Source organism: Streptomyces sp. NPDC085900 (genome assembly GCF_044540925.1).
Classification (GTDB): Bacteria; Actinomycetota; Actinomycetes; order Streptomycetales; family Streptomycetaceae; genus Streptomyces; species Streptomyces gilvifuscus.
In genome coordinates, this window is sequence record NZ_JBITSP010000002.1 from 623,369 (window position 1) to 678,641 (window position 55,273).

At 72.9% G+C, this 55,273-nt stretch carries 57 protein-coding genes and 1 pseudogene (2 of these 58 cut by a window edge); 27 read left to right on the forward strand and 31 right to left on the reverse strand.

The window, feature by feature from the left end; all coding sequences use genetic code 11:
* Positions 1-303 (reverse strand): annotated as a pseudogene (locus ACIGDI_RS07530) (D-alanyl-D-alanine carboxypeptidase family protein); its annotated part reaches 642 nt to the left of the window's first position; the annotation flags it as partial.
* Positions 304-383: 80 nt separating this feature from the next.
* Positions 384-1,466: a hypothetical protein gene (locus tag ACIGDI_RS07535; protein WP_399891920.1), complete on the reverse strand. Its 1,083-nt coding sequence runs from the start codon at positions 1,464-1,466 to the stop codon at positions 384-386.
* A 119-nt stretch (positions 1,467-1,585) separates the two neighbouring features.
* Between ACIGDI_RS07535 and ACIGDI_RS07540 the strand changes: the two genes are divergently transcribed.
* Positions 1,586-2,188 carry a cation transporter gene (locus ACIGDI_RS07540; RefSeq protein WP_399891923.1) on the forward strand — a complete coding sequence of 201 codons (603 nt, stop codon included), beginning with the start codon at positions 1,586-1,588 and terminating at the stop codon, positions 2,186-2,188.
* A gap of 13 nt (positions 2,189-2,201) precedes the next feature.
* Here the strand turns inward: ACIGDI_RS07540 and rho are convergent, their stop codons facing one another.
* A complete protein-coding gene (rho, locus tag ACIGDI_RS07545; RefSeq protein WP_399891926.1) occupies positions 2,202-3,344 on the reverse strand; it encodes a transcription termination factor Rho in 1,143 nt (380 codons plus the stop codon).
* Between the two features lie 533 nt (positions 3,345-3,877).
* Between rho and ACIGDI_RS07550 the strand changes: the two genes are divergently transcribed.
* The 6 genes from ACIGDI_RS07550 (at position 3,878) to ACIGDI_RS07575 (ending at position 9,050) form a co-directional block, all read left to right on the forward strand.
* Positions 3,878-4,648, forward strand: a complete 771-nt coding sequence (locus tag ACIGDI_RS07550) for an SDR family NAD(P)-dependent oxidoreductase (RefSeq protein ID WP_399891929.1) — start codon at positions 3,878-3,880, stop codon at positions 4,646-4,648.
* A 27-nt stretch (positions 4,649-4,675) separates the two neighbouring features.
* The gene (locus tag ACIGDI_RS07555; protein ID WP_399891932.1) at positions 4,676-5,068 is read left to right on the forward strand and encodes a VOC family protein; all 393 of its coding nucleotides are present in this window, start codon (positions 4,676-4,678) and stop codon (positions 5,066-5,068) included.
* Between the two features lie 11 nt (positions 5,069-5,079).
* Positions 5,080-6,612 (forward strand): MFS transporter, encoded by a 1,533-nt coding sequence (locus tag ACIGDI_RS07560; protein ID WP_399891935.1) that lies wholly within the window; start codon positions 5,080-5,082, stop codon positions 6,610-6,612.
* A gap of 121 nt (positions 6,613-6,733) precedes the next feature.
* A complete protein-coding gene (locus tag ACIGDI_RS07565) occupies positions 6,734-7,456 on the forward strand; it encodes a YciI family protein (RefSeq protein WP_399891938.1) in 723 nt (240 codons plus the stop codon).
* Positions 7,456-7,773, forward strand: a complete 318-nt coding sequence (locus ACIGDI_RS07570; protein WP_399891941.1) for a YciI family protein — start codon at positions 7,456-7,458, stop codon at positions 7,771-7,773. The genes ACIGDI_RS07565 and ACIGDI_RS07570 overlap by 1 nt, the downstream gene beginning before the upstream one ends.
* Positions 7,770-9,050 (forward strand): RNA polymerase sigma factor, encoded by a 1,281-nt coding sequence (locus ACIGDI_RS07575; RefSeq protein ID WP_399891944.1) that lies wholly within the window; start codon positions 7,770-7,772, stop codon positions 9,048-9,050. The genes ACIGDI_RS07570 and ACIGDI_RS07575 overlap by 4 nt, the downstream gene beginning before the upstream one ends.
* 249 nt (positions 9,051-9,299) lie before the next feature.
* Here the strand turns inward: ACIGDI_RS07575 and ACIGDI_RS07580 are convergent, their stop codons facing one another.
* From ACIGDI_RS07580 to ACIGDI_RS07615, 8 genes are all read right to left on the reverse strand, one after another.
* Positions 9,300-10,070, reverse strand: a complete 771-nt coding sequence (locus tag ACIGDI_RS07580; protein WP_399891947.1) for an SDR family NAD(P)-dependent oxidoreductase — start codon at positions 10,068-10,070, stop codon at positions 9,300-9,302.
* Between the two features lie 37 nt (positions 10,071-10,107).
* Positions 10,108-11,097: a LysR family transcriptional regulator gene (locus ACIGDI_RS07585; protein ID WP_200697772.1), complete on the reverse strand. Its 990-nt coding sequence runs from the start codon at positions 11,095-11,097 to the stop codon at positions 10,108-10,110.
* 152 nt (positions 11,098-11,249) lie between these two features.
* Entirely contained in the window at positions 11,250-12,206 is a 957-nt protein-coding gene (locus ACIGDI_RS07590; protein WP_399891950.1) for a fumarylacetoacetate hydrolase family protein, read from the reverse strand.
* 3 nt (positions 12,207-12,209) lie between these two features.
* Complete coding sequence (locus ACIGDI_RS07595; protein WP_399891953.1) at positions 12,210-13,574, reverse strand: FAD-binding oxidoreductase; 1,365 nt, start codon at positions 13,572-13,574, stop codon at positions 12,210-12,212.
* 8 nt (positions 13,575-13,582) lie between these two features.
* Complete coding sequence (locus tag ACIGDI_RS07600) at positions 13,583-14,563, reverse strand: cyclase family protein (protein ID WP_399891956.1); 981 nt, start codon at positions 14,561-14,563, stop codon at positions 13,583-13,585.
* Complete coding sequence (locus ACIGDI_RS07605) at positions 14,560-15,564, reverse strand: amidohydrolase family protein (protein WP_399891959.1); 1,005 nt, start codon at positions 15,562-15,564, stop codon at positions 14,560-14,562. Before ACIGDI_RS07605 ends, ACIGDI_RS07600 begins: the two co-directional genes overlap by 4 nt.
* Positions 15,561-16,685 carry an FAD-dependent monooxygenase gene (locus ACIGDI_RS07610; protein WP_399891962.1) on the reverse strand — a complete coding sequence of 375 codons (1,125 nt, stop codon included), beginning with the start codon at positions 16,683-16,685 and terminating at the stop codon, positions 15,561-15,563. Before ACIGDI_RS07610 ends, ACIGDI_RS07605 begins: the two co-directional genes overlap by 4 nt.
* Before the next feature lie 58 nt (positions 16,686-16,743).
* Entirely contained in the window at positions 16,744-17,121 is a 378-nt protein-coding gene (locus ACIGDI_RS07615; protein ID WP_399891965.1) for an antibiotic biosynthesis monooxygenase family protein, read from the reverse strand.
* 166 nt (positions 17,122-17,287) lie between these two features.
* Here ACIGDI_RS07615 and ACIGDI_RS07620 point away from each other — a divergent pair, with 166 nt between their 5' ends.
* The 5 genes from ACIGDI_RS07620 to ACIGDI_RS07640 all read left to right on the forward strand — a co-directional run bounded on the left by ACIGDI_RS07620 (position 17,288) and on the right by ACIGDI_RS07640 (position 23,510).
* On the forward strand, positions 17,288-18,262 hold the full coding sequence (locus ACIGDI_RS07620; RefSeq protein ID WP_399891968.1) for a fumarylacetoacetate hydrolase family protein: 975 nt from the start codon (positions 17,288-17,290) through the stop codon (positions 18,260-18,262).
* Positions 18,259-19,194, forward strand: a complete 936-nt coding sequence (locus ACIGDI_RS07625; protein WP_399891971.1) for a VOC family protein — start codon at positions 18,259-18,261, stop codon at positions 19,192-19,194. The genes ACIGDI_RS07620 and ACIGDI_RS07625 overlap by 4 nt, the downstream gene beginning before the upstream one ends.
* Before the next feature lie 28 nt (positions 19,195-19,222).
* Complete coding sequence (gene hisD, locus ACIGDI_RS07630) at positions 19,223-20,524, forward strand: histidinol dehydrogenase (protein WP_399891974.1); 1,302 nt, start codon at positions 19,223-19,225, stop codon at positions 20,522-20,524.
* Entirely contained in the window at positions 20,521-21,291 is a 771-nt protein-coding gene (locus ACIGDI_RS07635; RefSeq protein ID WP_399891977.1) for an SDR family NAD(P)-dependent oxidoreductase, read from the forward strand. Before hisD ends, ACIGDI_RS07635 begins: the two co-directional genes overlap by 4 nt.
* Positions 21,292-21,608: 317 nt before the next feature.
* Positions 21,609-23,510 carry a hypothetical protein gene (locus ACIGDI_RS07640; RefSeq protein ID WP_399891980.1) on the forward strand — a complete coding sequence of 634 codons (1,902 nt, stop codon included), beginning with the start codon at positions 21,609-21,611 and terminating at the stop codon, positions 23,508-23,510.
* Positions 23,511-23,512: 2 nt separating this feature from the next.
* Here ACIGDI_RS07640 and ACIGDI_RS07645 read toward each other — a convergent pair whose 3' ends face one another.
* Entirely contained in the window at positions 23,513-23,920 is a 408-nt protein-coding gene (locus tag ACIGDI_RS07645) for a nuclear transport factor 2 family protein (RefSeq protein WP_200697783.1), read from the reverse strand.
* A gap of 109 nt (positions 23,921-24,029) precedes the next feature.
* Between ACIGDI_RS07645 and ACIGDI_RS07650 the strand changes: the two genes are divergently transcribed.
* Both ACIGDI_RS07650 and ACIGDI_RS07655 read left to right on the forward strand, forming a co-directional pair.
* Positions 24,030-24,752, forward strand: coding sequence for a class I SAM-dependent methyltransferase (locus ACIGDI_RS07650; RefSeq protein WP_399891984.1), 723 nt, complete (start codon positions 24,030-24,032; stop codon positions 24,750-24,752).
* 120 nt (positions 24,753-24,872) lie between these two features.
* Positions 24,873-25,097 (forward strand): DUF2180 family protein, encoded by a 225-nt coding sequence (locus ACIGDI_RS07655; RefSeq protein ID WP_399891987.1) that lies wholly within the window; start codon positions 24,873-24,875, stop codon positions 25,095-25,097.
* Positions 25,098-25,178: 81 nt separating this feature from the next.
* On the opposite strand, the gene ACIGDI_RS07660 is transcribed toward ACIGDI_RS07655, so the two are convergent.
* The 9 genes from ACIGDI_RS07660 to ACIGDI_RS07700 form a co-directional block, all read right to left on the reverse strand.
* Positions 25,179-25,589, reverse strand: coding sequence for a universal stress protein (locus tag ACIGDI_RS07660; protein WP_399891991.1), 411 nt, complete (start codon positions 25,587-25,589; stop codon positions 25,179-25,181).
* Positions 25,586-26,095 (reverse strand): universal stress protein, encoded by a 510-nt coding sequence (locus tag ACIGDI_RS07665; protein WP_399891995.1) that lies wholly within the window; start codon positions 26,093-26,095, stop codon positions 25,586-25,588. Before ACIGDI_RS07665 ends, ACIGDI_RS07660 begins: the two co-directional genes overlap by 4 nt.
* 160 nt (positions 26,096-26,255) lie before the next feature.
* Complete coding sequence (locus ACIGDI_RS07670; RefSeq protein WP_399891998.1) at positions 26,256-27,002, reverse strand: GntR family transcriptional regulator; 747 nt, start codon at positions 27,000-27,002, stop codon at positions 26,256-26,258.
* A gap of 130 nt (positions 27,003-27,132) precedes the next feature.
* Positions 27,133-28,299 (reverse strand): serine hydrolase domain-containing protein, encoded by a 1,167-nt coding sequence (locus tag ACIGDI_RS07675; protein WP_399892001.1) that lies wholly within the window; start codon positions 28,297-28,299, stop codon positions 27,133-27,135.
* A gap of 88 nt (positions 28,300-28,387) precedes the next feature.
* A complete protein-coding gene (locus ACIGDI_RS07680) occupies positions 28,388-28,792 on the reverse strand; it encodes a nuclear transport factor 2 family protein (protein ID WP_399892004.1) in 405 nt (134 codons plus the stop codon).
* 10 nt (positions 28,793-28,802) lie between these two features.
* A complete protein-coding gene (locus tag ACIGDI_RS07685) occupies positions 28,803-29,771 on the reverse strand; it encodes an acetylxylan esterase (protein ID WP_399892007.1) in 969 nt (322 codons plus the stop codon).
* 219 nt (positions 29,772-29,990) lie between these two features.
* Positions 29,991-30,587, reverse strand: coding sequence for a hypothetical protein (locus tag ACIGDI_RS07690; RefSeq protein ID WP_399892010.1), 597 nt, complete (start codon positions 30,585-30,587; stop codon positions 29,991-29,993).
* A 150-nt stretch (positions 30,588-30,737) separates the two neighbouring features.
* The gene (locus tag ACIGDI_RS07695; RefSeq protein ID WP_399892981.1) at positions 30,738-31,457 is read right to left on the reverse strand and encodes a ferredoxin reductase; all 720 of its coding nucleotides are present in this window, start codon (positions 31,455-31,457) and stop codon (positions 30,738-30,740) included.
* Positions 31,458-31,506: 49 nt separating this feature from the next.
* Positions 31,507-32,112, reverse strand: coding sequence for a sulfite oxidase-like oxidoreductase (locus tag ACIGDI_RS07700; protein WP_399892013.1), 606 nt, complete (start codon positions 32,110-32,112; stop codon positions 31,507-31,509).
* A 330-nt stretch (positions 32,113-32,442) separates the two neighbouring features.
* Between ACIGDI_RS07700 and ACIGDI_RS07705 the strand changes: the two genes are divergently transcribed.
* Positions 32,443-33,153: a GNAT family N-acetyltransferase gene (locus tag ACIGDI_RS07705; RefSeq protein WP_399892016.1), complete on the forward strand. Its 711-nt coding sequence runs from the start codon at positions 32,443-32,445 to the stop codon at positions 33,151-33,153.
* A gap of 96 nt (positions 33,154-33,249) precedes the next feature.
* On the opposite strand, the gene ACIGDI_RS07710 is transcribed toward ACIGDI_RS07705, so the two are convergent.
* A complete protein-coding gene (locus ACIGDI_RS07710; protein WP_399892019.1) occupies positions 33,250-33,687 on the reverse strand; it encodes a MarR family winged helix-turn-helix transcriptional regulator in 438 nt (145 codons plus the stop codon).
* A 264-nt stretch (positions 33,688-33,951) separates the two neighbouring features.
* On the opposite strand from ACIGDI_RS07710, the gene ACIGDI_RS07715 reads away from it, so the two are divergent.
* Positions 33,952-34,737, forward strand: coding sequence for a putative protein N(5)-glutamine methyltransferase (locus ACIGDI_RS07715; RefSeq protein ID WP_399892022.1), 786 nt, complete (start codon positions 33,952-33,954; stop codon positions 34,735-34,737).
* Positions 34,738-34,776: 39 nt separating this feature from the next.
* Here the strand turns inward: ACIGDI_RS07715 and ACIGDI_RS07720 are convergent, their stop codons facing one another.
* Both ACIGDI_RS07720 and ACIGDI_RS07725 read right to left on the reverse strand, forming a co-directional pair.
* Entirely contained in the window at positions 34,777-35,544 is a 768-nt protein-coding gene (locus ACIGDI_RS07720; protein WP_399892026.1) for a hypothetical protein, read from the reverse strand.
* Positions 35,545-35,679: 135 nt separating this feature from the next.
* The gene (locus ACIGDI_RS07725; protein WP_399892029.1) at positions 35,680-37,743 is read right to left on the reverse strand and encodes a SpoIIE family protein phosphatase; all 2,064 of its coding nucleotides are present in this window, start codon (positions 37,741-37,743) and stop codon (positions 35,680-35,682) included.
* 274 nt (positions 37,744-38,017) lie between these two features.
* Between ACIGDI_RS07725 and ACIGDI_RS07730 the strand changes: the two genes are divergently transcribed.
* Positions 38,018-38,890, forward strand: a complete 873-nt coding sequence (locus tag ACIGDI_RS07730; RefSeq protein ID WP_399892033.1) for a hypothetical protein — start codon at positions 38,018-38,020, stop codon at positions 38,888-38,890.
* A gap of 105 nt (positions 38,891-38,995) precedes the next feature.
* Positions 38,996-39,364, forward strand: a complete 369-nt coding sequence (locus ACIGDI_RS07735; protein WP_399892036.1) for a hypothetical protein — start codon at positions 38,996-38,998, stop codon at positions 39,362-39,364.
* Positions 39,365-39,747: 383 nt separating this feature from the next.
* Here the strand turns inward: ACIGDI_RS07735 and ACIGDI_RS07740 are convergent, their stop codons facing one another.
* Entirely contained in the window at positions 39,748-40,890 is a 1,143-nt protein-coding gene (locus ACIGDI_RS07740) for a M20/M25/M40 family metallo-hydrolase (RefSeq protein WP_399892039.1), read from the reverse strand.
* Between the two features lie 117 nt (positions 40,891-41,007).
* Between ACIGDI_RS07740 and ACIGDI_RS07745 the strand changes: the two genes are divergently transcribed.
* On the forward strand, positions 41,008-43,023 hold the full coding sequence (locus tag ACIGDI_RS07745) for an FAD-dependent oxidoreductase (RefSeq protein ID WP_399892042.1): 2,016 nt from the start codon (positions 41,008-41,010) through the stop codon (positions 43,021-43,023).
* Between the two features lie 22 nt (positions 43,024-43,045).
* Positions 43,046-43,597 carry a PadR family transcriptional regulator gene (locus ACIGDI_RS07750; protein WP_399892045.1) on the forward strand — a complete coding sequence of 184 codons (552 nt, stop codon included), beginning with the start codon at positions 43,046-43,048 and terminating at the stop codon, positions 43,595-43,597.
* Between the two features lie 3 nt (positions 43,598-43,600).
* Here ACIGDI_RS07750 and ACIGDI_RS07755 read toward each other — a convergent pair whose 3' ends face one another.
* Both ACIGDI_RS07755 and ACIGDI_RS07760 read right to left on the reverse strand, forming a co-directional pair.
* Complete coding sequence (locus ACIGDI_RS07755) at positions 43,601-44,161, reverse strand: hypothetical protein (protein ID WP_399892048.1); 561 nt, start codon at positions 44,159-44,161, stop codon at positions 43,601-43,603.
* A 166-nt stretch (positions 44,162-44,327) separates the two neighbouring features.
* On the reverse strand, positions 44,328-45,302 hold the full coding sequence (locus tag ACIGDI_RS07760) for a fibronectin type III domain-containing protein (RefSeq protein ID WP_399892051.1): 975 nt from the start codon (positions 45,300-45,302) through the stop codon (positions 44,328-44,330).
* Between the two features lie 378 nt (positions 45,303-45,680).
* Here ACIGDI_RS07760 and ACIGDI_RS07765 point away from each other — a divergent pair, with 378 nt between their 5' ends.
* Positions 45,681-46,376, forward strand: coding sequence for a glycoside hydrolase family 75 protein (locus ACIGDI_RS07765; RefSeq protein ID WP_399892054.1), 696 nt, complete (start codon positions 45,681-45,683; stop codon positions 46,374-46,376).
* A 99-nt stretch (positions 46,377-46,475) separates the two neighbouring features.
* On the opposite strand, the gene dhaM is transcribed toward ACIGDI_RS07765, so the two are convergent.
* The 3 genes from dhaM to dhaK are packed head-to-tail and all read right to left on the reverse strand — an operon-like array spanning position 46,476 to position 48,514.
* Positions 46,476-46,886 carry a dihydroxyacetone kinase phosphoryl donor subunit DhaM gene (gene dhaM / locus ACIGDI_RS07770; protein WP_200702099.1) on the reverse strand — a complete coding sequence of 137 codons (411 nt, stop codon included), beginning with the start codon at positions 46,884-46,886 and terminating at the stop codon, positions 46,476-46,478.
* Positions 46,879-47,478, reverse strand: a complete 600-nt coding sequence (gene dhaL, locus ACIGDI_RS07775) for a dihydroxyacetone kinase subunit DhaL (protein ID WP_399892058.1) — start codon at positions 47,476-47,478, stop codon at positions 46,879-46,881. The genes dhaM and dhaL overlap by 8 nt, the downstream gene beginning before the upstream one ends.
* A 43-nt stretch (positions 47,479-47,521) precedes the next feature.
* Positions 47,522-48,514, reverse strand: a complete 993-nt coding sequence (gene dhaK, locus ACIGDI_RS07780; RefSeq protein WP_399892061.1) for a dihydroxyacetone kinase subunit DhaK — start codon at positions 48,512-48,514, stop codon at positions 47,522-47,524.
* Between the two features lie 265 nt (positions 48,515-48,779).
* Between dhaK and ACIGDI_RS07785 the strand changes: the two genes are divergently transcribed.
* From ACIGDI_RS07785 to ACIGDI_RS07805, 5 genes are read left to right on the forward strand one after another with little or no spacing between them, the layout of a single operon-like run.
* A complete protein-coding gene (locus tag ACIGDI_RS07785; protein ID WP_399892064.1) occupies positions 48,780-48,965 on the forward strand; it encodes a hypothetical protein in 186 nt (61 codons plus the stop codon).
* 22 nt (positions 48,966-48,987) lie between these two features.
* Positions 48,988-49,686, forward strand: coding sequence for a hypothetical protein (locus ACIGDI_RS07790; protein WP_399892067.1), 699 nt, complete (start codon positions 48,988-48,990; stop codon positions 49,684-49,686).
* Positions 49,683-50,636 (forward strand): DUF6895 family protein, encoded by a 954-nt coding sequence (locus ACIGDI_RS07795; protein WP_399892070.1) that lies wholly within the window; start codon positions 49,683-49,685, stop codon positions 50,634-50,636. The genes ACIGDI_RS07790 and ACIGDI_RS07795 overlap by 4 nt, the downstream gene beginning before the upstream one ends.
* Positions 50,633-51,556: a DUF6895 family protein gene (locus ACIGDI_RS07800; protein WP_399892073.1), complete on the forward strand. Its 924-nt coding sequence runs from the start codon at positions 50,633-50,635 to the stop codon at positions 51,554-51,556. Before ACIGDI_RS07795 ends, ACIGDI_RS07800 begins: the two co-directional genes overlap by 4 nt.
* Positions 51,553-52,638: a serine hydrolase domain-containing protein gene (locus ACIGDI_RS07805; RefSeq protein ID WP_399892076.1), complete on the forward strand. Its 1,086-nt coding sequence runs from the start codon at positions 51,553-51,555 to the stop codon at positions 52,636-52,638. The genes ACIGDI_RS07800 and ACIGDI_RS07805 overlap by 4 nt, the downstream gene beginning before the upstream one ends.
* 61 nt (positions 52,639-52,699) lie before the next feature.
* Here the strand turns inward: ACIGDI_RS07805 and ACIGDI_RS07810 are convergent, their stop codons facing one another.
* On the reverse strand, positions 52,700-54,064 hold the full coding sequence (locus ACIGDI_RS07810; protein ID WP_399892079.1) for an alpha-lytic protease prodomain-containing protein: 1,365 nt from the start codon (positions 54,062-54,064) through the stop codon (positions 52,700-52,702).
* 412 nt (positions 54,065-54,476) lie between these two features.
* Between ACIGDI_RS07810 and ACIGDI_RS07815 the strand changes: the two genes are divergently transcribed.
* A protein-coding gene (locus ACIGDI_RS07815) for an APC family permease (RefSeq protein WP_399892985.1) crosses the window boundary here: on the forward strand, positions 54,477-55,273 show its 5' portion. 592 nt of this gene lie beyond the right edge of the window; the window shows 797 of its 1,389 coding nt (coding positions 1-797); its start codon is at positions 54,477-54,479; its stop codon lies beyond the right edge, outside the window.

Here is a 55,273-nt window from a genome sequence, read left to right on the forward strand (position 1 = left end):
GTCGGCCACCAGCCACGACAGCGCGGAGACGTCGGGAAGCGCGGGAGCGCCGCGGTCGGGGCGCACGAGAGTGCCGTGCCGGTACAGCAACGAAGGGCGCGGCATCACCGCCGCCCTCGGCCCGCCGGCCGGACCCGGCTTCGACGCGGCGGCGGCCGCGACGGGCGCGAGCGCCAGGACGCCCGCCACACAGACCGCGCAGGTCGCGGCCGCCGCCCGGGGCATGCGGAACGCGACCGCGGTCCCGGGTACACGGAACGCTACCGCGGTTCGAGGCATACGGAAGGAGAATCCGATGGTCATATCATCAACGTAGGAATCGGTCCGGGCGTTCGGGCCGATGGCCGGGCCGGGCCGCGGCCGGGAGCACCCGGATGCCGCACTCACCCGGAGGAGTCGGCGGTCTTCCGGTGCCCTGCCAGCCGCAGCGTCACGACGGCCGCGATCCCCGCGACGACGCCGAAGGTGAGGGCCGCCGGGACGCCGCCGCCGAGCCCGGTCAACAGGGACACCGGCCCGCGTACGGTGTTGGTGTCGTCCATCGCCCAGCGCAGCAGCTCGCTCGCCAGCAGGCCCAGCACGGTCGCGCAGACCGCGCCCGCCGCCATGGCCGGCGCCGTGGTCTCGGTGAGCAGGGCCGGCAGCAGCCGCAGCGCCCACCACACCACGGCGAGCACGAGCACGTCGGCGGCCCGGTACATCAGCCAGTCGCCCAGGGGCGAGGTCGTCGGGTCGCTCCAGGCGCCCAGCAGCAGCCACTCGCGCAGCAGGTCGCCGGGCTCGGACAGCAGCCCCTCGCCGGGGAAGGACGTCTGGATCCAGGCGGCCACCGACTGGTACGAGAGGACCACCAGGGAGAGCGCCACCACGGCCGTCCCGGCGCTCGCCGCCAGACGGGCCGCGAGCGGCGGCACACTCCGCCGGGGCAACGGTTCCGCCTCCTTGTCCATGACACGCGCCACGACCACCGTGACCGGGGCCGTCAGCAGCCCCGCGAACACCGCGACCGGAGCGCCCGATGCGATCACGCCCGCCAACTGCGGCAGCACCCGGAAACTGCCGTGCCCCCGCGAGGCGATCAGCCACGGCGCGGACACCGTCACGGCCAGCGTCGCCGCCACCGGAGCCCAGGCCCACAGCGCGAGCAGCGTGGCCGGTGTGCGGCCCTGCACCGGCGGCAGCCGGCGCAGCAGGAGCAGGGCACCGGCCAGGAAGAACAGGAAAAGTGTCACGAACCTGATCTGCATCGCGGTGCGGTAGAGGTCGGTGTACGGGCCGCCGCCGCCCACCTCCGAGTACGACCAGGGTGAGAGCAGGATTCTGAGCGCGTTCGCGGACTCGATGTCGAACACGTTGCCCGCGCCCTGGAGTTGCAGTGCCTGAACGCTCGCTCCCGCCCACAGCATCAGCAGTGTGAGCAGGGCGCCTCCGGCCAGTGCCGGTATGAGTGCGCGCCGATATGTCATGTGCCGTACCCCCGTGTCGAACCTGTGCTCTGCATGTGCAGGTCAGCCCGAAGGATAAGGGGCGATGATCAGGTGGTGCAGGCACCTGCCGCTCGAACCCCATGACGGAGGAGGATCCCGTGGTGACCAGCGCTGACGACGCCACCCGCCGGGCGCTGGCCCGTCGAGGCCTGGCCCTCGAATACGTCACGCTCGGCTGGAACGTGATCGGCATCGCGGTGCTCGCCGTCGCCGCGGTCTCGGCGCGATCCGTCGCGCTGGCCGGGTTCGGACTGGACTCCCTCATCGAGATCGGCGCATCCGCCGTCGTCGTCTGGGAGTTGTCCGGTACGGGCGAGGAACGGCGGCGCAGAGCAATGAAGTTGATCGGCGCCGGTTTCGCACTGCTGGCGGCGTACTTGCTGGCGCAGTCCACCTGGGTACTGGCGACCGGATTCCGGCCCCGGCACTCGGCGTTGGGTATCGGCTGGACGGCGGTGACGGCCGTCGTGATGTTCGCCCTCGCCGCCGGCAAGGCGCGCACCGGTGAGGCGCTGGACAACCCGGTGCTCAGAACCGAGGGACGGGTCACCCTGATCGATGGGCTGCTGGCCGTCGCCGTCCTCCTCGGCCTTCTGCTCAACTCCCTGGCCGGCCTGTGGTGGGCCGACCCGGCGGCCGGTTACGTCCTGGTCTACTACGCGTTGCGCGAGGTGAGGGACATCTTCTTCGGCGAGCACTGACTCCCGCGGTCCGTCAGCCGGCCGGCAGTGTGGGCTGGATGCGCCGCAGGAAGGCGGCGTTGTCCGGGGTGTCGCGCATGCGCTCCAGAAGGGTCTCCAGGCTCGCCTGCCCGTCCCGCGTCTGCAGGGCGCGCCGCAGACCGCGTACGGCGGTCAACTCGGCCGGGGAGAGCAGGAGTTCCTCGCGGCGGGTGCCGGAGGGGTTGATGTCGACGGCCGGGAAGACGCGGCGCGAGGCGAGTTCGCGGCTGAGCCGAAGCTCCATGTTGCCGGTGCTCTTCAGCTCCTCGAAGAAGTAGTCGTCGGCGCGCGAGCCGGTCTCGACCAGCGCGGTGGCGAGGATCGTGAGCGAACCGCCCTCCTCGGCGAGCCGGGCGGCGCCGAAGAACCGCTTCGGGCCGAGCAGCGCGGAGGCGTCCACGCCGCCGCTGAGCGTACGACCGCTCGACGCGGCCGCGTTGTTGTGCGCCCGGCACAGCCGGGTCAGGGAGTCGAGCAGGATCACGACGTCCTCGCCGGCCTCGACGAGCCGCTTCGCCCGCTCGATGACGAGCTCGGCGAGCGCGATGTGCTGCTTGGGACCCCGGTCGAAGGTGGAGGCGTACACCTCGCCGCGCACGGACCGCCGCATCTCGGTGACCTCCTCGGGCCGTTCGTCCAGCAGTACCACCATCAGGTGGCACTCGGGATGGTTGCCGGCGACGGCGGCCGCGATCTGCTGCAGCAGCACGGTCTTGCCCGTCTTGGGCGGGGCGACGATCAGGCCGCGCTGGCCCTTTCCGACGGGTGAGACGAGGTCGGTGACGCGTCCCGCGAGCCCGGCCGCCGGGTGCTCCAGGCGGATGCGCCGCTGGGGATGCAGCGGGGTGAGGTCGCGGAAGTGCGGGCGGCCGCGGAGTTCGTCGGGCGTGCGCCCGTTGACCCGTACGACCTCGGTGAGCGCCCGCCGGCCGTCGCGCACGCCTTCCACCAGGTCGCCCTTGCGCAGGCCGTGACGGCGGATCAGCGCGGCAGGGACCGGCAGGTCGGAGGGTGTGGAGTGGAGGCTTTCGGTGCGCAGGTGACCCTTTCCGCCCGCGTCGATGTCGAGGACACCGCCGGCGACCTGGGTCTGGGGTTCTTGCCTGACAGGGGGGTGTTCGAGAGTGGTGGTCATGTGGATCGGTCCTTTCGAGGACGAATGGCATGGGACATGCGGGAGGGAGGGGAAGCCGCGAGAGGGAGGCGGACGTGCGCCTTCGGCGGCGGGAACGGCACCTCGATGCGGGGCGGGAACGCGCCGGTCACGAGGTGGTGGTGGGAAGCCGGTGCGCCGGCCGGAGGACGGCGGGCGGGCGGCCAACTGAAGTGGAACTGGCACCGGCGCCCTCAACGGGGCGTACACAAGTGCTAGCAGAAAGGTACCACAGGGGCCGCGGGCCCAAACCGGTCGGCTGCTCACCGGCGTCAACACGGCCGGGGCCCCGACTATTCCGCACCCCCGTGCCGCCGCCGGGTCACAGCGCGACCCGGCCAGCCGACGGCGCCGGGGCTCATACCCGACGGGGTCGGGGCGGATACCCGACGGGGTCGGGGCGCATACCTGCCATACGAACGCCCGATCGCCCCATTTCTTGTTCCGGCCAGAGCCCCTCCCTACGCTGCCACCACCGCACTTCGGCGGGCACGGAACAAGGGGCTTGGGCAATCATGGGGCGACTCGCCGGGAAAATCGCTTTCATCAGTGGAACGGGGGCCGGAATAGGTCGGGCCGCGGCTCAGGTATTCGCCGCGGAAGGCGCCACCGTATTCGGCTGCGACATCGACGAGGAAAGTGCTGCCGAAACCGTGGAAACGGTGGAGAAGGCCGGGGGAGTGATGTGTTCGCTCGCGCCCGTCGACCTGTCCACGCAGGAAGGCGCGCGGCACTGGATCGAGGCCGGGATCGAGGTCTTCGGCGGGATCGACATCCTCTACAACAACGCCTCCGCGCTCCGTAACGGCCCGTTCGAGACGGTGCCGGCCGAGGACTGGTACTTCACGCTCCGCAACGAGCTGGACATCCCCTACTTCTGCACCCAGGCCGCGTGGCCGCACCTGATCGCGCGCGGCGGCGGGGCCGTCCTGAACGTCGCCTCGGTGGCCGCCGTACGCGGTGCGCCGTTCCTGCCGATGGTGCCGCACGGCGCCGCCAAGGGCGGGGTGCTGGCGATGAGCAAGCACCTGTGCGCGGCCGGCGCCCCGCACCGCATCCGCGTCAACACCATCGCCCCGGGCATGACCCGCACCGCCGCGACAGCGCCCTTCCTCGACGACCCGGACGGGCCGAGGGCGCGGCTGGAGGCGCGGATCCCGGCAGGGCGGATCGGCGAGCCCGAGGACATCGCGCGCGCCGCGGCCTTTCTCTGCTCCGACGAGGCCGCCTTCGTCAACGGCGCCAACCTCATGGTCGACGGCGGCGACAGCGCGATGGCGGGCTGAGGGCCCGTGGACTGCCGGCTCGACCACGTGGGCGTCAACGTACGCGATCTGCCCGCCCTGACCGCCTGGTACCGAAAGGCCTTCGGACTGAGGCCCGTCTTCGACTTCCACCTCGACGCGCCCGGGCTGAGCGGCGTCGTCCTGGCCCATCCGCACGGCTGGCGCGTCGAGTTGCTGGCCCGCCCCGGATCCACGTCCGGCCTCAGGGCGCCGGACCCGCTGACCGCGGCCCTCACCGAGGGATACGGGCACTTCGCGGTCACCACCCCCGAACTCGACCCCGTCTATGCGGCCCTGGTGGCGCAGGGAGCGGGCGAGGTCATGAAACCCGGACTTTCTCCCGAGCCCGGAATTCGCATGGCCTGGGTCAGTGACCCCGAGGGAAATCTCATCGAACTCATAGAGAAGAAAGCAGAGTGAGGGCACGCGCGATGACGGAATCGATTTCCTTGAAGAAACTCGACACAGGGACGCTCATAGCGTGCTGTCTCGCGGTCGCCGCGGCACAGCTGTGCATCACGGTGCCGTCGCCGATCAACGGCAATATCCAGGCCGCGTTCGGCGCCTCGGGCTCCCAGGTCGCCTGGGTGACGTCCGCCTTCATTCTCCCCACCGCCATTCTCGAGCTGAATTTCGGAGTGGTCGGCGACCTCTTCGGCCGCAAACGCCTGCTGGTGCTCGGCGGATTCGTCCTCGCCCTCGGTGAACTCCTCAACGCCACCTCCCAGAACATCACCATGCTCTGGATCGGCCAGGGCCTCGCCGGTGTCGGGGCCGCCGCCCTCTTCCCCAGCTCCCTCGCGGTGATCGCCGCCGCCACCCCGGAGGAGAAGGACCGTGCGAAGGCCGTCTCCACGTGGGCGCTGAGCATCTCCCTCGCCTCGGCCGTCGGCCCGCTGTCCTCGGGCGTCCTGGCCACCGTCGCCGACTTCCGCTGGGCGTTCGTGCCGCCGGTCGTCCTCGGGCTGGCCGTGGGCGTCACCTGCTGGGTGCTGGTCACCGACTCCAGGGCGCCCGAGGGCCGCTCCCTGGACTGGCCGGGCCAGATCTCCATCGCCGTCGGCCTGACCGCCCTGCTCTGGGGCATCATCGAGGGCGGCGACCGCGGCTGGAGCAGCCCGGCGATCGTCGGCTCGCTCGCCCTCGCCGCCGTGGCCCTCGTCGGGTTCTTCGTCGCGGAGAAGCGCGCGGCCTCGCCCATGTTCAACCTGGACCTGCTGCGGATCCCGTCGTTCGCCGCCGCGGCCGTCGTCGCCCTGGCCGGCATGTTCGGCTTCATCGGCACCGCCTACTGCGTGTCCATCCGCCTGGGCGCCGTCATGCACCTCGGCGCCCTCAGGGCCGGCCTGCCCTTCGTGATCCTTCAGCTGATCCCGCTGCTGCTGGCGCCCGTGCTGAGCAGGATGCTCACCCGGGTCGAGCCCCGCTGGCTGCTGATGGGCGGACTGCTGCCGATGGCCGCCGGACAGTTCTGGATCGCCGCGCTGCCCGTCACCACCACGTCCCTGGCCGCCTTCATCGGACCCGTGCTGCTGCTCGGCGTCGGCTTCATCTGCGTCGTCTCCTCCCTCACCTCCGCCGCCGTGAACGCCGTACCGATCACCATGACCGGCATGGCCAGCGGCGCCACCAGCCTGGTCCGCGAGTTCGGGCAGGCCCTCGGACCGGCCGTCATCAGCACGGTCGCGATGAGCGCCGCCTCCTCGGTGCTCGTCGGCAAACTCGGCGGCGCCGACGCCGGCATGGAGGCGGCCGCAGGACCGCTCGCCGTCGTCAACGCCGGCAGCGACAGCGCCCGCGCCGCCGCCCAGAACGCCCTCGGCCACGGCATGGCGGTGGGCGTGGTGATCTGCGGCTGCGCCTCCCTGCTGGGCGCCCTGGTCACCCTGCTGCTGGTCCGCGGCAGCACCGCCCGGTCGGCGGTGGGCGCGGGAGAGCCGACGGTGCAGACGGCGTCCGCCTAGTGGCGGTGCGCACGAGAGGCCGGGGCACACGCTCCGGCCTCTCGGCACGCCCGGGTGTCGATTCGGCGCGGTCCCGTTCGTCGGTGGGGTGTAGGAAGCTCATGACGACCGGGAGGACCCCATGAAGTACATGCTGCTCGTCTGCGGCGACGACACCGCCGATGCCTCCGGCATGGCACCCGTCGAGCCCTGGGTGGAGGAACTCGGGGAGCGCGGCGCACGCCTGCACGGCCACCGGCTGGCCCTGCCCGCCGAGGCGGTCACCGTGCGGGTGCGCGGAGGCGAGGTCCTGCGCACCGACGGCCCCTTCGCCGAGACCAAGGAGTACGTCGCCGGATTCGACATCCTGGAGTGCGACAGCATGGAGGAGGCGGTCGAGGCGGCCGCCGCACACCCCGTGGCCACCATCGGTGCCATGGAGGTACGGCCGTTCTGGCCGATGGGCGACGAGGAGGACGCCGAGAGCGCGATCCGCGCCCGCGACACGGAACTCACCGCCGCCTTCCGCGCCCGCGACCTCGACCGCGCGCTGGCCTGCTACACCCCGGACGCGGCCGTCTTCCACCTCGCCGACGGCCGGGAGCGCCAGGGCCTGAAAGCCCACCGGGAGGCCCTGCGGGAGCTGTTCGCGTCCGTCACCGGCCCCGTGACCCGCGAGGTGGTCGACCTGCGCGTCCACGTGGACGAGAGCGTCGGCTTCGCCCACGCCCTGGTCCGGCTGACGGCGGCCCGGGCCGACGGCACACCGCTCGACGAGACACTGCGGGTGACCACCGGCTACCGCGACACCGGCCTGCGCCGGCTGATCACCCACGAACACGCCGTGTCCCTGCGGGGGGCGTGATGAGGTACGCCCTGCTGGTCCGCTGCCCGGCCGGGGGTGCGGAACGGGCGGCGGAGTCCGCATACCCCCCGCCGGACGCACGGGCCGGGCGGGTCACCGACGGCGTACGGCTGCGGCCGGCCGCCGACGCCACCACCGTCCGCGTCCAGGGCGGTGAAGTCCTGCTCGGCGACGGGCCGTTCGCGCACAGCGACGAGGACCTGGCCGCGATCGCCCTCATCGACGTCGACAACCTCGACGAGGCCATCGCCGTGGCAGCCGGGCATCCGTACGCCCGCGACGGCGGTTCCGTCGAGGTACGGCCGGTCTGGGAGTGAGCGCCACGGACGACGTCGAGGCGGCCGTCGCCGCCGCCTTCCGCGAGGAATGGGGCCAGGTCGTCGCCACCCTCATCCGGGTGACCGGCGACTGGGACCTGGCCGAGGAGTGCGCGCAGGACGCCTTCGCCCAGGCCCTCGACCGGTGGCGGCGCGACGGCGTCCCGCGCCGCCCCGGCGCCTGGCTGACCACCACCGCCCGCAACCGCGCCCTCGACGTCCTGCGCCGCAGGGCCGTCGGGGCGGCCAGACTCCGGGAGGCCGCCGTGCTGGCCCGTGACGAGGGGCCGTACGACCCCGAGTACGACCGTGACGACAGCGGCGTCCAGGACGACCGGCTGCGGCTGATCTTCACCTGCTGCCACCCCGCCCTGCCCGTCGAGGCCCGGGTCGCCCTGACCCTGCGCACCCTCGCGGGCCTGACCACGCCGGAGATCGCCCGCGCCTTCCTCGTTCCCGAAGCGACCATGGCCCAGCGCCTGGTGCGGGCCAAGAGGAAGATCCGCAACGCCGGGATCCCCTACCGGGTACCGCCCGCCCACCTCCTGCCCGAACGCACCACCGGCGTCCTGGGCGTGGTCTACCTCCTCTTCAACGAGGGCTACGCCGCCACCTCCGGAGCCGAACTGGTGCGCACCGACCTGTGCGCGGAGGCCGTCCGCCTCGCCCGGCTGCTGGCCCGTCTCATGCCCGACGAGCCGGAGACGCTCGGCCTGCTCGCCCTTCTGCTGCTGCACGACGCCCGCCGGCACACGCGCGTGGACGCCGCCGGCGACCTGCTGACCCTGGAGGACCAGGACCGCACCGCCTGGGACCGGGCCGAGATCGACGAGGGAACCGCACTGGTGGAGACGGCCCTGCGCCGCGGCCGGCCCGGGCCGTACCAGATCCAGGCGGCCATCGCGGCCTGTCACGCCGGCGCCGCCACGGCGGCCGACACCGACTGGGCCGACATCGCCGCGCTCTACGGCGCCCTGCTCAGCTTCGTGCCCTCCGCCGTCGTCCGGCTCAACCGCGCCGTCGCCGTCGGCATGGCCGAGGGCCCGGACGCCGGGCTCGCCCTGGTCGCCGAACTGGAACGCGACGGCGACCTCGCCGACTACCACCTGCTCCCCGCCACCCGCGCCGACCTGCTGCGCCGCGACGGACGCACCGCCGAGGCGGCCGAGGCCTACGAGCGAGCCCTGGAACTCGTGGAGAACGACACCGAACGGAGGTTCCTGGCAAAGCGGCTCGCCGAGTGTCGATCCGCCGGGGGGCGTTCGTCGGTGGGGTGAGACCACTCACCACGAGACCGCTCACCGCGAGACCACTCACCACGAGAGTGCTCACCACGAGAGTGCTCACCACCGAGGAGACCGTGATGCGTACGCCCCGATCCACCCGACTCCGCCGAGCCCTCGCCGCGCTCCTGCGCGCCTCCCACAACCCCGGCACCCCGGACATCTGGCTGGCCGGGCCCCGCCTCGGAGGCTGACGGCGACGGCGTTCGCCGGCGTTCGCGCTGCCCGCCGGCCGGCCCGCCGCTAGCCCGCGTCCAGCTCGTTCGTGATGGCCTTGACGCCGCCGTGCGCCGTGTAGCCGCCGTCGACCGTGATCTCGGCGCCGTTGACGTAGGAGGCCTCGTCGGAGAGCAGGTAGACGACCAGGGGGGCGACCTCGTCGACGGTGCCACCGCGGCCCTGGGGGGTCATCGAAAGGTGGGCCCGGACGAACACCGGGTTGGCGGACTCCATCAGCGGGGTGTCGATGTAGCCGGGATGGACCAGGTTGGTGCGGATGCCGCGCGGGGCCAGTTCCAGGGCCGCCACCTTCGACAGGCCCCGCAGCGCCCACTTGCTGGCCGTGTACGCCACCGCGTGGTGCGCCGTCAGGGCGGCGACCGAGCCGACGTTCACGATGGAGGAGCCGCGTGGCATCAGCGGTGCCAGGGCCTGGATGCCGAGCAGGGCGCCGGTCGTGTTGACCGCGAACGCCCGGTTCCAGTCGGCGAGTTCGACCTCGCCGAGCCGGGCCCGCATGGGGATGCCGGCGTTGTTCACCAGCCCGTGCACGTCCCTCAGGGAGGCGGCCAGCGCCGACCAGTCCTGAGGCGACGACACGTCCAGGTGCCGGTAGGTCACGTCCAGACCGTCCGCGCGCGAGGACGCGGCCAGCTTCTCGCCCGTCTCGTCCAGCACGTCGGTGGCGATCACCCGCGCGCCCTCCCGGGCCGCCGCCGTCACCTCCGCGGCTCCCTGCCCCTGTGCGGCCCCGGTGACGACGACGGTTCGCCCCGCCAGACGCGTACGGCTCACGGCTCCTCCAGCAATTGCGGGATGTCTCCCGTCCACGCTAGGAAGCCGCGGTCAGCTCCGGAAACGCGTGTTCGCCATGGCTGGCATCCGTGGCCGCGATCTCCTCGGCCGGCGTCGACGGTTCCTCCAGCGAGGCGCCGACCCGGCGGACCGTCTCGCGCAGCCACCGGTGAGCGGGGTCGGAGTGCCGGTTGTGGTGCCAGTACATGGCCTCCACCAGCGGCACGTCCGGGAACGGCGTCGGTACGACGGCACAGCGCGCGAAACGCTCGTAGCGCCGGGCGAGCCGCTCGGGCACCATCGCGACCAGGTCCGTGCCGCTGACCAGGAACGGCAGCACGCTGAATCCGGGCGTGCTGACCTGCACCCGCGGCGTGATGCCGAGGGTCTCCAGCTGGCGTTCGGCGGGCGTGTGGCTCTTGCCGATCGCGCACGCGGCGTGCGGCATCTCGGCCAGGTCGCGCAGGCCCAGCCGCCCGTCCCGCACACGCGGGTTGTCGGGGTCGACCAGGCACACGAACCGGTCGTGCATCACCGCCTCGCTGACCCCGGGCAGCTGATAGCCCAGCGGCACGATCATCAGGTCGTGGCAGCGCAGATGGGTCTCGTTCTCCAGCTGCCCGTCCACGATCGGGTGGAAGTCGATGCGGACCCCGGGCGCCTCCTCGGCGATCACCCGCAGCAGCGGCTCGACGAGCACGGTCATCACGTAGTCGGACATCACCACCGAGAAGCGCTGCCGGCTGCGCCGCGGGTCGAAGTGGCGGGTCAGCGACAGCGCCTCCTCCGCCTTGTGCAGCGAGGCCTGCACCACCGGCAGCAGCCGCTCCGCCAGCGGCGTCAGCTCGTACTCCCGGCCGACCCGCACCAGCAGCTCGTCGTTGAAGTGGCGGCGCAGCCGGGCAAGCGAGCCGCTCATCGCGGACTGGCTGGTGGACAGGCGGACACCCGCATGGGTGACGTTCTTCTCCTCCAGGAGGGCTTCCAGCGCCACCAGAAGATTCAGGTCGATTGCTCCGAGACCCATGGGGTTCCTTCCGGCCGCGTCGTCGAAGTCGGTGAAATCGGAGCGTAACGACGGGTCGGCGGTCGAGGAAGAGCCCCGGGGAGAAGTCACAGGGATCCGATAACAACCATCGGATCCCCGTATACGTGCAGGTCAGAGTGGCAGCGGTAGCGCTACGGCCGGGGTGTGCGGCCGCGCTTGCGGGCCCTGGGGAGGTAGACCTCCGTGCGCCCCGGCACGATTCGATTGGATACGCGGCCGAGCCGTTCCACGTCGAGGGTCACCTCGTCGCCCGGCCTCAGCGGCGGCGGGGTCCGCTCGCCGATCCGGCCCCAGAACTCCGCCAGCGCGCCCCAGCCGCACGTTCCCGAGCCCAGGACGTCTCCCGGCCGCACCCAGGTGTCCCGGGCCGCGTAGGCGAGCATCTCCTCGAACGTCCACGAGCAGTTGGCGAGCGTGTCGCGGCCGATCAGCTCGCCGTTGAGGGTGACCGTCATCTCCAGGTCGAGGAAGCCGTCGACGTCCCGCCGGTCCTCCACCTCGTCCGCGGTGACCAGGAACGGGCCGAGGGTGTTGGCGAAGTCCTTGCCCTTGGAGAAGCCCAGTCCCAAATTCTTCTCGGGTTTCTGCAGGTCGCGTGCCGACCAGTCGTTGAAGACGAGGTAGCCGACGATGTGCTCGCGCGCCTGCCCCGGGGTGAGGTCGCGGCCGGCCCGGCCGACGACGGCGCCCACCTCCAGTTCGAAGTCGAGGACCGAGCAGCCCGCCGGGACCGGCACGTCGTCGTGCGCGCCGTAGGCGGCGTGCGGGTTGGTGAAGTAGAAGTTGGGCGCCCGGTACCACTCCTCGGGCACCCGCTCCAGCCCGTCCAGGGACTTCGAGACGCCCTCGATGTGGGCTTCGAAGCCGACGAAGTCCCGGATCGACGACGGCTTCAGCGGGGGCAGCAGCCGTACCTGCTCCACCGTCAGGTCGCTCGGGTCCTGGAGGGCCTCGACTCCGGCGGCGTGCAGGACCTCCCGCTCGACCAGGTCGAGGACGGTGACCCCGCCGGGCAGCGGGTGGATCACTCCGTCCCGCACCACTCCGGCACGCTCCTCTCCCCGGTACTCGTATGTCGCGAAACGCATGCCTCAGTGCTCCCAGTGGTTGGTGTTGGTGACGGCCCCTGTGCTCAGGTAGCCGGCGAACAGGCCCTTGGGGTCGCGGTCCGCGCGGATCTCCTGCAGCCGCCGCCACTGTCCGTCGCCCATGAACCGCAACTGGCGGACGGTGAAGTCGGAGTCGCCGAGGTACTGCCCGGCGGTCACCGGCCGCATCGCCGCCATCGCCCCGTCCAGCCAGGCGCGCAGCTCCGCGTCGCGCTCGGGTTCGTCGTGGACGACGTAGGTGGCGCAGTAGATCTCGGACTGCAACGAGAACGCCATGTCGGGCAGTCGGCGCAGCGGGGCCATGGAGAGCCAGATGGTGAAGGTCTGCCGGGTGGGATGCTCGGTGAACGCCTTGCGGATCGCCGGCACGACGTCCTCGGCCGGTCCGGTCAGCCAGGCGTTGTCGACGAGGTAGCGGTGGCCCTCGGGGTTGGCGGCGCGCTGACCCGCCAACTGATCGGCGATCGTCGTGGGTCGGGCCTCGACGCGGAACAGGGCCCGGTCCGCGCAGGGATTGGCGTGCAGCGGGGCCAGCGCCTCGGCGGCCTGCTCCGGGGTGTCGGTCATCGACACACCCGTGACCAGCAGCACCGGCTCGTCCAGGCCGGGCGGTGTCTGTGTGAGCGCGACGATCTCCACGAGGTCCGACACCGTGTGGTGCATGCCGTGCAGCCAGGTCATGACCTCGTCGAACAGATCGAGCGGGTACGCGTGCACGGTGTGGCCCAGATGCTTCGGCAGAGGGCGGGTGCGCAGGTGGAAGCGGGTCACGACACCGAAGAAGCCGGGGCCCGCGCCGCGCGCCGCCCAGAACAGGTCGCTGTTGCGCGTCTCGTCCGCGCGCACCGGCTCGCCCTCGGCGGTGACCACGTCGATGGCCACGATGTTCTCCGCCGCCCAGCCCCAGCCGCGCGCGTTCCACCCCTGTCCGCCTTGCAGGAGGAAGCCGCCGATGCCGACGGAGGGGCAGTGGCCGCCGTTGAAGAAGCGCCCGAACCCGGCGAGATACGGGTTGAGTTCGTCGCCGCCCTTGACGCTGGGCGTCGCGCAGACGACCCCGGTCTCCGGGTCGTACGCCATCTCGCGGAACCCCCCGAGGTCGATCAGCAGGGCGTCCCGGCGCACCGACCACGCGGCCCAGCTGTGGCCGCCGGAGCGGACGGCGACCTGCCAGCCGCGCTCCAGGGCGAGGCGCACACCCTCGACGACGTCCTCCTCCGTCCGTGCCTCCAGTACGGCGGCGGGCATCCGGTCGACCGGGCGGCGGGCGTTGAACACCCGCCCGAAGCACGCCTCTTCGAAGTCGTCGTCGCCGGGGAGGTGCAGGGTGCCGGAGAATCGGTTCATGTCGGTGCTCACTTGATCGCGATCGGGTTGACGGGGGCGCCCACCGCTCCGGTGACCGGCAGCGGCGCGGCGACCAGCAGGAACTCGTAGACGCCGTCGGCCGCGCAGTCCTCGGCCAGTGCCTCCGGGTCCCACATCTCGCCCAGTGGCAGGCCCATGTTGGGGATGGCGATCTGGTGCAGCGGGGACATCGCGGGCTCCGCGAACTCGTACGGCCGCACCTCCAGCCCCCAGGTGTCGGAGGCGATCGCCGCGATCTCGGTACGGTGCAGCCAGTCCAGGGTCGTGAAGGACAGGCCCGGCGCGTCGCCGGCCGCGTACGTGCCCCAGTCGCCGAGGCGTCGTACGCGTCCGATCTGGCCGGTGCGCAGCAGTACGAGATCGCCGCGGCGGACGGTCGAGGTGGCGCCCTGGGCCTCGATCGTGGCGCGCAGATGCTCCTCCAGGACGGGAAATCCGTGGGGCAGTTCGCCGTGCTCGTCGCCCACGGCGCGACCCACGTCGAGGAGGACCCCGCGGCCGGTGAAGGCGTCCCGCATGTGCTCGATGCCGGTGACGGAGTCGCCGTCGCCGCCCACGATGGTGCACGGACGGCCGTTCCAGGCCTGTTTGTTGTCGTAGATGTGCCCCAGCCCGTCCCACTGCGTGGAGGCCTGGAGCGGCATCACGACATGGTCGTCGGCGCCGCCGAAGCCGTGCGGGAAGCCCTGCGTGCCCGCCGCCGCGTCGGAGCCGGTGTCCTTCATGTAGTGCACGGGGTTGATGCGGCCGCGGAAGCCGCGCTGCGGCCCGTCCTCGTTGAACTCCAGGGCCAGGGAGAACGAACGCCCCCGGCGGACCAGGCTCGCCGCGTGGGCGCGGATGGCGTCGTCGATGAAGTTGAGCGTGCCCAGCACGTCGTCCGCGCCCCAGCGGCCCCAGTTCCGGTACGCGGCACGGGCCTTGGCGAGCTCTTCCTCGATGGGGCCGAGGTGGGTGCGGGGGGTCATCCGGTACGTCCTTTCAGCAGCAGGTCGAGGGCGTTGCCCCCGGCGATCGCGGCACGGTCGGCGGGGGCGAGGCCGGCGGCGTCGAGTCGGGCCAGCGGGTCGGCGACGCCCATGTCGAAGGGGTGGTCCGTGCCGAGCACGACCCGGTCGGCGCCCGCCTCCTCCACGAGGTGGCGCAGGGCGCGCGGGGTGTAGACGAGGGCGTCGAACCACATGCGCCGCAGGTAGGTGCTCGGCGGCTCGGCGCAGCCGCGCGCGTCCTCGCGCACCCGCCAGGCGTGGTCGGAGCGCCCGACGTACATGGGCAGATAGCCTCCGCCGTGCGCGGCCACCAGCTTCAGGCGCGGGTACCGGTCCAGGACGCCGCCGAAGATCAGGTGGGAGAGCGCGATGGTCGTCTCGACGGGCTGCCCGACGGTGTTGCCGAGGTAGTGAGCGGCCAGCCGCCCGCCCAGCGAGCAGCCCCACGGGTGGACGAAGACGACCGCACCCGACTCCTCGGCCTTCCGCCAGAGTTCGTCGTGGCGTGGGTCGGCGAGCTCCCGTCCCTCGACGGTGGTGGAGACGCTGATGCCGTACAGGCCGTACTCGGTGACCGCCCGGTCCAGCAGCGCCACCGCGAGGTCGGGATGCTGCAGAGGCACGGTGCCCAGCCCGTACAGCCGCCCCGGCGCGCGGGCGCAGTGCTCGGCCACCGCCTCGTTGACGGTACGGGCGAGAGTCGCGGCGAGGCCGGGGTCCGCCCAGTAGTGGTGCATCGGCATCGGGCCGACCACCTGCAGGTCGACGCCCATCGCGTCCAGGTCCGCGAGGCGCTCGGAGACGTTCGTCAACCTGCCCGCCAGCCGCTGGAGTTGGCGCCGGTTCGCAGCCAGTGAGGCGAGGGAGTGAGCGCGCTGCTCGGCCGCCAGCTCGGCGGCCAGACCCGGCGTCCCCGCGACCAGGGCGTCGGCGGCCGGGACCGCCAGATGGCCGTGGAAGTCGACGACGGGCGTGCTCATGCCGCCGCCGTCAGCGACTGGAGGGTCTCGGACATGATGCGGGCGGGGTCGGCGCCCGGCGTCCCCGGATGGATCTCCCACTCGGCCAGCTGCAGGGAGTTGCGCAGCACCATCCGCACCCGGGGCAGCCGGCGGGACATGAAATGCTGCAGCGCCCGCTCCAACGGCCCGTCACCGGTGACCAGTTCGGCCAGCAGGACCGCGTCCTCCAGGCACATCGCGGCACCCTGCGCGATCAACGGCGGACAGGCGTGCGCCGCGTCGCCGATGACCAGCGCCCGACCGCGGTACCACGGCTCGTCCACGAGCACCGCCTCGATCCAGCGGTAGTCGACCGGCGTGTTTTTTGGCAGCGAGTCGACGACCCGGCCCCAGGTACCGCCGTAACCGGCACCGCGCTCGCGCAACAGTGACAGCGGGGCACGCGGACCGATCAGGGAGGCGTCGAGGTTCTCGTCGAGGAGGTAGGCGTAGCACTGGTCGGCGGAGATGGGGCTGTAGCCGGCCTTGAAGCGCGGACCGCCGTAGTACACCTCGGCGCAGTCCATCTCTGCCGGGCGCTCGCCGACCACCCGGAAGATCGACATGCCGACCGGGCGGGGCCGCTGCGGGAGGCCGATGAGCGCGCGCATCGCCGAGTTGATGCCGTCGGCGCCGACCACGAGGTCGTAGCGGCCGGTGGTGCCGTCGGTGAAGGTGACGTCCACGTGACCGGGCGACTGGTCCAGGTGGACCACGGACAGGCCGAGGCGGACCTGTACCCCTCGCGCGTACACCTCGTCGCACAGCGCGTCCTGCAGGTCCGAGCGGAGCGCGCCCGCGGTGGAGGGCAGGTCGGAGCCGCCGGTGTGCGGGGTCGGCAGCTCGGTGATCAGCGAGCCGTCGGCACGCCGCAGCCGCATGAAGTCGAACGGCACCGCCCGGGCCAGCACCCGGTCCAGCACGCCCACCGAACGCAGGGCCTTGAGCGCGTTGCCCTGCACGGTGATGCCGTGGCCCACACCGAACCACTGCGGGGAGATCTCGACCAGGTCGACGTCGGCGCCGCGCCGGGCGAGGGCCAGGGACAGCACGCTTCCGGTGATGCCGCCGCCGACGACGAGCACCTTGTGTACGGGCATGGGCGATCCTTGCGAAAGTGACGGAAAGGGGAGCCGGGGCCTGTCGCTCGGACAGGACCTAGCCGGAGAAGCGCGGGCCCAGCTCGTGGTAGTGCTCGACGACCGGCGGCTCGGCGAAGAACGGCCCGACCAGGGCCCGCCAGCGGGCGAAGCGGTCGGAGCCGCGGAAGCCGACCGTGTGTGCCTCGACCGACTCCCAGCCGACCAGCAGCAGAAAGGCGCGCGGGCGCTCCGCGCACCGCAGCAGCTCGGCCCAGCGGAACCCGTCGGCTTGAGCCAGCACCGCACGGGCCGTGCCGAAGACCTCCTGGAACTCCGCCTCCCTGCCGGCCTCCACGATCAGCCGGGCATGCTCGACCACCACGTCGTTCTCCTCGGGGTTGGGGGTGCTCCGAGCCTGGGCGGCGGCGGGTGCGGGGTCAACGGATCGAGGCATCGGCAAGGGGGACGTCATCCATCCCGTACGGCGATGGAGGCGCAGTTCAGGCGCCGGACAGCCGTCGACGGGCCGGTGATGGCAGGCATCGCGAACGGCCATTTCCGCCCTCCGTCCGCGGTGCCTAGCGTCGATGACGACCCCACCCCTACGAGGAGAGCCGCCTGTGCCCGATCAACTCACCCATGCCGGACCCTTCGCGCTCGGCACCTTCGCGAGCGGTTCCGGCGCCTTCCCCGGCCTGGTCACCGGTGCCCGGGTCCGCGACCTGTCCGATCAGGCGCCCTCCGTACGGGCCCTGCTCGATGCCTGGGACACCTGGCTGCCCCGCCTGCACGACCTCGCCGGGTCGGCGGACGGCACGGCGGACGGCACCTGGCACGACCTGGCCGGCCTGCGCGTCCTCGCCCCGCTGGAGCCCGGGCAGATCCTGCAGAGCGGCGCCAACTACCGCAAGCACGTGGTCGATCTGGTCGCCGCGGAGAAGGAGAGCGTGCACGGCGCCACCCCCGAGGAGGCCCGAGCCGACGCCGAGCGGATGATGGACGAGCGGGCCCGCGACGGCGTGCCGTACGTCTTCCTCGGCTCACCGCGCGCGATGTGCGGCCCCTACGACGACATCGTGCTGCCCCGGCTCGGCGAGCAGCACGACTGGGAGCTCGAACTCGCCCTCGTCATCGGCAGGCAGGGCAAGGACATCGCCGCCGAGGACGCGATGGAGTACGTCGCCGCCTACACCGTCTGCAACGACCTCACCACCCGCGACCGCCTCTACCGGCCCGACCTGAAGGCCATCGGCACCGACTGGTTCACCGCCAAGAACGCCGACACCTTCCTGCCGACCGGCCCCTTCCTCGTCCCCGCCGCCTTCGTCGGCGACCCGAACGACCTGCGCATCACCCTGCGCCACAACGGAGTCGTCCGCCAGGACGAGTCCACCAAGGACATGATCTTCGACATTCCGCGGCTCGTCGCGTACGTCTCCACGACCACCACGCTGCGCCCCGGCGACCTGCTGCTGACCGGTTCCCCGGCCGGCAACGGCGCGCACTGGGGCGTGTTCCTGGCACCCGGGGACGTCCTGGAGGCGGAGATCACCGGTCTCGGCCGGCAGCGCAACACCGTCAGGAGCCACCCATGAGCTTCCAGCCCATCACCCATCTGCGCCATGTCGACCTGGCCGTACCGGACTTCGAGCGGCAGCGCGCGTTCTACGGCACCACCTGGGGGCTGACCGAGATCGCCGACGACAGCGGCATCGCTTTCTTCGCCGCCGAGGGCAGCCCGGAGCAGTACGTCGTGCGCATCCGCGCGGACCGGCGGAAGCGGATGGACCTCGTGGCCTTCGGGGCCGTCTCGCCGGGCGCGGTGGACGAACTGGCGGCGCGGCTCGGCCGGGCCGGAGTCCAACTCGTGCATGAACCAAGGGCGTTGGACACGCCGGGCGGTGGATACGGCCTGCGGTTCTTCGACCCGGACGGGCGTGTCGTGGAGGTCTCGGCCGACGTCGAGACCCGCGCCCACCGGAAGATCGAGGAACGCGAGGCCGTACCGGTGAGGCTCTCGCACTGCGTGGTCAACTCCCAGAACCCTGAAGGGCTTCGGGACTTCTATGTGCGGCACCTCGGATTCCGGCTCACCGACACGCTGTACTCCACGCACATGGGCGACCTGATGTACTTCCTGCGGTGCAGCCCGCTGCACCACTCCTTCGCCATCGCCCGCGGCCCCCATGTCTCCCTGCACCACGCCTCGTTCGAGATGCGCGGCGTGGAGGAGTACATGCGCGGCACCGGACGGGCGCTGCGCGCCGGGACACGGCTGACCTGGGGGCCGGGACGGCACCTCGCGGGCGACAACACCTTCTCCTACTTCCACGACCCGCACGGCAACACCGTCGAGTACACGACCGAACTCGCCGTGCTCGAAGAGGACCTGTGGCATCCGGGCCGGCACGACGTCGACGACCCCGTCACCCAGGACCAGTGGGGCACCGCCGACCCGATGAGCGAGTCGGTCGCCAAGGAGCAGTTCAACGACCCCGACGTGCTCTTCGAAGCACCGCCCGTCTGACCGACCACATCCGAGAAAGGCCGCAGTCGTGGCAGAGATCCTGAAGCACGCCGTACCCGGGGCGGACGTCACCGCCGCTCTCGGCCAGGTCCGGGAGACCGTCGCCGGTGTCGTCGCCGACATCCGGGAGCGCGGTGACCGGGCGGTGCGCGCGTACTCCGAGAAGTTCGACACCTGGAGCCCCGAGTCCTTCCGCCTGAGTCAGGAGGAGGTCGAGAGAATCGTCGCGTCGGTGCCGCGGCAGGTCCTCGACGACATCCGGTTCGTGCAGGACCAGGTGCGCTCCTTCGCCCGCCGTCAGCTGGAGTCGCTGACGGAGTTCGAGGTGGAGACGCTGCCGGGCGTCCGGCTCGGCCAGAAGCACATCCCCGTGCAGGCGGCCGGGGCGTACATCCCCGGCGGCCGCTACCCGCTCACCGCCTCCGCGCACATGACCATCGTCACCGCGAAGGTCGCGGGCGTACCGCGGGTGGTGGCCTGTACCCCGCCCATCCACGGCGAGATCCCCGCCGTCACCGTCGCCGCCATGCACCTGGCCGGAGCCGACGAGATCTGGCTGCTGGGCGGGGTCCAGGCGGTCGCCGCGATGGCCGTGGGCACCGAGACGATGCGGCCGGTGAACCTGATCGCCGGGCCCGGCAACGCCTACGTCGCCGAGGCCAAGCGGCAGCTCTTCGGGGAGATCGGCATCGACCTGTTCGCCGGGCCGACCGAGATCCTCGTCCTCGCCGACGAACACGCCGACCCCTTCGTCTGCGCCGTCGACCTGCTCTCCCAGGCCGAGCACGGTCCCGACTCCCCGGCCGTGCTGATCACCACCTCCCGCGAGGTCGCCGAACGCACCGTCGCCGAGGTCGAGCGGCTGCTGCCCGGCATGCCGACCCGGGACTACGCCGAGCCCGCCTGGCGCGACCACGGACAGGTGCACGTCGTCGACACGATCGACGAACTGTACGCGCTGGCAGACGAGTTCGCCTTCGAGCACGTCGAGGTCCTGACCGCCGAACCACGCCTCGCGCTGGAGCGGATGACCCAGTACGGCGCCCTGTTCCTCGGCGAGGGCACCTGTGTCTCCTTCGGCGACAAGGTCATCGGCACCAACCACGTGCTGCCCACCCGGGGCGCCGCCCGCTACACCGGCGGTCTGTGGGTGGGCAAGTACCTCAAGACCGTCACCTACCAGGAGGTCACCGACACCGGGTCGCAGGCCCTGCTGGGCCGGCTGTGCGGGCGCGCCTCCCGCGTCGAGCTCTTCGAGGGCCACGCCCGCTCCGGCGACGTCCGGGCCGCCAGGGCCGCCGGCGACGCGCTGCCGTGGAACACCGCGTGAGGCTGGACGGGCGTACGGCGCTGGTCACCGGCGGGGGAGGGCCGCTCGGCCGGGCGTTCGCGCTCGCCCTGGCCGGTGCGGGCGCGCGGGTGGTCCTCGTCGGCCGGGGTGAGTCGGCCCTCGCGGACGCGGCGGCCCGGGTGGCCGAGCGGGGCGGTGAGGCCCGTACGGCGCTGTGCGACGTCTCCGACCCGGCTTCCGTGCGCGCGCTCGCCGCCGAACTCGCCGACGAGGAGGTGTCGTTGCTCGTCAACAACGCGGGCGTCGCCGGGCCGGTGCGGCCGCTGGTCGACGTGGAACCGGAGCAGTGGGACGAGGTGTTCGCGGTCAACGTCCGCGGCGTCTACCTCATGTGCCGCGCCTTCCTGCCGCCGATGATCGCGGCGGGCCGGGGCGACGTCGTCAACGTCGCCTCCGTCAGCGGCAAACGCCCGCTGGTGAACCGCACCCCGTACACCGCCTCGAAGATGGCCGTGCTGGGCCTGACCCGCACCCTGGCCGGCGAGGCCGGTCCGCACGGCGTCGCGGTCAACTCCCTTTCCCCGGGGCCCGTTCGCGGCCCGCGCATGGACCGCAACTTCCGCCTGACGGCCGAACTGACCGGCTGCACCGTCGAAGAGGCCGAACGCGACTTCGCCTCCCGGGCCGCCCTGGGCCGGCTCGTGGAGGAGCACGAGGTGGCGAGCGCGCTGCTGGCGATGCTCGCGATGCCGGGGCTGTGCGGGGCCGACATCGACCTGTCGGCCGGGATGATCGCACCGGTGTAGGGATGATCGCACCGGCATAGCCGAACGGCGTGGACGGAACGGCGAGGTGGACGGCCCGGGGGCCGCCCGCCTCGCCGTCGCGCGTGTCGCCCCCGATCCGCTGTGGCTACTCTGTGTCATCGCCATGAACCAGGCTGCCCGATCCGAGCCATCGGGTTCCGGCATGCGTGTGCGAAGCGCCTGTTCCCTGTTCGCCAGGGCTGCTTCACTCCCTCGTGCGCACCTCCGGTGCCCTTGTCCGAGCCCTCGCCGGCGTGTGCGAGACGGCCGGTTCGTCACGTTGCGCAACGGCACACCCTCTCCTGGGAAGGCATCCAATGACGCTGATCACCCGACGCTCCCTCCTGATCGCCGGTACGGCCACCGCCGGAGCCCTGCTCGTCCCGGCCGGCTCCGCCATCGCGGCGCCGATGGCCACCGGCTCGCAGATCACGGTCGGTTCGGGGGAGACGTACGAACTCTCCTCGACCACCCGGGTGAGCCGGCTGACCGTCGCCGACGGCGGGAAGGTCGTCGCCCTCGACGGGCACAGCGTCTCCCTGACCGTCGACGGCGTCGAGACCGGCCAGCTGCTGACCGGGACCGGGGGCACCGCGACCCTGATCCAGGCCGGCACCTACCGGGGAGACGTGGTGCTCACGGTGACGGCGGCGAACGAGGTGACGTACCAGACGCTCACCTTCCCCTTCCGGCAGGCGCTGTACGTCGACGCCGACGGCGTCGTCCGCGAAAAGTCCGTCCTCGCGGCCGTACGCGGCGGCAGGCTCACCGACACCCTCGCCCGGAACGTGTCCATCACCTCCACCGGCGAGTGCTTCGACGGCGTCTACGTGGAGAACGGCACCTACACACTGGACAGGCCCACCATCTCCCTGACCGGCAACGGCCGTTGCGACTTCGCCGGCTACGGGGCCGCGGTGGTCGGGCACGGCTCCTCCACCAGGCTCGTCGTGGACGGGGCACACATCGCCAACAAGGGAGTGGTCCGCACCGGCGTCATCTCCGACGGCGGCGCCAACGTCGTCGTGAAGAACTCCACCGTCCGCTGCCGCAACGGCGTGCTGCCCGCCGACTACCAGGCCACCGTCGAGACCCCGTACATGGAGTCGGTGCCCTGGATGCTCGGCCTCGACGGCAACGTCCGCGCCACCAACCTGATCGGCGAGAACAGCACCGCCACCTACCTCAACTCAACCGTCTTCTCGGAGACTTGGGGCGCCCTGTCGGTCGAGGGCGGCAGCGGGCTGAAGCTGACCGCGATCAACAGCCACGTGGGCAACACCGGTGAGTACGGCTACGGCACCTACGCCATCGGCGACGCCGTCGTCCGCGTCCTCGGCTGCCGCTTCGACGTCGGCAGCTACGCGACCATCATCGCGGGCCCGGCCGCGGTGGTGCACTACGGCGACAGCACCGCCGAGGCCGTCGCCGCGCTCGACACCGAACTCGAACTGGGGCTCGGCGAAGCCGAGTCGGCGTCGATCCCGGCCCGCAACACGGTCGTGAACTCCGGCCACTTCGGCTACATGTTCTTCGGCGCCGGCACCCTCACCCTCGACGGCGGGACCGTCGTCAACTCCGAGCGCGCCACCTTCCTCAACAAGGGCCAGCAGACGGCCATCACCGTCGACGGCTCCCGCGGCGCCCGCCTCAACCCGCGCGACGGCATCATCCTGCAGATGATCGAACTGGACGACCCCGGACCGGTCGCCGTCGACGGCAAGATGATGAACATCGGCGTCTACACCGAACCCACCGACGACCCCACGAAGGACGCCTCCTTCGACGTCACCGCCGTCCACACCGCCGACTCGGCCGCCGCGTTCACTTCGATCGCCCTGCGAGGGGACTTCTACAACGGCATGCGCAAGGGCAAGAACATGGTCCTCACCTTCGAGAACTCGACGCTGGAGGGCGTCATCTCCGCCACCCGGACCAGGCACCGGGTCCCCAGCATCGATGCCGCCACCTTCTACGAACTGGGCATCGTCACCAACACCGTCCAGGCCGCCGTCAACAACGGCGCGATCGTGCAGCTGAACAGCGGCTCCACCTGGACGGTCACCGGCACCTCACACCTGACGTCCCTCACCCTCGCCGCCGACGCCGCCGTGCGGGCACCGCGCGGCAAGCGGGTGACCCTGACGGTCGACGGCAAGGAGACCGCCCTCACCCCCGGCGCCGGCTACACCGGCGCCCTGGTCCTCACGGTCGCGTGACGTCAGGAGGCGGAGGCGGACCGCGCCTCCGCCTCCTTGGCGATCTCCTCGAACCTCGCGCCCATGGCCGCCGCCAGCGCCTGCGCACCGGACAACGGCCGCACCATGACGGTCAGTTCGTCGATCAGGCCGTCGTCGTCCAGGTGGATGAAGTCGCAGCCCGTGAGCTCGCGGTCGCCCACCCGCGCGGCGAACACCAGGGCATGGTCGCGGCCGTCGGGTCCGGCGAGCTCGCGCTCGTAACGGAAGTCCTCGAAGACCTGCGCCACCGCCCGCAGGATCGCCGCCGTGATCGCCTTGCCCGGGTACGGCTTGAACACCACCGGGCTGGAGAACACGACGTCCTCCGCCAGCAGCGCCTCGACCGCGTCGAGGTCACCCGCCTCGACCGCTTCGCGGAACGCGCGCATCGATCACTCCATAGTGAACTAGTGGAATAGGTGCCGATGACACTAGCCAGTGGCCGGGCGCCTGTCCATGGGCGGCTGTCCACGACCGGTTTCCCCTAAGCTGACGGAGATGTTCAGCCCCGAAGGCCCCAGCCTGCGCGAACTCGCCGTCCAGGCGCTCTCGTCCGTCGAGCGCGGATACGACCTGCTCGCGCCGAAGTTCGACCACACCCCCTTCCGGACGCCCGAGGCGGTGCTCGACGCCGTCGCGGCGGCCCTCGACCGCACCGGGCCCTGCACGGCGGGGCTCGACCTGTGCTGCGGCACCGGCGCCGGGGTCGAGGTGCTCGCCCGGGTCTGCCGGGACAGCGTGACAGGGGTCGACTTCAGCGCCGGGATGCTCGCCGTGGCCCGGGAGAACGTGCGACCGGCGGGCCCGGACGTCTCCTGGGTACGTGCCGACGCCCGGGCGCTGCCGTTCGGCCCGGCCTTCGACCTGGTCGTCAGCTTCGGGGCGTTCGGCCACTTCCTGCCCGGCGAACTCCCGGGCCTGTTCCGGCAGGTGCACTCGGTGCTCCGGCCGGGCGGCTGCCTCGCCTTCCCCGTCCTCGCGCCGCCCCGGCCCTCGTCGCCGGCCTTCTGGATGCTGCTCGGCTTCGACGCCGTCATGCGGGTGCGCAACGCCGTGTGGCGCCCGCCGTTCGTCATGTACTACCGGGCCTTCCGGCTCGGGGACGTCCGGCGGGAGCTGGAAGGCGCCGGTTTCCGCGTCGGCCTCGAGGCCCTGCCGGAGTTCGGGCTGCGAAGCGACGGGAGCCCGCGAGTGCGGCTGGTGCGGGCCGTCAGGGTCTGAGGGCGGGCCTCCTCGGCAGGGGTGGGCCGTCGGTCCCCGGAAAGGTCCGACCGGCCCGGCGACTCGGACCCCGCCGCGCGCGACGATGAGAGTGCGGAACGGGGCTCAGGGAGGTGCGTCGTGAACTGCTACGACTGCGCGCTCAAGGACACGACGGCCCCGGCGGTCGCGGTGTGCGACCGCTGCGGCTGCGGTGTGTGCCTGCGGCACGCCCATGTCGTCGGACGGCTGATGGAGCGCGCCCCCGGCCCTGGGCCGAGCGTCGGCCGCAGGCTCGCGCGGCGCGTGACATGTCCCTCGTGTCATGAGGCCGAGGACTTCGACCATGTGCGGTGCGCCGGCTGAACGGGCCTCTCCGGTACGCGGGGCGGCTGTCCTCTCCTGCCTGCCTGCCTGTCTGCCTGCCCGCCCGGCGGACGGCCGAGGTCAGTCGTGCGGGACGACGGCGACCGGGCACGGCATGTGGTGCAGGGCCGCGTGGGTCACCGGCCCGAGCTTCCAGGTCAGGTGCGAGGGATGGCGCTCTCGTCCCAGCACGGTGAGTTCGCTGTGCTCCGCGGCGTACAGCAGCACCGCGGTGGCCGGACCGGCCGCCACCTGCTCCACGACCGGTACCTGGGGGAACTTCTCCCGCCAGGGGGCCAGGGCGGCCGTGAGCCGGGCGTGTTCCTCCGCCTCGTGACGGCTGTAGGCGTGACCGGCGGCCATCGCGCGCACCGGGGCCACCGTCCCGAACGGCTGAAGCGCCCGCACCGCGCGCACCCGGGCCCCGCGCGAGTCGGCCGCCGTGAACGCGAACTCGAGCAGCGGTTCGGCGGCCGGGCCCGTCTCCTTCACGCCGACGACGACCTCGCCGCGGTCCGCCGCCAGGGGACGGCCCGAACCGTCCTCGACCGCCGGATCGCCGGCCCGGACCACGACGGCCGGACACCGTGCCCCCCCAGGACGTACAGGCTGGTCGAACCGAGCAGGAAGCTCGCCGTGGAACCGTGGCCCCGGCTGCCGAGCACCAGCAGCTCCGCGAGTCCGCCGAGGTCCAGCAGCTCGGCGAGTCCGCCGAGGTCCAGCAGCGCCTCGGCGGCGGGCGTCGAGGTCAGTTCCGTGGTCAGTGTCAGGCCGGGGTACCGGCTCCGCAGTTCGGTCTCGGTCCGCTGCAGGAGCCGCCCGCCGCTCCGTTGTTTGCCGAGCGTCTCCCGGGCGACGGGCACGTCGAGGGGCTGCGTGGACCAGGAGTGGAGCAGCAGCAGCGGCCGCCCCCTGGTCGCGGCCTCGCGGGCGGCCCACCAAGCGGCCGTCGTCCCGGCCGGGGAGCCGTCGATTCCGACGACGACAGGTCCGGTCATGGCGCACCTCCGGTCCCGGCGCGGCACCCGGGGCCGCCGCGCCGCACGCGGTCCCCTCTTCAAGGATCGCCGTCGTGCTGCCGCCGGAGCAGGGCCGGAAGGCGCGCCGGGCGGGCCGTTCGGCCTCTCTCATCAGGCCGGTGGCTCGCCCGAGCGCCGCTCAGCCCGCCGCCGGCAGTGTGAACTCGTAGACCAGCGCCTCCTGTTGGGCGTCCACCAGCAGGTCGGTGATCTCCAGTGGCCGCGCGTACTGGTCGTGCACGCGCCGTCGCACCCGCACCGAGGGCGCGTCGGCGAGCGGGGTGATGGAGTCGCGGTGGTGCAGCGTCAGACCCGCCTTGCGCATCCAGTCGTAGGCCCGGCGCAGCTGCGCCGTCGCGGCACCGTCGGCGCGATCGCGGTAGCGGGCCAGTTCCTCGACCTCCGACAGGGCGACGGCGGAGAAGGAGGTCACGGCGGTACGGCGGCCCCGGCCGTCCGCGCCCGCCGACTCGTAGCGGTGCACCAGTGTCGGCCGGTGCGGGTCGAGCCCGAGGGCCTCGGCGTGCTCGGGCGGCGGAGGCTCCCAGGTGACCGTGGCCCGGTCGACCGCGCCGGCGGGGTCGGTGGCCCGGGCGCCGACCGGGAAGGTGAGCGAGGCCGGGCTGCGTACCGCCGGCCCGGGCAGCGTGGCGTGGCTGCCCCGCCGGTCGGTGGCGACCAGGCCGTCCCGGCGCAGCACCTCCAGCGCCTGCCGTACGGTCTCCCGGCTTACCCCCAGGCGTTCGGCCAGTTTCCTTTCGCTCGGCAGCCGTTCCCCCGGTGGGATGCCTCCGTCGTGCAGCTCGTCCAGCAGGCGCGTGGCGATGCGCCAGTACAGCGGTGGGCCGGGGACGGGGGAGTGGTCGTGCGGGGTGGTGCGGGCCATGCCGCGCCTCCTGTTGGTGACGTGCGGTAGCCGTGCGGGCTCGGTGCGCCACCAGATCTAGCATTGGTCTAAACCACCAGGGAAGGGTGGGCGGGCGGTTCGGCCGAAACCGGACCGCCGCACCCGCGTTTCACAGGGCGCTGTAGAGGGCCTCGACCAGTGCCGTCTTCCGCGGGTCGTCGGCGATATGAGGCCCCATCCGGTTCATGACGTACCCCAGTGACACCCCCGTCTCGGGGTCGGCCAGTCCGCAGGAGCCGCCGAAGCCGTCGTGTCCGAAAGCCCTCGGGTTGGGCCCGTAGGAGCCGTTCGGCCCGCTCAGCCACAGGCCGAGCCCGATCTCCGTCTCGGCGTCGAGTCCGGCGCCGAGCACCAGATCCCGGCACCTGCCCTGCCCCTCGCGCACCCGCTCCGCCGACTCGGGGGACAGCACGCGCCGGCCGCCGTACGCCCCTCGCCCCGCGAAGATCCCGTACAGGGCGGCGACCGCTCGCGCCGTGCCGTGGCCGTTAGCGGCCGGGATCTCCGCGGCCCGCCACTGCGGCGTGTTCGCCTCGGCCGCGCCCACCAGGGGATTGGCCAGCGCGGCGAGGACCGCGGGCGTCAACCGGCCGAAGGCGGCGGCCTGTTCGCTGTCGGAGGCGGCCGGCGGATGCACCAGCTCGGCGGCCCGCCCCGCCTCCTTCTCGGGCAGGCCGACGGTGAAGTCGATCTCCAGCGGTCCGGTCACCTCCCGCTCCAGGAAGGCCCCCGGCGACAGTCCGGAGATCCGCCGCACGACCTCCCCGACGAGGTGGCCGAAGGTGAGCGCGTGATAGCCGGACACCGTGCCCGGCTCCCACCACGGCTCCGTCGCCGCCAGCCGCCGCGTCGTCAGCTCCCAGTCGTAGAGCTGCTCGACCGAGTGCGGCTCGCGAAGGCCCGAAAGGCCGGAGCGGTGCGACAGCAGATGCCGTACGAGGACCTTTTCCTTGCCTGCCGCGGCGAATTCGGGCCAGTAGTCGGCCACCGGCGCGTCGAAGTCGAGCAGCCCCCGGTCCGCCAGGATGTGCGCGCACAGTGCGGTCGGGCCCTTCGACGTCGACCACACGTTGACCACGGTCTCCCGCTCCCAGGGCCGGGTGCGGTCCGCGTCGGCCCAGCCGCCCCACAGATCCACCACGACCTCACCGCCGACGGTCACCGTGACCGCGGCGCCCAGCTCCCCGCGTTCGCGGAAGTTCTCCTCGAACGCCGTGCGCACCGCTTCGAACCGCGCGTCGCAGTGTCCCTGCGCGACTGGCTCGCGTTCCGCCATGGCCCCTCCGTCATCCGCCGGAAGCCCGGGCCGCACCGCCGCGATCCGGGCCCCCCGAACGTACCGACTGGTCGGACTGGAGGGAAGGTCACAGGAAGAACAGGTCGCCGGCCGGCTCCTCGTGACCGTCCGCCGTGTGCCAGTAGTCCCGTGTCGCGACCGCCAGGCCGGCCCCGTCGAACCGCACGAACACGCAGCCCGCAAGGGTGGACGGCACGCCCGCCTCCTCGACGAGCACCCGGAACTCGGCCACGGCCACCCCGTCCGGGCCGACGACGGGCGGCGAGAAGCGCACGTCGGTCACCCGCTCCCGCGCGAAGGACCAGCGAAGATAGTCGGCCAGTTCGGCCCGGCCCCGGTGCGGCCGGCGGAACGGCATGGAACGGTGGACGCACTCCTCGGCGTACAGCCGCAGCAGGGCGTCGACATCATGTGCGGCCCAGGCCCGCTCCCAGACCCGGACGAAGCGCTCCGCGGCCTCACGTGTCTCCATACCGGTCCCCTCAGGCGTACGCCCGCAGCCACTTCACCTTGGCCGCCTCCTGGTAAGGACCCCCGCCCTCATGGTCGTTGAACTCGTACACCTCGATCGTCTTGTCGTCGTGCGCCCAGTTGTTGAACGCCGCGTAGACCGTCGAGGGCGGGCACGTCTGGTCCTCCAGGGCCGCCGAGAAGAGGGCGGGCGCGCGGCCGCGGGAGGCGAAGTGGACGCCGTCGAAGTAGGAGAGAGTGCGCAGGGCGTCCTCGGCGCGGCCGCGGTGGGTCTTGAGGAACAGGCCGATCTCACGGTAGGGGTGACGGTCCGTCACGGTGGTGGCGCGCGGGAAGTCGCACAGGAACGGGACGTCCGGGGCGATGGCGACCAGGTCCGGGACCAGGCCGCCCACGGCGATCGTGATGCCGCCGCCCTGGCTGCCGCCGGCCGCCACGGTGCGGGAGGCGTCGGTCAGCGGATGCGACCGGGCCGCCTCGACGGCGCGCACGGCGTCGGTGAACACGCGGCGGTAGTAGTAGTTCTCGGGCGCGTCGATGCCACGGGTCATGAACCCCGGGTACGCGGGGGCGCCGCCCATCGGGTCCGCGGTGCCGCCACCGCCGCCCCAGGCACTGCCCTGGCCGCGGGTGTCCATCACGAAGTGCGCCCGGCCGGTGGACGCCCACAGCAGGTGCTCGTGCGGGAGCCCGCGCCCGCCGCCGTAACCGATGAACTCCACGACCAGCGGGACCGGTTCGCGCGTCCCGGCGGGAAGCGTCAGCCAGCCCTTCACCGGGTGCCCGCCGAACCCGGCGAACGTCACGTCGTACACCTGGACCGTCGTCAGCCCCGTGTCGACCGGCTCGAAGCGCGCGTCCAGGTCGTGCTCGCGGGCCTCCTGAAGGGTCTTGGACCAGAACGCGTCGAAATCCGTGGGCTCGACGGACGCGCTGCGGTAGTCGCGGAGCTCGTCGAGCGGGAGGTCGAACAGGGCCATGCAGGACCGCCTTTGAGTCGGGACCGTACGGTTGATCACACCGTACGTGGGTGGTCGGACGACTCGCCAGACCTCTGCCTCTCGATCTCTCGACGGCGAGAATCCGCCGTCGGCGAAGAATCTGCTGGTCAGGGACGCGGGAACAGTCGTCGTCCGACGGGTCGGACGAGCGGCGTCTGCCGGGCCGCAGCACCGAGAGGTCGGGTCTTCGAACGGGGGCTAGGGTCCTCCTCCGGCCTGCCGTCGCGTCCACTGCGGCTCGGTGCGCGCCCATGCGCGCTCCCACTCGGCCAGCCGGCGGCGGGTGGCGACACGGCGGACCACGGCGTTGGCCAGGAGCACCACGGCGGCCGCGCCGCCCGCGGCGAATGTCCCGATGGTGACGGTGTGCTGCCAGATCTGGCTGTCTCCGGGCGGCGGGGGAACGCTGCGCTCGCGGGAGTCGAACCAGACGTCGACGGTGTCGCCGCGCCGGGTGCCCGCAGGGACGCGCGCCCGGGCGGTGTGCGTCCTGGCCGCCCGATCCGTCCAGCGCACCTCGACGGGGTACGAGTGGTCGCGGCCGCCCGGTGTCGTGGCGGCCCGGTCGGGCGGCGTACCGACGACCTCGGCCCGCACCCGGTGGCGTTCGGCCCGGTTCTCGGCCGCGACGGCCCGCGCGTGGTCGTGTGCCCACCAGCCGGCCACCGCCCCCGCCAGCGGGGCGCCCACGAGCAGCAGCACGGCGACGGCCAGCACCGTCCACGTCTCCACGACGTCCGACCGGCGCCGCAGCGGATTGCGCCGCCAGCGCCAGCCGCGCAACCGGGTTCGCATCTCGACCTCCCCGCCGTCACCGGAGCCGGAGGGACTGAAGGGGTCCGGTCCGTATTGTCCCTCCGCGCCGACTGCGCGCGCGACTTCCCAGGGATGCGGGTACCCAGCGGCGGCGAGATCGTTCACCGCCGGGCGGCCCGGAGCGGGGCGTCAGCCGAAGCGTTCGATCCGGATCCGGTCCACGGGCTGGCCGGCCGCGACGAGAAGCCGGGAGGCATGCTCGGCGAAGGAGTTCGAGCCGCACACATAGGCCTCCCAGCCGCCGGGAGGCCGATCGGCCAGGAGCGGTGCCAGATGGGCGGCGGCCAGACGGCCCACCGGCACACCCTCGGGAGCGCTCCGCGTGAAGACCGCCGTGGTCTCCGCGCCGAACTCCCGCGCGTAGATCAGCTCCTGCGGGCTGCGTGCCGACACCACCAGCCGCAGCGGCACGTCCAGGCCCCGCGCCCGGCGATGGCGCACCATCGACATCAGCGGTACGACACCGGAGCCGGCGCCGATCAGCAGCGCGGGCCGGTCGCCGGGCCAGGCGAAGAAGCCGCTCACCGGGCCGCGCACCTCGACCCGGTCACCGGGTCGCGCCACCGTGTGGAACCAGCCCGAGACCTCGCCGCCGTCCACATGGTCCAGGGTCAGCTCGATGTGCCCGCCGTCGTCCGGAGCGGAGGCGATCGAGTAGTGGCGCTGGGCCACGTAGCCGTCCTCGGCCGTCAGCCGCAGCATCAGGTGCTGGCCGGGCAGATGACCCGTCCAGGCCGGCACCGCGAACCGGAACGTCGAGGCGTGCGGCGTCTCGGGCCGGATCTCGGTGAGGGTGGCGGTCTGCCAGTGCGCGGCGCCCCGGTCGCTCACCTCGATCCGGCCGGGCACGGCGAAGCGCGTCGGGGGGACGAACACCGGGCGCGTCTCGGTCGGTCGCTCAGTCACCGGAGTACCGCTGCTCCTCCCACGGGTTGCCGCGTTCGTGATAGCCGTTCTGCTCCCAGAAGCCCGGCTCGTCATGGTCCAGGAGCCGGATGCCCGCGATCCACTTCGCGCTCTTCCAGAAGTAGAGATGCGGCACCAGCAGCCGCGCGGGACCGCCGTGTTCGGCGGGCAGCGGCTCGCCGTCGTACTCCCAGGCGATCCAAGCCTTCCCGCCGGTCAGGTCCGCCAGGGGCAGGCTGGTGGTGTATCCCGTGTGCGCGTAGGCGACGGCGTGGGTGGCCGACGCCAGGGGCCGCGCCTCGTCGAGGAAGGCGTCCAGGGACACGCCCGCGAACCGCGCGCCGAACCTCGACCAGCCCGTCACGCAGTGGATGTCCCCCTCGTACGCCGACCCGGGCAGCGCGTGCGCCTGCGCCCAGTCCCAGGTCAGCGGCCGCTCCACCAGGCCGTCGACGCGGAAGGTCCAGTCGGCCGCCGCCAGTTCGGGCGTGACCTCGGCGGACAGGACGGGCCAGTCGTCGCCCGCGTCGTACTGGCCGGGCGGCAGGCCCGGATCGGGGACGCGGGGGCGCCCGGTGAAGCCTCGGGTGACGTTCATGGGGATCCAGCGGGAGGGAGGTCGGTTCTTACGTGGTCAACCGTACGTGCACGTCAGGTATGCCCCGGCCCCGGGGACCCCGGCGATCGTCAACGCCGTGTGAACTCTGCCGGGCCCCGGGAATAGCCGCTTCCCGATCTTCCTTGCCGCCTGTGGCAGCGCTGAGCACGAAGGAGAGTGGGAGCACATGCCGAAGGCGCGCGTCTTCACGCGGTACGGCGGTCCGCAGGCCGAGGCACTTGTTGAGGCGGCCGGGCGGGGACGGGGTTCGGGGCGGCGCCCGGTCGGGGCCGGGGGCGTCCGGGGCGAGATCGTCACAGGGGCCGCCGGATGAGCCACGTTCTGGACAATCCGGCCCTCGCCTCCCTGACCGGCCCGCACGCCCACTTCGCCGAGCGGCGCGGCCGGGTGCTGCGCTACCCGGTGGACGTCTCGCCGTGGCTCGCGCTGCCCGACGAGCCCGACGCCGACGACTGGGCCGACCTGGCCGCGCTCGCGGGCCCCGGGGCGGAGGTGCCGCTGAACGGCTACTGCCCCGAGGTGCCCGCCGACTGGGAGGTCGTCTTTCACGTCGAGGGCGTGCAACTCGTCGACGACGGCCTCCCCGCCGCCCCGGAGGCGGAGGCAGTCCCTCTCGGCCCCGCCGACGTGCCCGAGATGCTCGACCTGGTCGCGCGCACCCGGCCCGGCCCGTTCCTGCCGCGCACCGTCGAGCTCGGCACCTACCTCGGCATACGCCGGAACGGCGCCCTGGTGGCCATGGCGGGGGAGCGGCTGCGTCCGCCGGGCTGGACCGAGATCAGCGCCGTCTGCACCGATCCCGCCCTCCGGGGCGAGGGACTGGCGACCCGGCTCATCCTCGCCGTCGCCCACGGCATCCGGGAGCGCGGCGAGACCCCGTTCCTGCACACCTCCGCCCGCAACACGAGTGCCATCCGCCTGTACGAGGCTCTCGGCTTCCGGCTCCGCCGCACGACCGCCTTCCTGGCGGCCCGCGCCCCCGAACACCTCACGGAATCGAGGGAGTTGGCGGTGTCCTAGGCTCCGTCGTCGCTGCCGGCCGCACCGGCACAGCCTCCTGCCCGGCCGGCAGCGGCTCACCCCGAGCGGACGAGAGGGCTTCTACGGCGTTCGGGCCTACCCGTCCTCGCCGCGTGTCGCCCACGCGTTGTACCGCGCCAGGTATCCGGCGAACCGCCGCAGGTCCTCCTCCGGCCAGTCCGCCAGCCGCTCACGGAACGCGGCCCGGCGGCTGTCGGTCACCTGGGCGAGGATCCGGCGGCCCTCCTCGGTCAGATGCAGGACCTGCACACGGTGATCGTCCGGATCCAGGCGCCGCTCGACGAGCCGGGCCCGCTCCAGCGCGGCCACCTGTCGGCTCACCGTGGACTTGTCCAGGGCGTAGTGGGCCGCCAGGTCGGTCGCCCGGCAGCCGCCGCTCTCCTCCAGGTGCCCGAGCAGCGTGTACGACACGAGCGACAGCTCGGGATGCATGCGCCCCGCCGAGGCCCGGGCGCGCCGGGCGAAGGCCGTCATCTCGCGCTGGATCGTCTCCACCGCCTCGTCCGCGTCCACCGGGACCTCCCTCGCACTACTGGTTGTATAGTACAACTGGAGGCACCGTCGGCGGAGGACGAAGAGGTCGAGGAGGCCGTCGGTGTCCGGGTGTTGGGGTAGTGTTGCCGTCCGGCCGTGGAGTGTCCCGGCCGCCGGGGACCGGGGAGGTGAGACCCATTACCGCTGTGTCAGCTCGGGTGCTCTCTTCTCGTGTCGACGCGGATCACCGCCGGTAGGCGACCGCGAGAGTGCCCTTCGCTTCACCGAAAGGCTCTCGGCTCCATGCCACCCTTCCCCCTGACCTCCCATGACTCGGTCGTCACCGCGCTGCGCGCCGCGGGCTGCGTCTTCGCCGAGGACGAGGCCCGGCTGATCCTCGCCACCGCCCGCACCCCGGACGAGCTGTCCACGCTCGTCGAGCGCCGGGCCGCCGGACTGCCTCTCGAACTCGTCCTGGGCTGGGCCGAGTTCCGCGGTCTGCGCATCGCCGTGGAACCCGGCGTCTTCGTGCCCCGCCGCCGTACCGAATTCCTCGTCGAACAGGCCCTCGCCCACGCCCCCGATGCGTCGGTCGTGGTGGACCTGTGCTGCGGCTCGGGCGCCGTCGCCACCGCCCTGGCCGCCGCCCTCGGCGCCGTGGAACTGCACGCCGCCGACATCGACCCGGCCGCCGTGCGCTGCGCCGGCCGCAACATCGCCGGCGCCGGCGGCCGCGCCCACGAGGGAGACCTCTTCGACGCGCTCCCCGGCGACCTGCGCGGCCGGATCGACATCCTCGCGGCCAACGTGCCCTACGTCCCCACCCGCGAGGTCGGCCTGCTGCCCGCCGAGGCCCGCGACCACGAACCGCTCGTCGCTCTCGACGGCGGCTCCGACGGTCTGGACGTCCTGCGCCGGGTCGCCGAGCAGGCGCCGGACTGGCTCGCACCGGGTGGCTGTGTGCTGGTGGAGACGAGCGAACGGCAGGCGGAAACGGCCGTCGACACCTTCTCCGGCGCGGGACTCAGGACCACGACCGCGGTCTCCGAGGAGCTGTACGCGCACGTGGTGATCGGCGTCAGGCCGTAACCCGCGCGTGCCGGGCGGCGGCGTCACGGACGGCGTCCGTCACGTCGTCGCCCCGCTCCCCGGAGGGCTCGCCGACGGCGAGGGCATGCCCCAGCCGCGCGGGCCGTGGCCCGGGAAACCGCCGTGCGGGCCGCGGCCCGAACCCTCGTCGCCCGGCCCCTTGCCGTCGAAGGCCCCGGACAGCACCCGCAACGCCGTCCTGGTGCCGCTGTCCGAGCGGGTGCCCACCAGGAAGACGGTGTCGCCCTTCTCCAGGGCGCCGGCCCCGGTGTCCTTGGTGCCGTCGTGCAGGACGGTGGTGCCCGAGTCGACGCTCCACGACCACTGGGCGCCGTCCTCGCTCTTGACGGTGACCTGGTCGCCGGCGACCTTCTCGACGGTCCCGCGCTGCCAGACCCGTACCACCCACTTGCCGGTGTCCTGGTCCTTCACCGTCGACTCGCCGTGCACGCCCATGCCGCCGAAGTCGAACCAGCGCCCGCCGTGCCCGTGCCAGGGTCCGTCCGGGGACGGAGAGGCGGAGCCCGAGGCGGAGCCCGAGGCGGAGGGCGTGGCACCCGAAGCCGGACCGCCCGAGGTGGCGGCGTAGGCGACGGTGCCGCCGAGGGCCAGCACGGCGACCGTCGTGGCCGCGATCACCGCCCGCGCGCGGCCGGAGCGGTGCCTCCAGACCCGGTCCCAGGCCGGTTCCGGCGCGGGTTCCGCGCCGCCCGGACCCGTCATCACCTCCCACTGCGGTGCCGTCTCGCCGTGGTGTTCGGGCGGCCTGCCCCCGGCGGCGGATTCCTCGTGCGGATCGTGTGTCACGGCGCGCTCCCATCGGTCACGGCGGGTGGCATCCCCATGCCATGCCTTGCTGTGATTGTCCGAGGAGCCTGATAAGGGCCGGATAATCAGTACCTGTGAATGCCGGGCGCGGCCGCCGGAGGGCCCGGGCCGTCGCTACGGGTGCTGCACGCGGGCGATGAGCAGGGCCACGTCGTCGGGGTTGTCCGGCTGGTGCAGCGTGCGCAGCAGGAGGTCGCAGACCTCCTCCAGGGGACGGTCGGGGCCGTCGAGCAGGGACAGCAGGGCGTCCAGGCGTTCGTCGAGGGGGTGCTGCCGGGTCTCGACGAGACCGTCGGTGTAGAACACGAGCCGGTCCCCGGGGCCGAGGTCGACCGTGGTGGTGGAGAAGGCGACCCCGCCCACGCCCAGCGGCGCGCCGGTGGGCAGTTCGAGCAGTTCCGGGGGACGGCCCTCGCGCAGCCGGACCGGCGGCAGGTGGCCGGCGTTGGCGATCCGGCACTGCCGCAGCGCCGGGTCGTGGACGGCGTAGACGCAGGTGGCGATGGAGTGGTCCAGGTCCTCGGTGATGCGGTCCAGGTGCTCCAGGAGCCGGGCCGGGTCGAGGTCAAGGGAGGCGAGCGTGTTGGTGGCCGTGCGCAGCCGGCCCATGGTGGCGGCGGCCGTGATGCCGCTGCCCATCACATCGCCCACCACCAGCGCCGTCTTGCCGCCGTCCAGGGGGATCACGTCGAACCAGTCGCCGCCGACCTCGCTGGTGGCACCGGCGGGCTGGTAGCGGGAGGCCACCTCCAGGCCGCCGGTGACCGGCGGATGGCTGGGCAGCAGGCTGCGCTGGAGCGTGAGGGCGGTGTCGCGGGCGTTCTGGTACCAGCGGGCGTTGTCGATCTGCACGGCCGCGCGGGACGCCAGCTCCCGGGCGAGCAGCAGGTCGTCCTCGGTGAACGGCAGCGCGTTGCGCGTGCGCTTCAGGTCGAGGGCGCCCAGCACCTCGCCGCGCGCGATCAACGGCACGGCCAGATAGGAGTGGACGCCCGCCCGGGCCAGCTGCTCGGCCGCCTCCGCGGAGCGTGCGATGCGCGGCAGGTCGGCCTCCTCGACCCGCGCCAGCATGACCGGCCGGCCCGTGCGCACGCACTCGGTGACCAGGCGCTCGGGGCCGTAGCGGGCCACCTGCCCGGGCGGGTCGGCCGCCCGCAGCGCCTCCGGTTCGTCGTCCGCGCGCACGGCCAGGGCCCGTATCACCGCCGGCTCCGTCGGTCCGAGAATGCTGCGTCTGCCCGCGACCACCGCGTCCAGCAGGTCCACGGCCGCCACGTCGGCCAGCTCCGGCACGGCCACCTCGGCCAGCTCACGTGCCGTGCGCTCCAGCTCCAGGGTGGTGCCGATACGGGTCGTGGCGTCCGCGATGACGGCCAGCCGCCGTCGCGCGGCCTCCGCCTCGACGCCCGCCCGGTGCTGCTCGGTGACGTCCACGACCATCGCGGCCACGCCCAGCACGGTGCCGACGGCGTCCTCGAGGCGGTACAGGGAGATCGTCCAGGCGTGCTCCCGCGCCGGGTCCGCCGGGGTCCGGCCGACGGTGAGCTGGTCCACGAGCGGGCGGCCGCTGCGCAGCACGTCGAGCGCGGCCGCCTCGATGGCGTCGACGTCCAGGTGCGGCAGCACCTCGCGCATCGTCCTGCCGATGTGCTTCTCCGCCGGAACGCCGTTGAGCCGTTCGAGTGCCGGGTTGACCGAGACGTAGCGCAGGTCGATGTCGAGGACGGCCAGCCCGATGGGTGACTGGGCGATCATGCGCGTGGACAGCGCCACGTCCCGCTCCAGCCGCCGTACCGTCGAGCGGTCGGCACACAGGCCCAGCGCGTAGACGTCGCCCCGGTCGTCCAGCAGCCGCATGTTGCGGAACTCGACCAGACGGGTGCTGCCGTCCTTGCGGCGGATGGGGAAGGCGCCGGCCCAGCTCTGGCCGGTGACCATGACGTCGGCGAAGAGTTTGATCACCAGGTCGAGATGCTGCTCGTGCACCATGACGCGGGCCGCGTACTGCCCGAGCGCCTCCCGCGCCGGGTAGCCGAACAGCTCCTCGGCCTGCGGGCTCCACAGGACGATGCGTCCCTCGGCGTCCAGCACCACCGAGGCCATGCCGAGCACGTCGAGCAGCCCGCTCGGCCGCACCGACTCGTTGCCGCCGGCCACCGGAAACCCGGGTGCACCCATTGGCACGCACCGCCTTCGCCGTTCGCGCGGCACGTCGTCCCCCGTGCCGACTCCCCATGTTCTACCGCGCTCAACCGTCTTCGTGACGCCCCAGGCGCCCACCTCCACCATCCCTCGACACGACTGTGGCGTCGCCGTAGCGGTGACGACACTACCGGGGACGCGCTGTCACCGGACCGGGGAGCCTCGACGCCGATTTGGTCTGTACATGACTGTGCGTCCGGGCCAGACTGGCCGCCGAGCACACCCCGCCCCCCCATGGAGGAGCCCCCGCATGCCTCTGCGTGCCCGGCAACGTTGTCACGCGGTCCTGACCGCCCTCGCACTCGCCACCGCCGCCGTCCTGTCGGCCTCGCCGCCCGCCTCGGCCGCCGACACCTGGACCGAGGTGGGCTCCGACCGCGCCGACCCGCTGACCGAGAGCCAGGGCCTGACCTCGGTGGAGGTCCCGGCCGGCAGCCCCAACCGCTACACCGGCATCGGCACCATCCCCGTCTCCGTCTCCAGCCGCGGCTGGAACCACGTCGGCGACCCCGACGCCTCCTCCACCGGCTACTACATCGAGCCGTACCAGGCCGACTCGGGCACCACGAAGATGTTCCGGGTGCAGGCGCCCGGCGGCGCCTGGTCCGAGTACACGCACACGTTGGGCTCCGGCGAGGCCCTGAACAACTCCTGGGTGGCGATCTCGCCCGACGGGCAGTGGATGCTGTCCGGCGAGTACGGCACCATGAGCCGCTTCCTCGTCTTCCCGACCCCCGGCGTCAACGCGGCCACCTCGCCGTCGGCGAACCTCCCGCAGGTCTCCACCGTCAACCTCGACCACGCCGTCCGCGACGTGCAGGGCTGCGACTTCGTCACCGCCACGCGGCTGCTGTGCTCCTCCGACGACCCCGCCGGCACGCTGTTCGGCATCACCAAGCCGCTGCTGCAGGTCGACCTGTCCGCCGCGCCGAACGGCACGTCCGACGTCACCGGGCATGTCACGGCCCTGCGGCAGCTGCCGTTGCGCAGCTCCTGCTCGGGCACGTTCGAGGCGGAGGGCATCGACTACGACCGCCGCGACGGCACCCTGCGCGTCGTCGTCGTCTCGCCGGGCTTCTGCGTGCTGACGGACAGCAAGACCTACCGGTTCACCAAGAGCTGAGCCTTCGCTGGTCCCCTGACCGTAGTGGTGCTTTTCTGGGGATGTGGCGCGGTTCGCGGGGAACCCGCCGTGCCGCGTCACCTCCACGAGAGGAGCGATCAGGACATGGACCGCGAACGAACGCACGAGGAGCCCGTCTCCCTCGAGGTCAGTGGTTGCAGCAAGGAGGACGCCCGGATCGTGTTCGACGCGCTGTGTGCGTGTTTCGAGTCCGACCGCGGCGCCGGCGAGGTGCCCCAGCAGTTGCACGAGACCCGGCCGATGGTGTGGCTCGGCACCTTCGAGGTCACCGACGCCCACTCCTGCCCGCCCCCCGCCCGCCTGGCCGCCTCGGTCGAGGTCGACGCCCAGGGCGGCTACTGGGCGATCGAGCGGCTGCGCACCACGCTGGATCCCTTGTTCACCGTGCGCGACCTCTCGTCCGCCTCGGGCGACCAGGAGCGCGAGATGCACGTGATCCTGGAGAGTCGCTGATCGCTTCGCTGACGGGTGCGGGTGCGGGTGCGGGTGCGGATGCGGGGTGCCGGGTTCCGTGTGCCGGGTGAGTTGGTCGGCGGTCTGCGGCTTCGTTGTGGCTGGTCGCGCCGTTCCCCGCGCCCCTTGGGCGCGTGATTGATTGCTGGCCGCTGACGGGTGCGGGGTGCCGGGTTTCGTGTGCGGGGTGAGGTGGTCGGCGGTCTGCGGCTTCGTCGTGGCTGGTCGCGCCGTTCCCCGCGCCCCTTGGGCGCGTGATTGATTGCTGGCCGCTGACGGGTGCGGGATGCCGGGTTCCGTGTGCGGGGTGAGGTGGTCGGCGGTCTGCGGCTTCGTTGTGGCCGGTCGCGCCGTTCCCCGCGCCCCTTGGGCGCGTGATCAGGTCAGCAGGTCGAGGACCGCACGGCGGTACGTGGCGTGGACCGCGGGGAGGTCCGACAGGCGGGCCCGCTCGTCCACGCCGTGCAGTCCCTCGTGGTGCACGCCGAAGCCCGCGGTGGCCGGGATGCCCTCGGCCGCCAGCAGGTTGCCGATGTTCGATGGCCCGGCGGTCTTCGCCCGCACGGCGAGCCCCTCGCGGGCGGCGGCCGCCAGCAGCGCGGCGGCGGGCTGGCGGTCCTCGGCCAGCCGGTACGGCGGCCAGGACGCCACCGGCGTGATCCCGGTCGGCACGGGTCCGGGCATCCGCGCGTCCAGCTCGGCGACCGCGGCGCGGCGACGGCCTCCGCGTCCTGGGCGCCAAAGCCCGGCGTGGTGCGGATGTCGACGCCCACCTCGCACCGCCCGGGAACCACCGAGAAGCCCTCCCCGCCGTGGCAGAAGGTGACCGTCAGCCGAGGCGGCAACGGGAACTCCCCTTCCGTGTCCGGTAGTTCGGCCTCCTCCAGCAGCCGTACGAGCAGTGCCGCACGGGACACGGCACCCGGCGCCGTACGCCTCGCTCCCGAGTGGCCGGTCTTCGCGTGCACCGCGAGCGTGGCCCGCCACAGTCCCCGCCCTCCGACCACGACCTCGTCCGGCCCCGGGTAGCCGATCATCACCCCGGCCGGGCGCACCGCCGCGGGATCCGCCAGATACGCGCGGGCGCCGCCGAAGCGACCTGTGTGCTCGTCGGCGTCCAGCAGCACGGCGAGTCCGCCGCGCAGTGCGCCGGCCCGCTCGCGCACCTCGGCGGCGATGCGACAGAACAGCGCCGCCGCCAGTTTGGAGTCGGCCGCGCCCCGCCCCCGCAGCCACCCGTCCACCACGTCCCCGGCGTCCGGGGGGAACGACCAGGCGCTCTCGTCGCCGTAAGGGGCGGTGTCGACGCAGGCGTCCAGCGTCCACCAGGGCCCGGGACGGCCGCCGGCGATCTCCACGAGCAGGGCGACGGTCCGCCCGGAGTCGTCCCGCAGCCGCCGTCGCGGCAGCTCCCGCTCGCCCAGCCAGTCGTCGAGGACGGCGAGGACGGGACCGTGGTCGTCGATCCCGCCCCGGCTCGGGCGGCGGATCAGTTCCTGGGCCAGCTCGACGGTCTCCGCGGTCATGCGGTGACTGTGCCCGACGGTGGCAGGAGTCACGCCCCCATGGTTGTGCAACTAGTTGCACAAAGCCTCGACGGTCCTCTACAACTACAGACACGACACCGCGCACGGAGGGGCCCGATGAGCCGTTACCCGCACCTGCTGAACCCGCTCGACCTGGGCTTCACCACGCTGCCCAACCGCGTCCTCATGGGCTCCATGCACGTCGGCCTGGAGGAGGCAGAGCGCGGCTTCGAGCGCATGGCGGAGTTCTACGCCGCCCGGGCCCGCGGGGGAGTGGGCCTCATCGTCACCGGCGGCATCGCGCCCAACGACGCCGGCCGGCCCTACGAGGGCGGCGCGAAGCTCACCACCGACGCCGAGGCCGAGCAGCACACGGTGATCACCGAGGCCGTCCACCGTGCCGGCGGCCGGATCGCGATGCAGATCCTGCACTTCGGCCGGTACGCCTACCACCAGGACCTGGTCGCCCCGAGCCCCCTCCAGGCGCCGATCAGTCCCTTCCCGCCCCGCGAGCTGACCGACGCCGAGGTCGAGCAGACCATCGACGACTACGCCCGTGCGGCCCGCCTCGCGAAGCGGGCCGGCTACGACGGTGTCGAGATCATGGGCTCCGAGGGCTACCTCATCAACGAGTTCATCGCCGCCCAGACCAACCACCGCACCGACCGCTGGGGCGGCTCGTACGACAACCGCATGCGCTTCCCGGTCGAGATCGTGCGCCGGGTGCGCGAGGCCGTCGGCGAGGACTTCATCATCGTCTACCGGCTGTCCATGCTGGACCTGGTCCCCGGCGGCTCCACCCTGGACGAGGTCATCACGCTGGCCAGGGCCGTCGAGGCCGCCGGCGCGACGATCATCAACACCGGCATCGGCTGGCACGAGGCCCGCATCCCCACCATCGCCACCTCCGTGCCGCGTGGCGCCTACACCTGGGTCACCAAGCGGCTGATGGGTGAGGTGTCGATCCCGCTCGTCACCACCAACCGCATCAACACCCCGGAACTGGCCGAGGAGTTGCTCGCCGAGGGGTACGCGGACATGGTCTCCGTGGCCCGGCCGATGCTCGCCGACCCCGACTTCGTCAACAAGGCCGCCGCCGGAACACCGGAGGCCATCAACACCTGCATCGGCTGCAACCAGGCCTGCCTCGACCACACCTTCAGCGGGAAGATCACCTCCTGCCTGGTCAACCCGCGCGCCTGCCACGAGACCGAACTGGTGCTGTCGCCCACCCGGTTGCGCAAGCGCGTCGCCGTCGTCGGCGCCGGACCGGCCGGACTCGCCTGCGCCGTGACCGCCGCCGAACGCGGCCACGACGTCGTGCTGTTCGACGCCGCGAGCGAGGTCGGCGGCCAGCTGAACGTCGCCCGAAAGGTCCCCGGCAAGCAGGAGTTCGACGAGACCCTGCGCTACTTCCGCCACCAGCTCGACGCACACGGCGTGGACGTACGCCTCGACACCCGCGTCGCCGCAGCCGACCTGGCCGACTACGACGAGGTCGTCGTCGCCACCGGCGTCACCCCGCGCACCCCCGACATCCCGGGCGTCGACCACCCGAGCGTCGTGGGCTACCTCGATGTCCTGCGCGAGCGCGTCCCCGTCGGCGACCGCGTCGCCATCCTCGGCGCGGGCGGCATCGGCTTCGACGTCGCCGAGTTCCTCACCGACGGCGGGGACAAGGCGAGCGAGGACCCGCAGACGTACTTCCGCCAGTGGGGCGTCGACATGGACTACCGGGCGCCGGGCGGACTCGCCGCCCCCGAGCGTCCCGCCCCGCCGCGCACCGTGCACCTGCTCCAGCGCAAGACGTCGAAGGTCGGCGCCGGCCTCGGCAAGACCACCGGCTGGATCCACCGCACCGAGCTCAAGCACCGCGGCGTCACCATGGTCCCCGGCGTGCGCTACGACCGCATCGACGACGCCGGACTGCACGTCACCGTCGGTGAGGAGTCCACCGTCCTGCCCGTCGACACCATCGTGCTGTGCACCGGCCAGGAGCCGCGCCGCGACCTGTACGAGGAGCTGGTCGCCGCGGGCCGCAGCGCGCACCTGATCGGCGGGGCGGACGTGGCCGCGGAACTGGACGCCAAGCGCGCCATCAAGCAGGGCACCGAGGTCGCGGCCGCCCTCTAGGGGCCGTCCCTAGGATGACTGTATGTCCCTCCCGCACGCGATCCTCACCGCCCTGCTCGAGAAGCCGTCCTCGGGGCTGGAGCTGACCCGCCGGTTCGACAGGTCGATCGGCTACTTCTGGTCGGCGACGCACCAGCAGATCTACCGGGAACTGGGACGGCTGGAGGCCGAGGGACACATCCGGGCGCTGCCCACCGAGCAGCCGGCCCGCGGGCAGAAGAAGAGCTACGAGGTCCTGCCCGCGGGCCGCGCCGAACTCCAGCGGTGGACCGCCGCCGCCCAGGACCCCAGGCCCCACCGCGACACCCTGCTGCTGCGGATGCGCGCGGCGGCCGTCGTCGGCACGGAGGGCATCGAGGCCGACCTGCGCCGGCATCTCGCCCTCCACCAGCGGCAGTTGGCGGAGTACGAGGAGATCGAGAAGCGCGACTTCCCGCCCGGCAGGGACAGCGCGCAGGACCGGCTGCGGCACCTCGTGCTGCGGGCGGGCATCGACCTGGAGACCTTCTGGACGCAGTGGCTCGCCCACGCGCTGGAGGAGTTCGCCGAACTGCCCGGCGGCGAGGGCGCGTGAGCCTCAGAGCCGGTGGGGCTTGGTGCGGCGGCGCAGGTACCAGGCCGTGGCGATGACACCCGTCCCCACCAGGGCGCTGCCCACGCCCAGCGTCACCGGTCCGTAGTCCCGCACCGCGCCGCCGAAACCGCCCATCACGCCCAGCGACGGCGACGGCGAGGAGGTGGCCGAGATGGTGGGGGACGCGGAGGCCGCCGAGACGATGACGGACTGCGTGCCCGCGGTGCTGTTGTTGAACGCGCACATCACGATCACGGTGTAGGTGCCGGGGCTGACGCCCTGCCAGGCGGCCGTCTGGATGCTGGTCGTCCCCGACAGCGCCACCTGCCGGCCCTGGGAGAAGTTCGCCTGGCTGCTGTTGAGCAGTGAGGCGGTGCCCCACATGCCGTTGCTCGCGGTCTGGTTGCACACCGTGGTCGTCACCGACACGGTGGACCCGCTGGTGCTCACCGAGATCCCCGAGCCCACCGCGGCGGCGGGCGTGGCGGCGGCCAGGGCGACGGGCAGCGCGGCGGCGGCTGCCACGGCCAGGCCGGTCCGGATCAGAGGCTGAGAGTTGCGCATGTCGACTGCCCTCCGGCGGCACGGTCGGCGGTACATCCCTTGCGCCGCCGGGGGTCGGGAATCGCCCGTGCTGCCTCGGGGTCAGCCAACGCGGCGGCGTCCCGGCGCGCATGCGGAGTGCGGCCGGGCAGGTGACGGATTCCCCCGTCCGGAGCGCGAGCGCCCTCTACCGCGTCGTCACCGACCGCTCCGCCGAGAAGCCGCCCCAGGTGCCGTCGGGCAGCCTGGCCCGGACCCGTGCGCGGTGGGTGACACCGGTGTCCCGGCCGACGTAGAAGCTGTAGCGCGCCCGGTCGCGCGGGGCGTCGCCGCCGTAGACCAGGGAGGTGGCCGGCTGTCCGTCCAGCCGGATCTGGTACTCCGCGACCACGCCGTCCGTGCGCGGCACGGTCCAGGAGAGGTCGAGGTAGTACGCCCCGTCGGCACGGTGGCAGCTCGCGCGGAAGGCGGTGGGCGCGGTGCCGCGTCCGTCGTCGGTGCCGGGGGTGGTCAGGCGGACGGTGCCGCCGGGCGGGGAGACGTTGTCGGCGGCGTCGCGGGCGCGGACGGAGAAGGCGTAGCGGGTGCCCGGCCGCAGGCCAGTGAGCACGGTCGCCGTCTGGTTCCCGCCCACACTGTGGATCTTCGAGTCGCCCTGGTAGACGTCGTACGACAGTACGGCCGTGTCGTCCCGGGACGCGGACCAGGACAGCTGGACCTCGCGGCTGCCGATCACCCGGCCGCGGGCCGGTCCCGGGCGGGTGGGCGCCGTGTCGTCCGCGGCCACGGCCGCCGGGGTCGTCGCACGCACCGGGCGGCTGGGCGGGCCGAGCCGGCCCTCGCTGTCGCGCGCCCGCACGGTGAAGACGTAACCGGTGGCGGGTCGGAGGCGGGTGACGTCCACCATGTGCTCGGAGGCCGGCACCTGGGCGACCTTCGTGGCGCCGCGGTACACCTCGTAGCGCCGGACGCGGGGAGTCGAGGACACCGCGTCCCACATCACGTGCACGCTCGCGGCGCTGCCCGCCGCCGCGGTGACGCCCGCGGGTGCCGCCGGCAGCCGGCCGTCGTCGTCGGTGCCCCCTGAGCCGCACGCCGCGGCACAGGCCAGAACGCCGCAGAGGGCGAGGGATCGGCGCAGCGGAACGGCGGCGAGACGCACGGCTCGGCCCTCCGGACGGATACGGCGGCAATGGTACGGACCAATATGAGGGCAGGTGCGTACGCGCGGCAAGAGCCGTGGCGCAGACCCGGGGCGTTGGTGACCGCCCGCGGAGGTTACGTATGCTGAAGCTCCTGACGGCCGAACTCTCCTCGAGGGCTCGGGAGTTCATGCCGTGGCGCGGGCCGCTGTCGTCGCTGATCCCGCGCCGGGGAACGGGCGGCCGGGGGACCTGAGCCGACGCCGGCTCAGGTCCCCGGCCCCTGCCCGCCGTTCGGGTCGTGCACCGTCCGGCCCCCTTGCGGTGGCCGCGGGGACGCACCGGGGTCAGATTGACTGAGTGTTCGTCAGTGTCCCCCAGGAGAGGCTCCCCCCATCGTGCGTGTCCAGTCGCTGACGCTGGCCGCGGCCTGTGCCGCCCTGCTCGCCCCCACGACGTCGCCCGCAGTCCAGGCCCGCTTCGCGGCGCAGCCGGTGGCCTGGCGGGAGGGCGACGTCAGCGCCGCCGACCTGCTCGCCAAGGTGCGCGGCTGCACCCCGGTCTCCCGCGGCCGCTACCGCAGCGACGAGGGCGCCCCCGCCACCATTCCGGTCTGCGGCACCCGGGACGCCGTCTTCTGGAAGGCCGACCTGGACATCGACTGCGACGGGCGGGCCGGCCCGCGCTGCAACCTCCGCACCGACCCGCTGTTCTCCTCCCTCACCGCCTACCAGCAGTCCGACGGCCGCCACCTGAGCGCCGAACGCCTGCCGTACATCGTCGTGCCCGCCGTCAGCCGGATCTGGAACCACCGCGACCACGGCGTGCGCGGCGGCTCGGTCGCGGCGGTCGTCTACCGGGGCCGGGTGCAGTACGCGGTGGTCGGCGACATCGGCCCGCGCGGCATCATCGGCGAGGCCTCCTACGCCACCGCGCGGGGGCTCGGTATCACCCCCGACCCGCGACGCGGCGGCACGTCCTCCGGGGTCACCTACATCGTCTTCAAGGACTCGCAGGTCAAGCCCATCGAGGACCACGCCGCCGCGGTCGCCGCGGGACAACGCCTGGCACGGCTGTTCGTGCGGGGTGGATGAGACGTGAGGGGTGCGCCGGCCGGCCGAGCGGGCCCCGAGGGCTCCTCGGACGGCCGACCAGCCGTCCGTCGACGGACAGACCTTCCCCGGCCCGGGTTGTCAGACCTTCCGGTAGGTGTACGCATCCGCGGCCGCCGCCTCCACCGCCGCGAGGTCCGCGCCGGTGGCCGCCGTGACCACCGCGGCCACCGCTCCCTCCACGAAGGGGGCGTCCACCAGGCGCGTGTTGTCGGGGAGTTCGTCGCCCTCGGCGAGCAGCGCCTTCACGGTGAGCACCGCGCTGCCGAGGTCGGTGAGGACGGCGACCCCCGCGCCCCGGTCCACGGACGCGGCCGCCGCGGCGATCAGCTCGGCACTGGTGCCGAGCCCCCCGCCCTCGGTGCCGCCCGCCGGGGCGACGTGCACCGAGGTGCCGCCGCCCGCCAGGCCCTTGGCCAACTCGGCCACCGAAGAGGCGACTTCGGCGCTGTGCGAGACCAGTACGATCCCGACGGTCTTGTCGTCACTCACCGTTCGCCTCCGCCAGTCCCGCGATCAGCAGCGCCGACGAGGTCGCGCCCGGATCCTGGTGGCCGATGCTGCGCTCGCCCAGGTAGCTGGCCCGGCCCTTGCGCGCCTGCAGCGGGATCGTCGCCAGCGCGCCCTGCTCGGCGGCGGCCCGGGCCGCGGCGAAACCGTCGCCGAGGGCGTCCACCGCCGGCACCAGCGCGTCGATCATGGTCTTGTCGCCCGGCGCGGCGCCGCCCAGCGCCATGACGGCGTCCACCCCGGCCCGCAGCGCCTCGGCCAGCTGCTCCTCGCCCACCTCGGCGGTGTCCCCGAGGGCCTTGCCGGTGCGGCGTAGCAGCGTGCCGTACAGGGGGCCCGACGCGCCGCCGACGGTGGAGATCAACTGGCGTCCGGCGAGCGTGAGGACCGCGCCGGGCGTGTCCGGCGCCTCCTTCTCCAGGGTCGCGGTCACCGCCCGGAAGCCGCGCTGCAGATTGCTGCCGTGATCGGCGTCCCCGATGGGGGAGTCGAGGGCGGTGAGCCGTTCCGCCTCACGCTCCACGGACGTGGCGGTGGCCGTCATCCAACGGCGGAAGAAATCGGCGTCGAGCACTGGATCTCCTTGCGTGGTAGGTACGGCCCGAATTCCCGGCGTCTCACATGCCCCAGCGCAGCCCCGGCGTCTTCACCGGCGCGTCCCACAGCCGCAGCAGCTCCTCGTCGACCTGGCAGATGGAGACCGACGCCCCCGCCATGTCCAGCGAGGTGACGTAGTTGCCGACCAGCGTGCGGGCGACGGCGACACCGCGCTCCGAAAGGACCCGCTGCACCTCGGCGTTGAAGCCGTACAGCTCCAACAGCGGTGTCGCGCCCATGCCGTTGACGAGGACGAGCACCGGGTTGCGCGGCGGCATGTCCTCCAGTACGGCGTTCACCGCGAAGTCCGCGATCTCGCCGGAGGTCATCATCGGCCGCCGCTCCCGGCCCGGCTCGCCGTGGATGCCGATGCCCAACTCCAGCTCCCCGACGGGCAGATCGAACGTGGGGCTGCCCTTGGCCGGCGTGGTGCACGCGCTCAGGGCCACGCCGAAGCTGCGGGAGTTCTCGTTGACCTGACGGGCGATGGCCTCCACCCGCTCCAGCGGCTGTCCCTCGTCCGCGGCCGCGCCCGCGATCTTCTGCACGAACAGGGTGCCGCCCACGCCGCGCCGCCCGGCCGTGTAGAGGCTGTCGGTGACCGCCACGTCGTCGTTGACCAGGACCTTGGCGACCTGGATGCCCTCGTCCTCGGCGAGCTCGGCGGCCATGTCGAAGTTGAGCACGTCGCCGGTGTAGTTCTTCACGATGAACAGCACGCCGGCCCCGCTGTCCACGGCCGCGGCGGCGCGCACCATCTGGTCGGGCACCGGCGAGGTGAACACCTCGCCCGGGCAGGCTGCCGAGAGCATCCCGGGGCCCACGAATCCGCCGTGCAGCGGCTCGTGCCCGGAGCCGCCGCCGGAGACCAGGGCGACCTTGCCGGCGACGGGGGCGTCCCGCCGTACGATCACCCGGTTCTCCACGTCCACCGCCAGCTCGGGGTGCGCGGCCGCCATGCCCCGCAGCGCGTCCGCCACCACGGTCTCAGCGACGTTGATGAGCATCTTCATGACTACCTCCGGGAAACGTGTCCGCTGAGCCGCAGTCCCGGCAGCTCACACTGGGAAGTATCGACGTTCTGGCGGCGATGGTCACGTGCGCGGCGTTTTCGCCCGCCGGATGTTCTGTCGTCAACTTCCGCACGCAACAGTAACCATGTCTCGTGGAAATTGAACAAGTAAGTTATGAAATTTAGCGATTTCCAGCATTATCCGGGCTGATTCGGACACTAGGTGGAGAGTCAACACCAAAGCTCGAACACACGGAGATGGTGCAATGACTTCCGCAGAGAAGATCCTCGACGAAATCCGCGTCCACGACGTCGACATCGAGGCCGTCCTCGACCCCGCCGAGCCCGACGGTGTCTACCGGGACAGCAGGGAATGCGCCGCTCTGGCGCTGTCGTCCGGCACGACGACGCTTCTGCTGTCGCCTCCGACGCCGCGCCCCAAGAAGGGCTGAGGGCATCGACGGGAGCAAACCGATGAAGCAGTCAGGTACTTCCGCCCTCTTGCAGGACGCGGTGCTGGACATGGCTTCGAGTGTGGCCTCCGCCCTTGGTGGCGGGGGCCACGCGCCGGACGGCACCGCCGCGGACGGCGGGCCGCCCGGCGACCTCGAGCTGGCGGCGGCCCGCGTGCTGGGCGCCGACCTCATGCTGCCGGGCGTCCTGTGCGGCATCCCGCCCACCGCGGACCGGCTCGACCTCGCCGCACGGACCCTGGAGGCCTTCCCGCCGCGACCGGAGTCCCCGCCCACCGTCCGGTGGAGCCACTGGGCCCTGCGACGCGCGCTCCGGCTCGCCGACCCCTCCGGTGCCGCCGACGACCGACCCCCGCCGGAACCCGACGCGGCCTGGCTCGACGGCGCGCCCTGGCCGTTCCTGACCCACCAGCTCGCCGTACTCGCGCCGCTCGCGCTGCCCGGGCAGGACTGCGCACCGGCCCGGGCGGCCCGTGCCAGGACGCTCGACGTCGCCCGTGGCTTCGTGCGGGCGGTGCGGCGTCGCGACTGGCTGCAGGCGGCCGGATCGGGACGCTGGCTGACTCTGCTGCCGGACGTGCCCGAGACCCTGGGACTGGCCGCCGGGCTCGACTTCGTGGAGCTCATGGGCGGCGACGACCCCCGGGTGCTGCTCCAGGTGCGTGCCGCGCGGCTGACCGGCGCCGGAGCGCTCGTGTGACGGCGGCCCCGACCAGACAGGTGCAGGAGGCGGCGCTGGCCTGGGTCGTGGCGCGGCGCGGCCGGTTCGCGCTGGGCGACGACGCCCTGGCACCGGACGGCCGGGTGAACAGCACCTGGAAGCCACTCGGCGAACTGGCCCAGGTCTGCGCCACCCTCGCCCGGCACACACCCCACGCCGACCCGCTCCACGCCCACGTGCGCGACCTGCTGGACTTCGCCTGGCGCGAGACCGGCAGGGGCGAGCTGCTCCTCCGCCTCCAGCGCGCGGAGCCGTTCGCCACCTACCCCCTGGAGGTCTACGCCGCCTTCGCCTCGGCGGGGCTGCGGCACCCGGGCTACGAGGAGGCCGCGGCCGGCGTCGCCCGCACGCGCGGCTGGCGGCTGACCGAGCAGGATCCCACCCGAGCCCTGGGCGTCCTGCTGGCAGAGCGGACCAGTGGCCTGCGCCCGCACGCGGACCCGGATCGGGTGCTGGCACGCACCTGGCTCGGCGGACTGCCAGAGCCCTGGACCTTCGAACGCTCGTCCGGCTACGCGGTCACCCATGTCGTCTTCCACCTCACCGACTGGGGCCGCGGCGGCCCCGGGGTGCCCCCGGACCTGGCCGGCTACCTCACGGACTGGCTGCCGGCCTGGCTGGAAACCTGCCTGGAGGCCCGTATGTGGGACCTCGCCTGCGAACTGCTGGCCACGGCCGTGCTCCTGCCCGCCCCACCCGACGCGGCGGCGCTCGCCGGGGCCTGGAACCGCATCGCGGACGCGCAGCAGGCCTCCGGGGCCCTGCCGGAGGAGGGCGCCTTCGAAGCGCTGCCGGACGGGCCCGGTTTCGCGCACAGCTACCACTCCACCCTGATGGCCGCCTTCGCGGCCGGTCTGACGGCCGGCCGCACGAGCCGGCCCGACAGCGACGCGCGCCTCGCGCCCGGCGGACAAGGAGTGCCCGGATGACCGACACACGTCTGCTGCACACCGTGGGGGTCCGAGCGATCGAATGGCTGTGGGCCCACCGCGACGGATTCCGGCTGGAACCCGACGTGGACCCCGAGATCGGCTTCCTGGAGCGCTTCAAACCGGTCGGCGAGCTCGCCCTGGTCTGCAAGGTGCTGTTCCGCGAAGGCGTCGCCGGGTCACGCCAGGCCGAGCTGGCACGCCGGCTCCTGGACCACGTCTGGCGCGAGACGCTGGACGGCGGCAGCATGCTCGTCCGCGGCCAGCGAACCGAACCGATCTCCCCGATCCCCTTCGAGACCTACCTGCCCTTCAAGGAACTCGGCTACCACCAGCCCGAGATCGAGCGGGCCGCCGTACTCAACCACCGCCTGGACGGCTGGTGCGCCTACGAGACCACACCGACCCGGCGGCTGGGCCTGTCCGCGTTCCAGCGCCGCTTCGGTCTCCGGCCGCGCCCGCCCGAGCACGAGGCCCTGGCCGCGACATGGCTGGCCCGCACTCCCGAGCCCTGGACGGTCGAGGGGCACATCGCCTACGACGTCACGCACGCGGTCTTCCATCTCACCGACTGGGGCGAGAACCCCGGCGGCCTGCCGCCCCGGCTCGCCGACTACCTCGCCGACTGGCTGCCGGTCTGGATCGACGACTGGCTGGACCTGCGCCGCTGGGACCTGCTGGGCGAACTCCTCGTCGTCGACGCCTGCCTGCCCCGGCCCACGCTGGACGAGCGCGGCTGGGCGGGCTTCGCCGGCGCACAGCGGGACGACGGCGCCATGCCCGCGGTGCGCGACATGCCCGACATCGCCGACCCCGACGAACTGTTCGACGCCGTCTACCACCCGACGCTCGTCGCCGCCTTCGCCTCCACCCTGGCCACCTCCCGCGCCCTGGCCGAGCTGGCGCACCCGGTGTCATGACCGGCCCCGCGCCGCTGTGGCCCGGCGCGGCCCCGGACGGCCCGGAGGACGGCACAGCCCCGCCTGCCGGGGGAGCGGACGACGACGCGCTCGCGCTGCGGCTGGCGGGCGCCGTCGAGGCGGTGGACGCCCCCGACGCCGTCTTCGCGCTGTCCCTCGGGGGACGGCGCCTGGTGCGCTGCGGCGGAACCGCCCCGCCCCCGGCCGGCCCCCGCGACGAACTGCGCTACGAGATCGGGTCGGCCACCAAGACCTTCACCGCGACCCTGTTGACCGAGCTGACGGCGCACGGCGCCGTGACCGGGTCCGAACCCGCGGCCGGCCTCCTGGCCCCGGGACGGCCCGGGCGCGCCTCACCCGCGACCCTCGCGCACCTCATCACCCACACGGCGGGGCTCCCCGCGCTGCCGGCGGACTTCCACCTGTGTGCCCTGCCCGCCTGGCGCACCAACCCCTACGGCCGCTACCCCGCCGAGCGCGTCGTCGACGCGTTCCTGCGGTACCGCTCCCGCCGCCGGCCCGGGACCCGATGGCACTACTCCAATTTCGGGGTCGCCGTACTCGGACACGCGCTCGCCGCGGCCACGCACACCCCCTGGGAGGACCTCGTCCGCGCGCGACTGCTGCGTCCCCTCGGGCTCGGGAACACGGCCCTGGCGCCGACGGGCGACGGCCTGGACGCGACGGGCCACGGCAAGGACGGCCGCACCCCGGTCCCGGCCTTCGACGCCGGCGGCTTCCAGGCGGCGGGAGCCCTCCGCTCCACCCCGCACGACCTGCTCACCTTCCTCGAAGCCCACCTACGGCCGGGCGAGTCGCCCCTGACGGACGCGCTCAGGGCGGCCCGTCGTCCCGTACTGCGACGCGGCCTGGGGCACCGGCACGTGCACACGGTCGCCTGGTTCCGACATCCGGTCTCCGGCGGGGGCATGTACTTCCACAGCGGCGCCACCCTCGGCCAGCAGGCGTTCCTCGGTTTCCGGCCGGACACCGGGACGGCCCTCGTGGCCGTGTGCACCCGGCGGTTCAGGGCGAACGACCCGTTCGTGTCCACGGCGTACGGGCTGCTGGCGGAGCTGTAGCGAGGGTCGGGCCCGGGAGCGCCTCCGTGCTCCCGGGCCCGACCGGTCTACCGGCGCCGTCTCACACGCGCTGCCACAGGGCGGGCGTGACGTCCGGAGCCCACGAGCTCTGGGCCTGGTGGGACTGCAGACACCGGTAGGTGACCGTCCCGACCGTCACCTCCGTCCCCACCTCGTACACCCTTCCCGCACGCCAGGCGCGCGCATCGGCCGGCTCGGGTGCCGTGGAGGCCGCTCCCGTCGTCTTCAGCGTGAGGCCGAAGTCCCCGAGGATCGGGTTGACCGGCTGGAAGAACGTGGTGCCGCCGCGCGTGCAGTCACCGGAGCCGCCCGAGGTGACCCCCTGCGCCTGCGCGCCGGAGATGTAGGGGCCGCCCGAGTCCCCGGGCTCCGCGCACACATCGGTCTGCGTCAGTCCGTCGACCGTGCCCTCGGCGTAACTGACGCTGGTGTCCTGCTGCTTGACGGTGCCGCAGTGCCAGCCGGTGGTCGAGCCCGACCGGCACACCGACGCGCCCACCATGGCCTGCACCGAACCGGCCACCTCCACCTTCTGGCCGTTCTCCCCCCTGACGTAGGGGGTGGCCGTCCAGCCGGAGTTCGTGGCCACCCAGGACATGTCCTTGCCGGGGAACGTGGAGGCCTGGAAGGTCCCCTGGGCGGTGGTCTGGTCGGCCCCGGTGGTCTTGGACCCCGGCTTGCCGCAGTGGCCGGCCGAGGCGAAGCCCTGCTGCTCGCCCTTGGTGACGGAGAAGCCGACGGAGCAACGTGCCGTGGCGTCGATGTAGTAGGCGTCCCCGCCGACGATGTCCGCCATCAGGCGCGGCCGCTTCGCCGACAGACGCACGGCCGTGCGGCCCGCCTCGGCGCCGGCCGCCTTGACGAACGCGGTCGCCGCCTTCCGGCTCCTGGCCTCCACCACGACCCGATTCGTCCGTACGTCCACGTACCACACCGGGGTGTCGGCGGTCTTGACGTTGGCCGCCGCCCGGTCCAGCTTCTGCTTGACCGACCGCAGGTCGGCCAGCGCCCACCGGGCGGCCACGGGGGTGGCGCCCTGCGCCCGGATCGCGGGGAAGTCCGCCCGGTCGGTGGTCGCGACGGTCAGCTCGGCCGCCGTCGCACCCTTGACCCAGGCACCGGCGAAACGCGTGCCCAGGGTGTTGCGCAGGACACCCGCCCGGGTGCCGGCCTCGGCCTCGTTGACCAGGCGGGTGGCCGCCTGGTCCGGCGTCAGACGCAGGTCGCGTTCCAGGGCGTGCAGAACCTGCGGCGACGGCCTGTCGGCGCCGAGCGTCTGGGCGGCGCTGGGAGCCGGGCCGCGGGCCGGCCCGGCCGACGCCGCCGGCTGGATCGCGGTGAGCGCGAGTGTGCCGAGCGCGACCACGGCGGCGCCGCGTACGGTCGCGCGGTGTCTGTCTGCCATTCGGCGTACCTCCTGAGGGATGCGGTGGAGCAGGTCGTGAGACCACAGCCCTAGCCCCCGGCGCCGGCGAGATGCCGTGGGCCGGGGGCTTTTGCGTACTACGGGGGACACCGGGAGCGGCATGTGCAGTAGCGCCCCGCCGGCCCCGTTCCCGCCCCGGAGAGCGGGCCGGTTCACCCGCCCCGGTGACGGGCCGAGGGGCTGACGGCCGTCCGCCCAGGGACCAATGGGCACGTCCGGGGACCTGCGGCCGCTCACCTCGCCGGGCGCGGCGCAGAAGGATCGTTTCCGGAACCGCCCCACCGCAGCGACCGGCGCAAGGAGCACTGCCATGTCCGCCACACCGTCAGGACGCGAGGCACCGGACCGGGGCCCCGGGAAGGCACTCGGCCTGCCCGCCGCCTCCGCGCTCGTGATCGGCAGCATCATCGGCACGGGCGTCTTCGCCCTCCCGTCCGCCCTGGCGCCGTACGGGCCGATCTCACTCGTCGCGTTCGCCGCCGTGACCCTCGGCGCCCTCGCCCTGGCGCTGACCTTCGGCTCGCTCGCCGGGCGCGTCCCGGCCGGCGGCGGGCCGTACGTCTACGCCCGCGAGGCCTTCGGCGAGTTCACCGGATTCCTCAACGCGTGGTCGTACTGGATCACCGCCTGGGCGGGGAACGCCGCGATCGTGGTCGCCTGGGTCGGCTACGTCGAGGTGTTCGTCAACACCGGGCACCGCACCGGTGTCTCGATCCTGATCGCACTGGTCGGGCTGTGGATCCCGGCCGCCGTGAACCTCACCGGCGCACGGAACACGGGCGCCTTCCAGGTGATCACCACCGTGCTGAAGTTCGTCCCGCTGGTCTTCATGGCCACCGTCGGCCTGCTGTTCGTCGAGTCCGCGGACTTCGGCCCCTTCAACGCCTCCGGCCGGTCCGCGACCGGCGCGATCTCCGCGGCAGGCGCCATCGCCCTGTTCAGCTACCTCGGTCTGGAGGCCGCGTCCGTCGTCGCCGGACGCGTGCGCGAACCCCGGCGCAACGTGCCGCGCGCCACCGTCTACGGCACCCTCGTCTGCGCCGTCATCTACATCCTCGGCACCCTCGCCGTCTTCGGCACCGTCCCGCACAGCCGGCTCGGCGCCTCCACCGCGCCCTTCACGGACGCCGCGAACAACATCTTCGGCGGCACCTGGGCCGGTGACGTCGTCGCCGCGGCCGCGATCAT

Bases quoted from the DNA above. Each gene is read 5' to 3' on its own strand.
- ACIGDI_RS07750 (WP_399892045.1), top strand. From the start codon at position 43,046: ATGTCCCTCCCGCACGCGATCCTCACCGCCCTGCTCGAGAAGCCGTCC.
- ACIGDI_RS07600 (WP_399891956.1), bottom strand. From the start codon at position 14,563: ATGACCCCCCGCACCCACCTCGGCCCCATCGAGGAAGAGCTCGCCAAG.
- ACIGDI_RS07810 (WP_399892079.1), bottom strand. From the start codon at position 54,064: ATGGCAGACAGACACCGCGCGACCGTACGCGGCGCCGCCGTGGTCGCG.
- ACIGDI_RS07790 (WP_399892067.1), top strand. From the start codon at position 48,988: ATGAAGCAGTCAGGTACTTCCGCCCTCTTGCAGGACGCGGTGCTGGAC.
- ACIGDI_RS07560 (WP_399891935.1), top strand. From the start codon at position 5,080: ATGACGGAATCGATTTCCTTGAAGAAACTCGACACAGGGACGCTCATA.
- ACIGDI_RS07715 (WP_399892022.1), top strand. From the start codon at position 33,952: ATGCCACCCTTCCCCCTGACCTCCCATGACTCGGTCGTCACCGCGCTG.
- ACIGDI_RS07615 (WP_399891965.1), bottom strand. From the start codon at position 17,121: ATGCCTCGATCCGTTGACCCCGCACCCGCCGCCGCCCAGGCTCGGAGC.
- ACIGDI_RS07640 (WP_399891980.1), top strand. From the start codon at position 21,609: ATGACGCTGATCACCCGACGCTCCCTCCTGATCGCCGGTACGGCCACC.
- ACIGDI_RS07625 (WP_399891971.1), top strand. From the start codon at position 18,259: ATGAGCTTCCAGCCCATCACCCATCTGCGCCATGTCGACCTGGCCGTA.
- ACIGDI_RS07785 (WP_399892064.1), top strand. From the start codon at position 48,780: ATGACTTCCGCAGAGAAGATCCTCGACGAAATCCGCGTCCACGACGTC.
- ACIGDI_RS07690 (WP_399892010.1), bottom strand. From the start codon at position 30,587: ATGCGAACCCGGTTGCGCGGCTGGCGCTGGCGGCGCAATCCGCTGCGG.
- ACIGDI_RS07585 (WP_200697772.1), bottom strand. From the start codon at position 11,097: ATGGGTCTCGGAGCAATCGACCTGAATCTTCTGGTGGCGCTGGAAGCC.
- ACIGDI_RS07665 (WP_399891995.1), bottom strand. From the start codon at position 26,095: ATGACCGGACCTGTCGTCGTCGGAATCGACGGCTCCCCGGCCGGGACG.
- ACIGDI_RS07550 (WP_399891929.1), top strand. From the start codon at position 3,878: ATGGGGCGACTCGCCGGGAAAATCGCTTTCATCAGTGGAACGGGGGCC.
- ACIGDI_RS07705 (WP_399892016.1), top strand. From the start codon at position 32,443: ATGAGCCACGTTCTGGACAATCCGGCCCTCGCCTCCCTGACCGGCCCG.
- ACIGDI_RS07610 (WP_399891962.1), bottom strand. From the start codon at position 16,685: ATGCCCGTACACAAGGTGCTCGTCGTCGGCGGCGGCATCACCGGAAGC.
- ACIGDI_RS07670 (WP_399891998.1), bottom strand. From the start codon at position 27,002: ATGGCCCGCACCACCCCGCACGACCACTCCCCCGTCCCCGGCCCACCG.
- ACIGDI_RS07700 (WP_399892013.1), bottom strand. From the start codon at position 32,112: ATGAACGTCACCCGAGGCTTCACCGGGCGCCCCCGCGTCCCCGATCCG.
- ACIGDI_RS07595 (WP_399891953.1), bottom strand. From the start codon at position 13,574: ATGAACCGATTCTCCGGCACCCTGCACCTCCCCGGCGACGACGACTTC.
- ACIGDI_RS07740 (WP_399892039.1), bottom strand. From the start codon at position 40,890: ATGACCGCGGAGACCGTCGAGCTGGCCCAGGAACTGATCCGCCGCCCG.
- ACIGDI_RS07735 (WP_399892036.1), top strand. From the start codon at position 38,996: ATGGACCGCGAACGAACGCACGAGGAGCCCGTCTCCCTCGAGGTCAGT.
- ACIGDI_RS07535 (WP_399891920.1), bottom strand. From the start codon at position 1,466: ATGACATATCGGCGCGCACTCATACCGGCACTGGCCGGAGGCGCCCTG.
- ACIGDI_RS07805 (WP_399892076.1), top strand. From the start codon at position 51,553: ATGACCGGCCCCGCGCCGCTGTGGCCCGGCGCGGCCCCGGACGGCCCG.
- ACIGDI_RS07590 (WP_399891950.1), bottom strand. From the start codon at position 12,206: ATGCGTTTCGCGACATACGAGTACCGGGGAGAGGAGCGTGCCGGAGTG.
- ACIGDI_RS07725 (WP_399892029.1), bottom strand. From the start codon at position 37,743: ATGGGTGCACCCGGGTTTCCGGTGGCCGGCGGCAACGAGTCGGTGCGG.
- ACIGDI_RS07685 (WP_399892007.1), bottom strand. From the start codon at position 29,771: ATGGCCCTGTTCGACCTCCCGCTCGACGAGCTCCGCGACTACCGCAGC.
- ACIGDI_RS07755 (WP_399892048.1), bottom strand. From the start codon at position 44,161: ATGCGCAACTCTCAGCCTCTGATCCGGACCGGCCTGGCCGTGGCAGCC.
- ACIGDI_RS07745 (WP_399892042.1), top strand. From the start codon at position 41,008: ATGAGCCGTTACCCGCACCTGCTGAACCCGCTCGACCTGGGCTTCACC.
- ACIGDI_RS07680 (WP_399892004.1), bottom strand. From the start codon at position 28,792: ATGGAGACACGTGAGGCCGCGGAGCGCTTCGTCCGGGTCTGGGAGCGG.
- rho (WP_399891926.1), bottom strand. From the start codon at position 3,344: ATGACCACCACTCTCGAACACCCCCCTGTCAGGCAAGAACCCCAGACC.
- ACIGDI_RS07605 (WP_399891959.1), bottom strand. From the start codon at position 15,564: ATGAGCACGCCCGTCGTCGACTTCCACGGCCATCTGGCGGTCCCGGCC.
- ACIGDI_RS07565 (WP_399891938.1), top strand. From the start codon at position 6,734: ATGAAGTACATGCTGCTCGTCTGCGGCGACGACACCGCCGATGCCTCC.
- dhaK (WP_399892061.1), bottom strand. From the start codon at position 48,514: ATGAAGATGCTCATCAACGTCGCTGAGACCGTGGTGGCGGACGCGCTG.
- ACIGDI_RS07675 (WP_399892001.1), bottom strand. From the start codon at position 28,299: ATGGCGGAACGCGAGCCAGTCGCGCAGGGACACTGCGACGCGCGGTTC.
- ACIGDI_RS07650 (WP_399891984.1), top strand. From the start codon at position 24,030: ATGTTCAGCCCCGAAGGCCCCAGCCTGCGCGAACTCGCCGTCCAGGCG.
- ACIGDI_RS07800 (WP_399892073.1), top strand. From the start codon at position 50,633: ATGACCGACACACGTCTGCTGCACACCGTGGGGGTCCGAGCGATCGAA.
- ACIGDI_RS07570 (WP_399891941.1), top strand. From the start codon at position 7,456: ATGAGGTACGCCCTGCTGGTCCGCTGCCCGGCCGGGGGTGCGGAACGG.
- ACIGDI_RS07730 (WP_399892033.1), top strand. From the start codon at position 38,018: ATGCCTCTGCGTGCCCGGCAACGTTGTCACGCGGTCCTGACCGCCCTC.
- ACIGDI_RS07645 (WP_200697783.1), bottom strand. From the start codon at position 23,920: ATGCGCGCGTTCCGCGAAGCGGTCGAGGCGGGTGACCTCGACGCGGTC.